53 protein-coding genes, 1 tRNA gene and 1 riboswitch (2 of these 55 running past the window's edge) are annotated in these 57,671 nt (G+C 45.1%); of the genes, 6 read left to right on the top strand and 48 right to left on the bottom strand.

The features are described 5' to 3' along the window. From ANCC_RS05755 to ANCC_RS05725, 7 genes are all read right to left on the bottom strand, one after another. A protein-coding gene (locus ANCC_RS05755) for a cytidylate kinase-like family protein (protein WP_006565932.1) crosses the window boundary here: on the bottom strand, positions 1-409 show its 5' portion. It extends 200 nt beyond the left edge of the window; only the first 409 of its 609 coding nucleotides appear in the window; it begins with the start codon at positions 407-409; the stop codon falls past the left edge of the window. Between the two features lie 209 nt (positions 410-618). Then, entirely contained in the window at positions 619-1,221 is a 603-nt protein-coding gene (locus ANCC_RS05750) for a DUF3267 domain-containing protein (RefSeq protein WP_006565933.1), read from the bottom strand. A gap of 171 nt (positions 1,222-1,392) precedes the next feature. Beyond that, positions 1,393-2,001: a cytidylate kinase-like family protein gene (locus ANCC_RS05745; protein WP_006565934.1), complete on the bottom strand. Its 609-nt coding sequence runs from the start codon at positions 1,999-2,001 to the stop codon at positions 1,393-1,395. A gap of 110 nt (positions 2,002-2,111) precedes the next feature. After that, positions 2,112-3,455 carry an MATE family efflux transporter gene (locus tag ANCC_RS05740; RefSeq protein ID WP_006565935.1) on the bottom strand — a complete coding sequence of 448 codons (1,344 nt, stop codon included), beginning with the start codon at positions 3,453-3,455 and terminating at the stop codon, positions 2,112-2,114. 352 nt (positions 3,456-3,807) lie between these two features. Then, positions 3,808-5,202, bottom strand: coding sequence for an MFS transporter (locus ANCC_RS05735; RefSeq protein WP_006565937.1), 1,395 nt, complete (start codon positions 5,200-5,202; stop codon positions 3,808-3,810). Positions 5,203-5,309: 107 nt separating this feature from the next. Then, entirely contained in the window at positions 5,310-6,482 is a 1,173-nt protein-coding gene (locus ANCC_RS05730) for a Gfo/Idh/MocA family protein (protein WP_006565938.1), read from the bottom strand. A 14-nt stretch (positions 6,483-6,496) separates the two neighbouring features. Next, positions 6,497-7,486 carry a sugar phosphate isomerase/epimerase family protein gene (locus tag ANCC_RS05725; RefSeq protein WP_006565939.1) on the bottom strand — a complete coding sequence of 330 codons (990 nt, stop codon included), beginning with the start codon at positions 7,484-7,486 and terminating at the stop codon, positions 6,497-6,499. 222 nt (positions 7,487-7,708) lie between these two features. On the opposite strand from ANCC_RS05725, the gene ANCC_RS05720 reads away from it, so the two are divergent. Both ANCC_RS05720 and ANCC_RS05715 read left to right on the top strand, forming a co-directional pair. Next, positions 7,709-8,593 carry an AraC family transcriptional regulator gene (locus tag ANCC_RS05720; protein WP_006565940.1) on the top strand — a complete coding sequence of 295 codons (885 nt, stop codon included), beginning with the start codon at positions 7,709-7,711 and terminating at the stop codon, positions 8,591-8,593. Positions 8,594-8,781: 188 nt separating this feature from the next. Continuing rightward, the gene (locus ANCC_RS05715) at positions 8,782-9,669 is read left to right on the top strand and encodes a sugar phosphate isomerase/epimerase family protein (protein WP_039946234.1); all 888 of its coding nucleotides are present in this window, start codon (positions 8,782-8,784) and stop codon (positions 9,667-9,669) included. 93 nt (positions 9,670-9,762) lie between these two features. On the opposite strand, the gene ANCC_RS05710 is transcribed toward ANCC_RS05715, so the two are convergent. From ANCC_RS05710 to ANCC_RS05690, 5 genes are all read right to left on the bottom strand, one after another. Continuing rightward, positions 9,763-10,845 carry a transaldolase family protein gene (locus tag ANCC_RS05710; protein ID WP_039946235.1) on the bottom strand — a complete coding sequence of 361 codons (1,083 nt, stop codon included), beginning with the start codon at positions 10,843-10,845 and terminating at the stop codon, positions 9,763-9,765. Between the two features lie 370 nt (positions 10,846-11,215). Next, a complete protein-coding gene (locus ANCC_RS05705; protein WP_006565943.1) occupies positions 11,216-14,965 on the bottom strand; it encodes a phosphoribosylformylglycinamidine synthase in 3,750 nt (1,249 codons plus the stop codon). An 11-nt stretch (positions 14,966-14,976) separates the two neighbouring features. Next, a complete protein-coding gene (locus tag ANCC_RS05700) occupies positions 14,977-15,924 on the bottom strand; it encodes a M14 family metallopeptidase (protein WP_006565944.1) in 948 nt (315 codons plus the stop codon). Beyond that, on the bottom strand, positions 15,921-16,859 hold the full coding sequence (locus tag ANCC_RS05695; protein ID WP_006565945.1) for a M14 family metallopeptidase: 939 nt from the start codon (positions 16,857-16,859) through the stop codon (positions 15,921-15,923). Before ANCC_RS05695 ends, ANCC_RS05700 begins: the two co-directional genes overlap by 4 nt. A 4-nt stretch (positions 16,860-16,863) precedes the next feature. Next, a complete protein-coding gene (locus tag ANCC_RS05690) occupies positions 16,864-18,066 on the bottom strand; it encodes a cation:proton antiporter (protein ID WP_006565946.1) in 1,203 nt (400 codons plus the stop codon). Positions 18,067-18,211: 145 nt separating this feature from the next. On the opposite strand from ANCC_RS05690, the gene ANCC_RS05685 reads away from it, so the two are divergent. Beyond that, positions 18,212-18,529 (top strand): DUF1292 domain-containing protein, encoded by a 318-nt coding sequence (locus ANCC_RS05685; protein ID WP_006565947.1) that lies wholly within the window; start codon positions 18,212-18,214, stop codon positions 18,527-18,529. A gap of 118 nt (positions 18,530-18,647) precedes the next feature. Here the strand turns inward: ANCC_RS05685 and ANCC_RS05680 are convergent, their stop codons facing one another. From ANCC_RS05680 to ANCC_RS05650, 7 genes are all read right to left on the bottom strand, one after another. Further along, entirely contained in the window at positions 18,648-21,644 is a 2,997-nt protein-coding gene (locus tag ANCC_RS05680; RefSeq protein WP_006565948.1) for an EAL domain-containing protein, read from the bottom strand. A gap of 19 nt (positions 21,645-21,663) precedes the next feature. Further along, positions 21,664-23,112 (bottom strand): extracellular solute-binding protein, encoded by a 1,449-nt coding sequence (locus tag ANCC_RS05675; RefSeq protein WP_039946237.1) that lies wholly within the window; start codon positions 23,110-23,112, stop codon positions 21,664-21,666. A gap of 89 nt (positions 23,113-23,201) precedes the next feature. After that, positions 23,202-23,777, bottom strand: coding sequence for a Maf family protein (locus ANCC_RS05670; RefSeq protein WP_006565950.1), 576 nt, complete (start codon positions 23,775-23,777; stop codon positions 23,202-23,204). A gap of 106 nt (positions 23,778-23,883) precedes the next feature. Continuing rightward, a complete protein-coding gene (gene pdxT, locus ANCC_RS05665; RefSeq protein WP_006565951.1) occupies positions 23,884-24,450 on the bottom strand; it encodes a pyridoxal 5'-phosphate synthase glutaminase subunit PdxT in 567 nt (188 codons plus the stop codon). Next, on the bottom strand, positions 24,450-25,325 hold the full coding sequence (gene pdxS, locus ANCC_RS05660) for a pyridoxal 5'-phosphate synthase lyase subunit PdxS (RefSeq protein ID WP_039946240.1): 876 nt from the start codon (positions 25,323-25,325) through the stop codon (positions 24,450-24,452). The genes pdxT and pdxS overlap by 1 nt, the downstream gene beginning before the upstream one ends. A 147-nt stretch (positions 25,326-25,472) precedes the next feature. Beyond that, positions 25,473-28,172 (bottom strand): DEAD/DEAH box helicase family protein, encoded by a 2,700-nt coding sequence (locus ANCC_RS05655; protein WP_156340634.1) that lies wholly within the window; start codon positions 28,170-28,172, stop codon positions 25,473-25,475. 159 nt (positions 28,173-28,331) lie between these two features. After that, positions 28,332-29,744 carry an alanine/glycine:cation symporter family protein gene (locus ANCC_RS05650; protein WP_006565954.1) on the bottom strand — a complete coding sequence of 471 codons (1,413 nt, stop codon included), beginning with the start codon at positions 29,742-29,744 and terminating at the stop codon, positions 28,332-28,334. A 145-nt stretch (positions 29,745-29,889) separates the two neighbouring features. Further along, positions 29,890-29,983, bottom strand: a riboswitch (glycine riboswitch). Positions 29,984-30,107: 124 nt separating this feature from the next. On the opposite strand from ANCC_RS05650, the gene ANCC_RS05645 reads away from it, so the two are divergent. Continuing rightward, positions 30,108-30,635 (top strand): DNA-deoxyinosine glycosylase, encoded by a 528-nt coding sequence (locus ANCC_RS05645; protein ID WP_022261149.1) that lies wholly within the window; start codon positions 30,108-30,110, stop codon positions 30,633-30,635. Here the strand turns inward: ANCC_RS05645 and ANCC_RS05640 are convergent. From ANCC_RS05640 to ANCC_RS05610, 7 genes are read right to left on the bottom strand one after another with little or no spacing between them, the layout of a single operon-like run. Next, complete coding sequence (locus ANCC_RS05640) at positions 30,594-31,763, bottom strand: metallophosphoesterase (RefSeq protein WP_006565958.1); 1,170 nt, start codon at positions 31,761-31,763, stop codon at positions 30,594-30,596. The two genes, ANCC_RS05645 and ANCC_RS05640, sit on opposite strands and share 42 nt — an antisense overlap. Positions 31,764-31,772: 9 nt before the next feature. Next, the gene (locus tag ANCC_RS05635; RefSeq protein ID WP_006565959.1) at positions 31,773-32,906 is read right to left on the bottom strand and encodes an aminotransferase class V-fold PLP-dependent enzyme; all 1,134 of its coding nucleotides are present in this window, start codon (positions 32,904-32,906) and stop codon (positions 31,773-31,775) included. Positions 32,907-32,925: 19 nt separating this feature from the next. Then, the gene (gene yedF / locus ANCC_RS05630) at positions 32,926-33,546 is read right to left on the bottom strand and encodes a sulfurtransferase-like selenium metabolism protein YedF (protein ID WP_006565960.1); all 621 of its coding nucleotides are present in this window, start codon (positions 33,544-33,546) and stop codon (positions 32,926-32,928) included. Between the two features lie 15 nt (positions 33,547-33,561). Next, positions 33,562-34,587 (bottom strand): selenide, water dikinase SelD, encoded by a 1,026-nt coding sequence (selD, locus tag ANCC_RS05625; protein WP_006565961.1) that lies wholly within the window; start codon positions 34,585-34,587, stop codon positions 33,562-33,564. A gap of 10 nt (positions 34,588-34,597) precedes the next feature. Beyond that, positions 34,598-34,834, bottom strand: coding sequence for a putative Se/S carrier protein (locus tag ANCC_RS05620; RefSeq protein WP_006565962.1), 237 nt, complete (start codon positions 34,832-34,834; stop codon positions 34,598-34,600). After that, positions 34,831-35,511 carry an MBL fold metallo-hydrolase gene (locus tag ANCC_RS05615; RefSeq protein ID WP_006565963.1) on the bottom strand — a complete coding sequence of 227 codons (681 nt, stop codon included), beginning with the start codon at positions 35,509-35,511 and terminating at the stop codon, positions 34,831-34,833. The genes ANCC_RS05620 and ANCC_RS05615 overlap by 4 nt, the downstream gene beginning before the upstream one ends. Positions 35,512-35,514: 3 nt before the next feature. Beyond that, the gene (locus ANCC_RS05610; RefSeq protein ID WP_006565964.1) at positions 35,515-36,417 is read right to left on the bottom strand and encodes a deoxyribonuclease IV; all 903 of its coding nucleotides are present in this window, start codon (positions 36,415-36,417) and stop codon (positions 35,515-35,517) included. 146 nt (positions 36,418-36,563) lie between these two features. Between ANCC_RS05610 and ANCC_RS05605 the strand changes: the two genes are divergently transcribed. Beyond that, positions 36,564-36,648 (top strand) — tRNA-Leu (locus ANCC_RS05605). Between the two features lie 78 nt (positions 36,649-36,726). Here ANCC_RS05605 and ANCC_RS05600 read toward each other — a convergent pair. From ANCC_RS05600 to ANCC_RS05525, 16 genes are all read right to left on the bottom strand, one after another. After that, positions 36,727-37,176 carry a helix-turn-helix transcriptional regulator gene (locus ANCC_RS05600; protein ID WP_006565966.1) on the bottom strand — a complete coding sequence of 150 codons (450 nt, stop codon included), beginning with the start codon at positions 37,174-37,176 and terminating at the stop codon, positions 36,727-36,729. A gap of 140 nt (positions 37,177-37,316) precedes the next feature. Continuing rightward, a complete protein-coding gene (locus ANCC_RS05595) occupies positions 37,317-37,673 on the bottom strand; it encodes a PTS glucitol/sorbitol transporter subunit IIA (RefSeq protein ID WP_006565967.1) in 357 nt (118 codons plus the stop codon). A gap of 14 nt (positions 37,674-37,687) precedes the next feature. Beyond that, positions 37,688-38,602 (bottom strand): sugar phosphate isomerase/epimerase family protein, encoded by a 915-nt coding sequence (locus tag ANCC_RS05590; RefSeq protein WP_006565968.1) that lies wholly within the window; start codon positions 38,600-38,602, stop codon positions 37,688-37,690. A gap of 24 nt (positions 38,603-38,626) precedes the next feature. After that, positions 38,627-39,520, bottom strand: coding sequence for a myo-inosose-2 dehydratase (gene iolE, locus ANCC_RS05585; RefSeq protein ID WP_039946242.1), 894 nt, complete (start codon positions 39,518-39,520; stop codon positions 38,627-38,629). Between the two features lie 28 nt (positions 39,521-39,548). Next, positions 39,549-40,982, bottom strand: a complete 1,434-nt coding sequence (locus ANCC_RS05580) for an MFS transporter (protein ID WP_006565970.1) — start codon at positions 40,980-40,982, stop codon at positions 39,549-39,551. Positions 40,983-41,006: 24 nt separating this feature from the next. Further along, on the bottom strand, positions 41,007-41,840 hold the full coding sequence (locus ANCC_RS05575) for a sugar phosphate isomerase/epimerase family protein (protein WP_006565971.1): 834 nt from the start codon (positions 41,838-41,840) through the stop codon (positions 41,007-41,009). Positions 41,841-41,865: 25 nt separating this feature from the next. After that, the gene (locus ANCC_RS05570) at positions 41,866-42,870 is read right to left on the bottom strand and encodes a Gfo/Idh/MocA family protein (protein WP_006565972.1); all 1,005 of its coding nucleotides are present in this window, start codon (positions 42,868-42,870) and stop codon (positions 41,866-41,868) included. A gap of 263 nt (positions 42,871-43,133) precedes the next feature. After that, complete coding sequence (locus ANCC_RS05565) at positions 43,134-44,162, bottom strand: LacI family DNA-binding transcriptional regulator (RefSeq protein WP_006565973.1); 1,029 nt, start codon at positions 44,160-44,162, stop codon at positions 43,134-43,136. A 187-nt stretch (positions 44,163-44,349) separates the two neighbouring features. Beyond that, positions 44,350-45,186: a class II fructose-bisphosphate aldolase gene (locus tag ANCC_RS05560; protein ID WP_006565974.1), complete on the bottom strand. Its 837-nt coding sequence runs from the start codon at positions 45,184-45,186 to the stop codon at positions 44,350-44,352. Positions 45,187-45,211: 25 nt separating this feature from the next. After that, a complete protein-coding gene (locus ANCC_RS05555; RefSeq protein WP_006565975.1) occupies positions 45,212-46,453 on the bottom strand; it encodes an MFS transporter in 1,242 nt (413 codons plus the stop codon). Positions 46,454-46,651: 198 nt separating this feature from the next. Continuing rightward, positions 46,652-48,103, bottom strand: a complete 1,452-nt coding sequence (locus ANCC_RS05550; protein ID WP_006565976.1) for an ATP-binding protein — start codon at positions 48,101-48,103, stop codon at positions 46,652-46,654. Between the two features lie 174 nt (positions 48,104-48,277). After that, positions 48,278-49,273, bottom strand: a complete 996-nt coding sequence (locus ANCC_RS05545; protein ID WP_006565977.1) for an electron transfer flavoprotein subunit alpha/FixB family protein — start codon at positions 49,271-49,273, stop codon at positions 48,278-48,280. Between the two features lie 19 nt (positions 49,274-49,292). Then, positions 49,293-50,090 carry an electron transfer flavoprotein subunit beta/FixA family protein gene (locus tag ANCC_RS05540; RefSeq protein WP_006565978.1) on the bottom strand — a complete coding sequence of 266 codons (798 nt, stop codon included), beginning with the start codon at positions 50,088-50,090 and terminating at the stop codon, positions 49,293-49,295. A 26-nt stretch (positions 50,091-50,116) separates the two neighbouring features. Continuing rightward, complete coding sequence (locus ANCC_RS05535; RefSeq protein WP_006565979.1) at positions 50,117-51,259, bottom strand: acyl-CoA dehydrogenase family protein; 1,143 nt, start codon at positions 51,257-51,259, stop codon at positions 50,117-50,119. Positions 51,260-51,408: 149 nt separating this feature from the next. Further along, complete coding sequence (locus ANCC_RS05530; protein WP_006565980.1) at positions 51,409-52,305, bottom strand: LysR family transcriptional regulator; 897 nt, start codon at positions 52,303-52,305, stop codon at positions 51,409-51,411. A gap of 106 nt (positions 52,306-52,411) precedes the next feature. Next, a complete protein-coding gene (locus ANCC_RS05525; protein WP_006565981.1) occupies positions 52,412-52,792 on the bottom strand; it encodes a BlaI/MecI/CopY family transcriptional regulator in 381 nt (126 codons plus the stop codon). 239 nt (positions 52,793-53,031) lie between these two features. Here ANCC_RS05525 and ANCC_RS05520 point away from each other — a divergent pair, with 239 nt between their 5' ends. After that, entirely contained in the window at positions 53,032-54,048 is a 1,017-nt protein-coding gene (locus tag ANCC_RS05520; protein ID WP_039946248.1) for a YeiH family protein, read from the top strand. Positions 54,049-54,290: 242 nt separating this feature from the next. Here ANCC_RS05520 and ANCC_RS05515 read toward each other — a convergent pair whose 3' ends face one another. The 6 genes from ANCC_RS05515 to ANCC_RS05490 form a co-directional block, all read right to left on the bottom strand. Beyond that, positions 54,291-55,007: a tRNA threonylcarbamoyladenosine dehydratase gene (locus tag ANCC_RS05515; protein ID WP_006565983.1), complete on the bottom strand. Its 717-nt coding sequence runs from the start codon at positions 55,005-55,007 to the stop codon at positions 54,291-54,293. 1 nt (position 55,008) lies between these two features. Beyond that, positions 55,009-55,425: a secondary thiamine-phosphate synthase enzyme YjbQ gene (locus tag ANCC_RS05510; protein ID WP_006565984.1), complete on the bottom strand. Its 417-nt coding sequence runs from the start codon at positions 55,423-55,425 to the stop codon at positions 55,009-55,011. A gap of 85 nt (positions 55,426-55,510) precedes the next feature. Next, complete coding sequence (locus tag ANCC_RS05505) at positions 55,511-55,798, bottom strand: hypothetical protein (protein WP_006565985.1); 288 nt, start codon at positions 55,796-55,798, stop codon at positions 55,511-55,513. 142 nt (positions 55,799-55,940) lie between these two features. Beyond that, positions 55,941-56,540 carry a recombinase family protein gene (locus ANCC_RS05500; RefSeq protein WP_009288898.1) on the bottom strand — a complete coding sequence of 200 codons (600 nt, stop codon included), beginning with the start codon at positions 56,538-56,540 and terminating at the stop codon, positions 55,941-55,943. 76 nt (positions 56,541-56,616) lie between these two features. Beyond that, entirely contained in the window at positions 56,617-57,480 is an 864-nt protein-coding gene (locus tag ANCC_RS05495; protein ID WP_006565987.1) for a damage-control phosphatase ARMT1 family protein, read from the bottom strand. Between the two features lie 13 nt (positions 57,481-57,493). Further along, positions 57,494-57,671: the 3' portion of a sn-glycerol-1-phosphate dehydrogenase gene (locus tag ANCC_RS05490; protein WP_009288900.1), read on the bottom strand. 1,106 nt of this gene lie beyond the right edge of the window; 178 of the gene's 1,284 nt are visible here — the last part of the coding sequence; its start codon lies off the right edge, out of view — the gene reads right to left on this strand; it ends in the stop codon at positions 57,494-57,496.

Genomic DNA, 57,671 nt, shown 5'->3' with positions numbered 1-57,671 from the left:
TCGCAAGACGTTTCAGCCTATATTCATCATCTGCATAAAGAAAAACAGAATATACATTCTCAAAGTCTTTCAGGATATAATCAGCACATCTCCCAAGAAAAACTCCGGACCCGTATCCAGCCAGCTTCTGAATGATTTTTCCCTGCTCTTTATACATTTTGTTGTACACAGGAATATGACCCGGGGTTCCCATCATGACACTGAGACCTTCCATATATTTCGAGCTCTTCCTGTAGTTCAGCTCCTTCATAGATTCTTCATCAAAGGAATCAAATCCAATTTTATCCGCTGCCATATACAGAATTTCCCTGTTATAATACCAAACGTTCAATTTTTCTGCCAGAATTTCTGCTACTTCTGTGCCGCCGCTTCCATGCTGGCGTCCGATCGTGATCAATGTTTTTTCCATCTTTATTTCCTTCCTGATCTGCTGTTGGGTTATCTCATAAGATACCCATCTTATTTATAATTTATGACTATTATAGTTTCTTTAACTACAGTTTTCGCTCTCATTATACTCAATTCATTCCCACAATGCTATAATAACTTTCATTTTCAGCGGATCAATCATAATTTGTTATAAGAGTGGTCTGTCTCTTGTAAAGATTTCACAAACCATCATTTTTCAAAGGATACAAATCCGCAGTCCGTAGGATGATCCAGAATCAGCCCGTTCTTATGTTTCATAAGACAGCATCCGATGGTGAGATCCCCTCCGGCAGCGAGCATATTGAGGATTCCGAGCATGAAAAGCCTGTAATTAGGCACAGCCAGAGAGACAGCAAATATTCCCAGACCCAGCACACAAAAAGGGAGATATAATCCCACCGCATAACTGCTGAATTTTAGAGGCTCCTTACAATGGCAGTATGGTGTCAGAGAACTCCACATGAAACCAAATGCAATACTATGCCATCCCTTTTTGCAGCTCAGACTCCATCCTGCACCGTGCAGCATTTCATGAATGAAGATCGATACAAAGAACAGCCCAAGAAAAAGAACCAGATTTCTGCTGTCTATGGCAAAACCGTCCTTCCCCCAGCGAAGTGTGTAAATGATAAATGCTATAATACAGAACGGCCCTGCAGTCGCGAGTGCCATGACGTTTGCCTTCAGAATAGAGATAATCCCGGAAGATTCCTTGTACCCTGCTTCTTTCATTTCTTTTCTCGTCCTCTCATAGTTTTCGATGCGTTCCTGTTTCTTATCCTCTTTTTTCATACTTCTCTTCCGTCTTTCTTCATTATATACCCAAGTGCATACTACACTTCATTTCCTTTTTAATTTATCATATAACACCGGAAAAGTATTGTAAAATAATCGTAGAATTGCTGCACTTTACAAAAAAGCATCTCGAAGGCATACTGCTTTCAAGATGCTTTTTAAACTTATTTATTTTTCTTTTCTTCGTTTTTCGATGTATTCAAGGATTAAGTCTGCGCAATCTTCCGGGCTGAGCTTTGTCATGTTGACAGCCAGATCATAATTCTGAACATCGCCCCACTTTTGTCCCGTATAATAGTTATAATAAGATTCTCTTGTCTTATCTTCCTTCTTCAGTTCAGATTTTGTAAATTCCCTGCCTTCCGCCTCAGACAGATGTTTTAAACGGAATTCATCATCTGCATAGAGATAAATTGTATAAACATTTTCCATATCTTTCAGTACATAATCTGCACATCTTCCAAGAAATACCCCGGATCCGTATCCTGCAAGCTTGCGGATGATCTTGGACTGTTCCTTGAACATCTGATTGTAGACCGGAATATGTCCCGGTGTTCCCATCATGACACTCAGTCCCTCCACATATCTGGAACTTTTTCTGTAATTCAGCTCCTCGAGGGATTTTTCATCTAAATCATCTACGCCAATCTTTTCCGCTGCCATGTGCAGGACGTCTCTGTTATAGTACCATACATCCAGCTTGTCCGCCAAAGCCTGTGCAACCTTTGTTCCATCACTTCCGTACTGACGGCTGATGGTGATCAATGTTTTTTCCATAGTTTCTCCTTTCCTACCTTAGTCTCAGAAATTTACTATAATATATTCATAATTAGCAACATTCTTCTAGTAATAACTCAGTACATTATAAATATATATCCTAATTATACTCAATTAGTTGCCAAAAGTCTATCTTTTTTCCAAATCCCTGATTTTGTATAGAGATAACCGATAGGGACAGAGACGGACGGTGCGATGAGACAAGCCAGATATACCCCATTCAGGCCGATCATATGGTTGAAAATACCTGCCAAAACGATTCTCACGAGAATACAGTTAACAAAACTGCTCATAAATACATAAACCGTATGTCCTGCGCCTGTCATCAGCGAGTGATAGTTCAGGAACATAGCATAAAATATCTGGCCGATGATCTCAATCCTTAAATTCATTACCGCGGCAGAAATAACTGCCGGATCGTTTGTAAAGAGCGAAGCCAGCCATGGAGCACTGATCTCGATCACTAAAATCACAATTCCCGCCATAGCCAGGCAGATCCGCATACCCTCTCTCATTGTTTCCCTCGCCCTCTCAAACTGTCCTGCTCCCAGATTCTGCGCGATCATTGTAGCCGCACCTCCGGACATGGATGTAATAAACAGCTGGCTGAATTCCTTGATCTTTATACTGATCCCGTTGCCTGCGGAGACATCCACGCCATATTGATTGATAAAGTAGGTGACTGTGAGCCATGAAATTCCCGCGACCGTATTCTGCAGTACACAGGGGACACCCAGTTTCAAAATAGCCAGCAGCTTTCCGATCCTGATTTTAAAATTGTTCAGATAAAATCCATAATAATCCTGATGTTTCCATGTATACGCCAGAGCCGTCACAAAGCTTACAGCCTGGGCACACACCGTGGCATACGCCACTCCTCTGATTCCCTTCTGGAACACCGCCACGAAACCTATGTCCAAAACAACGTTCAAAAGGATTGATGAAAGAATACATAAAAATGGTATCCTGGAATTTCCGGTTCCCCGCATGACGGAACTCAGCGCATTATATCCAAGGATAAAGATACATCCCCCGGCACAAATATGCAGGTATTCTAAAGATTCCCCCATCGCGGGAACACCGAGCATTCCAAGCAGTGTATCTGAGGTCAGATAAATGACAGCGCCGCTGGCAGCCCCAAACAGGAGGGAGATAGAAAAGAGAGTCCCCCCTGCCCGTTTTCTTTCTTTGTGGCTGCCGTTCCCAAAATACTGTCCGATCAGTATATTGCCTCCCAGAGTCAGTCCCACAGCTACCTGGGTCAGAAGGTTCATTATCTGACTGGAATTGTTGATGGCAGAGACACTTCTCTTTCCGATAAACTGACCTGCAATCACCAGATCCGCAATACTGTACAGAGCCTGAAGAACACTAGTCAGCACCAGCGGAAGGGCATAGACCGCCAATTTTTTTCTTACACTTCCTGTTGTCAGATTCCCCTGATTTTCCCTCATGTCCTATCTCTTCTTTCTATTTGTTATAATTCGCCTCTGGATTTCCGTTTTTCCAGCTCTTCCATGATTCCCGCGTATTATTTATCCAGTCTGTAGAAGAACAAAATAACCGCTTCTGCACCCCAAATGATAACCGGAGCCCAGATATAAATATTGGAGATCGCGCTCACCGCGCTTGCCGGCTTCCTCACCAAAATATATTCATAATCATCAATATTCTCCAAGGATAACTCAGTATATCACAAATATACGCTCTAATTATAATCAAGTAGTTATCAAAAGTCTATCTTTTTCTCAAATCCCCGATTTTACATAGAGGTAAATGACAGCGCCGCTGGCAGTCCCAAATTTCTTATAATTCGCCTCTGGATTCCCGTTCTTCCAGTTCTTCCATGATTCCGGCATATTGTTTATCCAGTTTATAGAAAAACAGAACAACTGCTGCAACTCCCCATATGACAACCGGAGCCCAGATGTAAATATTGGAGATCGCGCTCACCGCGCTTGCCGGCTGCTGTACTGCCGCTCCCGTGCTGTCTGAAGAAATATAGCCCACTGCCGCCAGGACAGCACCTACGGCCGCACTGGAAAGTCCTGCTCCTACCTTGGATCCCACAGAAGCGGCACTAAAGATCATACCCTCCTGTCGGATGTGCGTCTTCCACTGCCCATACTCCACCGCATCCGCGATAAACGAGAAGATAACTCCGAACAGCGGTGCTTCTCCCAATCCCTTGACTGCTGCAGTCGCCACAGCCAGACCATAGCTCTGCGGATTAAACAAGAACAGAAGCTGTCCGGCGATGACGATCAGTGATCCTGCCAACGCCAGGTTTCTTTTTCCAAATCTCGGAATCAATGCCGGAAGAATCAGGATCCCGGCGATCATAACACCTTGCTCTGCCGCATAGATGACTCCGGTAAAGTTCTGGTTTCCAAGTATATATTTACAGTAATAAGCCAGGTCTACACCGATAACCGTGGAATACACAGAAAGAATTCCCCAGAGTGCAAGGCTCATAAACCAATATTTATTATGTACCAGCGCCAGCAGACTTTCCTTTACGGAAACCTTCATCTGGTCAGCCGCTTCGATGTGAACTCTCTCCTTTGTATTTTTAAAGCAGATAAACAAAAGGATCATTGCGATCACACAGAAGATTGCGGATGTGATGACCCACGCTTTCTGGTCATTTCCGAAGAAGCCCACCAACGGAAGGGTAAACGATGTGGTCAGAATCCTTCCAATCGGTGAAAATGCCATACGGAGAACATTGGTCACCGCCCGCTCATTCTGATCCCTGGTCATCAAGGAGGCCAGCGTTCCGTACGGAAGATTTAAAGCAGTATACACCACTGTTGTGACAAGATTATAGGTAATAAAGATGTAGACGGTCTTGATCATTTCCGAAGCCCCGGCAGGAATCAGAAACAGTGCAATTCCGGAGACAGCATACGGCACCGCCATCCACAAGATCCACGGTCTTGCCTTTCCATGTTTTGAGTGGGTGCGCTCGGTGATGATGCCCATAATGACATCAGAACCTCCGTCAAACACACGGGATACCAGCATGATCATACCGATGGCGGCGGGATTCACTCCCACATAATCTGTATAAAACAGTGTAAGCAGGGTTGTCGTAAGACCAAATATAATATTGCAGGCAGTATCTCCCCCCGCGTATGATATTTTTTCTCCAAGGGACAATTTCACATTGAAATCCCCTCCGGTTTTTTTCTCATTCATTCTCTTCTCCTCATTTCCTGGATAAATCAAAGACAGATTATTTTAAAGAGAAAATTCCGCCATCTTTTCTTTTCTATGATGACGGAACTTTCCAAGCATTTGTAACTTTACTTTTCGTAATCGACCCAGACAGAGCCTTCATCCGCAGACTCCACACATTTTTCAATGAACTTCACGCCTCTGGCACCGTCATGTACGTTCGGATACCAGAAATCTTTTAAGAATTCATAATCTTTTCTGTTTGCCGCATCCATAGCGATGGCAAAACGGCGGTATAAGTTTGACCATGATTCGAACAGTCCCTCTACGTGTCCTCCTCCGATGCGGTCTTCCTCCAGTGCCTCTCCATAAAGATAATCCGTTCCCCGTTCCATCACGCAGGCAGGTTCTCCCTGTACTTCATATCTTAACTGGTTCGGCCGTTCATTCCACCATTCAATGCTTGCCTTTTCTCCGATCACACGGATCTTCTGTCCATGCATCGATCCGCAGTTAACACCTGAAGCCCATAAGGTTCCTTTTGCCCCGTCCTTGTAGTTTAAAAGTACAAACGCGTTGTCTTCCAGCTGGCGGCCTTCCACAAAGCTCTGTTTTGTACATAAAAGACTCTCGATCTCGAGCTCCGGACAGATCAGCTCTCCAAGGTATAACGCATGAGTTCCCACGTCCCCTAAAATGAAGCTCGGGCCGGCAATCTTAGGATCTGTACGCCATTTCTGCGCTGCATTGTTTGCCTCTGTGGCAATGTTGCATCCGCCGTGGGCAAACTGCATCTGCACAATACGGATTTTTCCCAGATCTCCTCTGGCAACCATTTCTTTTGCCTGCTGTACCATCTGATGCCCGGTATAGCCATATGTAACTCCAAACACAAGCTTCTTTTCTCTCGCCAGATCTTCCAGTTCCCTGGCCTGATCTGCCTCAAAGCATAAAGGCTTTTCACAGATCACATGGAGACCGGCCATAAGGGCAGCCCTGCTGATCTCATAGTGAGTACCGTTCGGGGTAGCAATAGAGACTGCCTGAATGCCGTCTTCCCGTTTCGCCTCTTCCTGAAACATGGTCTGATAATCAGGGTAACAGCGCTCTGCATCCACTCCGATGTTTACTCCGAATTCCTTTCCCCTTTCAGGATCGATATCAAAGGCTCCTGCCACCAGCATGAAGTTTCTGTCCCTTGTAGCGCTGGAACGGTGGATATAACCGATCTGGCTTCCTCTTCCTCCGCCGATCATTGCCCACCTGATTGGATTCTCAATAACTCTTTCTCCGTTGATCATGATTCATTTCCTCCTTATTTTAACATAGTGTCCAGTAAAAATTCAGCTGATTTGCGGATTGCGATTTCATTGTTAGGCATAAGCGGATCTTCCACTTCGATGCTGACTGGCCCGCAGTATCCTCCGGCTACCAGGTTTCCGAAAAATTCTTTCCACCACAGGTGGTCATGTCCGTATCCTACTGCCACGTAGTTCCATGCCCTCAAATGTGCGTCATCATCATATCCGTGCAGTTCAATGGCCTCCAATCCTTTTAATTCCGGATTGATTCTGGAGTCTTTTCCGTGGACATGCAGAATGCAGTTATCTTTTGTCAGTTCTTTTGCCACCATCAAAGGATCTCCTCCCATGAAGAACATATGGCTTGGGTCCAGGTTCAGTCCGATGATCGGTCCCACTGCATCCCTGAGTCTGCGGATCGTACTTACGTTAAATACCATGTTGTAAGGATGGTTTTCCAGAGCGATCTTTTCAACACCGCATGTCTTCGCTTTCTCGGCTGCCTTCTTCCAGTAGTCGATGGTCACTCCCCACTGGTATTCCATGATTTCGCTGCATGACGGCGGGAAGGTATGTGTGATCCAGTTTGGATGTTCATCGTTCGGTCCGCCTGCCGGAAGCCCTGACTGTGCCACGACCGTGTCCACACCCATCAGCTTTGCAAGTTCCAGTGTCTTCTCCATGTCTTCTCTGTGGCGTTTTCCCAGTTCTCCCGGTGCCACAGGATTTCCGGAACAGTTGAATGCAGCAATCTTAAGTCCCCGCTTTTCTATCGCATCCAAATATTCTTTTCTCGCATCTTCGCTCTCGAGCAGTTCATCTAAATTCAGGTGAGGTGCAACAGAATATGCTCCTGTTCCAAGTTCCAGACTTTCAATTCCCATATCTGCACAGGCATCCAGCATTTCTTCAAACGGAAGATGTCTCAAACCGTCTGTAAACAGGCAAAGACTCATAGGAACCGGATGTCTTGGGGCTGCAAACACTACTTTTTCACTCGTCATTGTTACTCTCCTTTTACACTTTAATTCTGATTTTGTTGGTTAATCTGTTACTCTTTCGATGACTGTATTATAACTTTTTGTGCAGTATTTCTAAAAGAACAATCCATCTCTGTTTTAGCACAAATTAACGAAGTTCCATCTTGCCAACATTTAGTGCGGCATTGTATAATGACATCACCTATTACATAAAAGATAACAATTTTGATTCAGAAAGGAGCTTTTATGGATCCTTATAAACGCTTTTATCAGGCCGATGACTCCGGCATTTCCGTCGAACATTGGACCGGATCCATGTCCCAGGACGCACATATGCATAAATATTATGAGCTTGTCTTCATAGAAAAGGGTTCCTGTACCCATACTTTTTGCAAAGAAGACACTCTGCTGCTCCCCGGAGACAGCTTTCTGGTCCGCCCTGAGACCTCACACAGCTTTGCTATTCACGAACAGACCTCTATTTATAACTGCCAATTTTATCCGGAAGTCCTCGATGAACAGTTTTTTTCCCTAGTAAAGGAATTAAAGGCAGATGCAAGAGGCACTCAAGTCCTTGAAAAGACCCCTACGTCCTTTCAGGCAGACATCAACAACCAGGGAATCGTCCACCTGGATCCTAATGAGCGCATGTTTCTGCTGTCGATCCTTGGCGGCATGCAGAAAGCCCAGGAAAAACAGGAAAGCTACTATGAACTGCTAAAACGGAAATACCTCGAATTGATCCTGATCATCTATAGAAAGCGTTCTGATCAGCAGTTTAAAAATTACTATTCCCAGCCGAAACAGAATCAGACCATCATCATGAGGACACTTGCCTATATTGAAGAAAATATCGCAGAGCCTATCGATTTTAATGAACTTGCCAGAGATGAGAACCTGAGCACCAACCACTTCCGCAAACTTTTTAAAGACGTGACCGGCCTGGCTCCTGTAGAATACATCAACCGGCTCCGCATCACAAAAGCCTGTGAACATCTCCAGCACAGCAATCTAAGCATGAGTGAGATCGCAGCGAATGTGGGAATTTATGATCAAAATTATTTTTCCAGGCTTTTTAAAAACTTTATGGGCTGCTCCCCACGCCATTATATCCGGCGTTCAAAAGAATGAACTGTCAGATTTTTTGTATACATTGTATAAAAGATAAGCAGGTTCACTCACACCATTAAGTCATCATGCTTAATATCGTTAAATTGTGCTAGTTTTTGATTGGATTGTTCTTTTATAAATGCACTCCCATGTTTATAATCATTATCAAGCAGGTTGCTGATCAACGAGACAATCCAAGGAGGTATTTTATGAAAATTACATTTGACACGAGTGCATTTTGGGAGACAGGGATGTCCTACGAAGAGATCTACCACACAGTAGCTGAGGCAGGTTTTGAATATATTTCACCTTATGACCCTATTTTCCCCGGGTTCTGGAAACGCCCGAAAGCTACTAACAGCGAAGTTATGTGGCACAAAAAAGCGATCGAGAAGGAAGGCTTAAAGATTGCTGCCCTGACTACAGGTTTCCGCCTTGCTGATCCTGATGAGTTTATGCGCCAATATGCGATTGACTGCTGGAAGCGTATGATCGAAATCGGAGAAATGATGGAAGTAACTGTCTTCAACACAGAACTTGGAGGAGACGTAAACCAGCCGGAATTATGCGAGGCTAAGTTAATGCGCTCTCTGGATGAACTGATTCCGATTTTCGAGAGTAAAGGAATGCGCCTTGATATCCAGGCACATCCAAATGATTTTTATGAGACGAGCAATGAATCATGCGATATTGTAAAATATTATGACAGCCCTGCATTCGGCTACCTCTACTCCATTCCTCATACGTTCCACTATGATGGCGGAAAAGGAGATGTGGAAAGCATGCTCAGATATGCAGGCAAATCACTGAAACATATTATCGTGGCAGATACATGGGACTACACAAAACTATTCCGCTACAACATCAACCCGGCCCCTCTCTATGCCAGCGGAGAAGTACGCTGTCATGCACATATAGGAAAGATCGGAGAAGGAGATATAGATTTTGATACCTGCTTCAAGACTCTCAGGGAGATGGGATTCGGAGACCAGGAAGATACGATTGCTACCTTCAATCCACTTGGTTTCCCGGAAAGAGCCATCACAGACGGTAAGTTTACGAAAGCACTTCTGGAAAAAGAACTCTTATCCAAATAAACGTGTTTCCTTCATAAAAGCTAAAAAAACAAGTCCCTCATACTTTCAGGGACTTGCTTTTTTCTTATTCCTGTCTTTTACTCTCTATGTATGTTATTTTCTGACCGGCTCTCCCACCATCAGCTTTCTGATCACTCCCAAGAGACTTTCATATCCTCCCAGGAACTGATTGATCGTCTTTACGAAAGCTCCATAGTGTACAAATTCTTCCGGTTTTAAACCGTCTTCTTCATATGCCATGATAAAATCCGGAATCTTGTTCAATTCATTTAAATATTTTTCCGGTACCGGACGGCTCATGCGCTCTTTTACCTCTACATCACATCCATTGATCTTCTCCTGCCATGGCTGTGTTATCGTCAGAACCACATCTCCTCCGATAAACTCAGACCAGTGGAAATAGTTTCTGTACGCTGCCGCCAGAAGTCTTGTCTTATATCCGCGTTCCTGATAAATCTCATATGCATTCTTAAAGACTGCCACGCCTGCATACTCCAATGCACATGGGTCCAGACAAAGATTATCCCGCTTCACAGCTTCTTTCACCCAGTCATCGGTACGTCCTACCATGATGGTACACACAGGTGTCATATTTTTGTTGGAAAGCCCTGCTTCTTCTCTCCTCTTTAATCCGCGCTCTACTGCCTCTGCCACAGCTACAGCCTGTGCCACGGTGAAAGATACGGTTGCGTTAATGCTGATCCCTGCAAAAGTAGCTTCTTCAAATGCCTTAATGCCCGCGGCTGAAGTCGGCATCTTCACCATAATATTTGGCGCCAGTTCTCCAAAACCAATCGCCTGCTTTGCCATCTCCTCTGCGTTTCGGTACAGTTTGGCATTGGTCTGGATAGAAATTTTTCCTTTTGCGTGATTTGTCTTTTCATATACCGGCTCCAAGAGTTTCGCACCGCGCACTGCCATCTGTTCGATCAGGCGCCATGCAATTTCCTCCTCTGTTGCCTCCGGCATTTCATTGATCCATTTTACAAGAGTGTCTTCCCAGAGATCCATCTCCTGATTCAATACATTTCCTACAATCACAGGGTTCGTCGTAGCTCCCGCTGCTCCGCGCTCAATGGCGTATTCCAGCTCTTTTACCGCACAAGAATCATTCCAGTATTCGGTCTGGGGAAATTTTTCACTAGTTTCAAACAGTTTTCCTTTTGCGTCTGACATAAAGAAGACTCCTTTCATGAGAAAGTTGTTGGTTATATAATGAATATATATTAGTATATTATGATAATATTTTCAATATATATTTTATATTTTGACCAAAATATTCTCATGTTTTACCAGACAGACTTTCTTTTTTCTCTATAATCACAAGAATTCCATAAGATTTGTTTAGAAATCGTTTAGAAATGTTTATTTTCTATCCATTGTTTCCGCCTGCTTTTCTGATATACTTAAGACATAGTTTTTCATATATATTTTTAATCCTCTCTTTTCATTAAATATAAGAACCCCGCAGGCAGCTGCGGGGTTCTTGTTATATTATGACGTAATAGACCGGACATGAAATGACATGTCCGGTCTTAAAACAAATTTATTTAAAATAATTGACTCCTGACAGGAATATCTTTTGATTCTTATTTCCTGCAATATTGCTGGATACGAACTGTCCCATACGCTCTGAGTGTCCCATCTTTCCTAACACCCTTCCGTCCGGGCTTGTGATACCCTCGATGGCATAGTAGGAACCATTTGGATTAAAGTCCTCATTCATTGTAGGATCTCCATTTAAGTCCACATACTGGGTTGCCACCTGGCCGTTTTCAAACAGCTTTTTGATCACATCGTCATTGGCCACAAAACGTCCTTCGCCGTGTGAAACAGGGATACTGAAAATGTCTCCCGCATTCACTTCATGGAACCACGGTGACAGATTTGATGTCACTTTCGTATAGGCTACTTTTGAAATATGCCGTCCGATCCGGTTCATCGTAAGCGTCGGAGACTGTTCTGTCTGTTCCACGATTTTTCCTTCCGGCACCAGTCCAAGTTTAATTAACGCCTGGAATCCGTTGCAGATTCCCAGTACGAGACCATCCCGATTATTCAGCAGGTCCATGACAGACTCTTTAAGCTTTTCATTTCGGAAGGCTGTTGCAAAGAATTTGGCGGAACCTTCCGGCTCATCACCTGCACTGAAGCCTCCAGGGAACATAATCATTTGTGACTCTTTGATTGCTTTTTCAAACTCATCTACGGAGTCACGGATTCCCTGTGCATCCAGATTCTTAAACACCTTGGTGATCACCTCTGCCCCTGCTTCTTCAAACGCCCTTGCAGAATCGTATTCGCAGTTTGTACCCGGAAATACCGGAATAAATACTTTTGGTTTCGCTGTCTTATTCTTGGCAAAATGCGCCTTGCCTTTGGTGTAATTTCTTGTCTCTACTACATCCTGGCTTCCTTCTGAACGGGTTGGGAAGACCTCTTCCAAAGGCTTGGTCCACGCATCCACAGCCTCTTTCAGCGGAACCACTTCATTTCCTAATACAAGTTCCGGAGTTGTGGTGATCTCACCGAGAAGAAGGCTTGGAATCGCAAGTTTTCTGATATCCCTCGTATCCATTTCTACTACGAAAGATCCGTAATGGTTCTCAACAAGATCTTTGATTTCAACTTCCTGGTCAAAAATAACTCCAAGGCCATTTCCAAAAGCCATCTTGGCAACCGCTTCGATAGTTCCTCCGAATCCGATGGCATAGCAGGATTTGATTGCACCTTCTTCTATAAGCCTGTGGATTCGTTTGTAAACCTTTTTCGCCTCTCTGTAAACCGGAAGGTTATAGACATCCCTCGGAATACAGATCCGCACGAGACGGTTGCCGGCACGTTTCAGTTCCGGAGTAAGCACATGTTTTCCGTCTGCCACATCTACGGCAAAGGATACGAGCGTCGGAGGCACATCAATGTCGTTGAAGGTTCCTGACATACTGTCCTTTCCTCCGATTGATGCAAGTCCGAATCCAATCTGTGCATGGTATGCACCGAGCAGTGCTGCGAATGGCTGTCCCCATCGCTCAGGATCTTCGCCAAGCCGTTTGAAATACTCCTGGAAGGTCAGACGGATCTTCTTGTAATCACCGCCGGCTGCCACGATTTTTGCGATGGAATGAGTGATCGCATAAACTGCTCCGTGGAACGGACTCCATTTGGACAAGTATGGATCAAAACCGTAACTCATCATGGTCACAGTATCTGTTTTTCCGTGAAGCACCGGAAGCTTGGCTACCATCGTCTGAACCGGTGTCATCTGATATTTTCCGCCGTAAGGCAGAGTGACGCTGCCTGCACCAATGGTGCTGTCAAACATCTCCACAAGTCCTTTCTTGGAGCATACATTCAGATTTTTCAGTGTATCAATACATGCTTCCGTAAAGCTCTTTGGAATCTCCTGATCAAAGAAGCTGCTGACACGGTGCGGAACTTCCACATATACATCATTTTCCTGGTGAGCCCCATTGGTATCCAAAAATGCACGGGAGAGATTCACGATCTCTTTTCCTCTCCAGGAGAGTACTAATCTCGGCTCCTCGGTTACAACGGCAACTGCTACCGCTTCCAGGTTTTCTTCCTCGGAAAAGGCTAAGAACTGGTCCACATCTTTTGGATCCAGGACAACCGCCATACGTTCCTGGGATTCAGAAATGGCAAGTTCTGTTCCGTCAAGTCCAGCATACTTTTTCGGTACCTTATCGAGATCGATCGTAAGTCCGTCTGCCAGTTCTCCGATCGCCACGGAAACTCCGCCTGCACCGAAATCATTGCACTTTTTGATCAGCCGGCTGACTTCTTCCCTTCGAAACAGCCTCTGGATCTTTCTCTCTGTCGGAGGATTACCTTTCTGTACTTCCGCGCCGCAGGTCTCGATGGACTCTTCCGTGTGGACCTTGGAAGATCCCGTAGCACCTCCGCAGCCGTCACGTCCGGTTCTTCCGCCGAGCAGAACAATGATATCTCCGGGATCTGAAGTTTCCCTTACGACGTTTTTTCTGGGCGCTGCGCCCATGACAGCCCCGATCTCCATACGTTTTGCCACATAATCCGGATGATAAATCTCATCTACAAATCCCGTGGCTAATCCGATCTGGTTGCCGTAAGAACTATATCCATGGGCAGCTCCGGTCACGATTTTTCTCTGCGGAAGTTTTCCTTTTAATGTATCTTTCAACGGGACTGTAGGATCACTGGCCCCTGTCACACGCATAGCCTGGTATACATAAGAGCGTCCTGAGAGCGGATCTCTGATAGCTCCTCCGAGGCAGGTAGCCGCTCCACCAAACGGTTCGATCTCTGTAGGATGGTTATGTGTCTCATTCTTAAAACTTACGAGCCACTCCTCCTCTTCCCCGTCTATGGAAACAGGCACCACGATGCTGCATGCGTTGATCTCCTCGCTCTCTTCCATGTCATTCAAAGCACCTTCTCTTTTCAGACGGCGCATAGCCATCAGCGCAAGGTCCATCAGGCATACAAATTTGTCTTTCCTGCCCTGGAAAATGCTCTTATGATCCAGCATGTACTGCTCATAGGTCGCCTCCAAAGGCGCACGGTAGAACCCTTCCTGGAACTTGATATTTTTAAGTTCCGTTGAAAAAGTCGTGTGACGGCAGTGATCAGACCAATAGGTGTCCAGAACGCGGATCTCGGTCATGGACGGGTCTCTCTGCTCCTCTTCTTTAAAGTACTTCTGGATGTGCAGGAAATCCTTGAATGTCATAGCCAGGTTGAGGGAATCATAGAGTTCCTTAAACGGCTGTTCGCCCATACCCCTGAATCCTTCCACAATCTTTACATCCTCCGGCTCCTCAAACTCCATCACAAGAGTATCCGGTTTTTCTTCAGAGGACTCTCTGGAATCCACCGGATTGATGCAGTAATCTTTGATCTGTCCCATCTCATCCTCAGACAGTGTTCCCTTTACTACATATGTAGTGGCACTTCGGATGACCGGTTCCTCACTTTCATTTAACAGCTTCAGACACTGCTGGGCAGAGTCTGCCCTCTGGTCAAACTGCCCCGGGAGGAATTCTACGCTGAAAGCCGTTTCCCCTTCTTCCACAGGAAACGCTTCCTCATAAACTTCATCCACAGGAGGCTCACTGAACACGGTGCCCAGCGCCTTTTGATAGCTTTCCTCAGAAACATTTTCTACATCATAGCGGATCAGTACGCGGATATTTTCCACATCCAGTCCCAGGTACTGCCTCACTTCCTCCAGCAGTTCCTTTGCTTTGATGGCATAGTCCTGTTTCTTTTCCACATAAACTCTCTTTACTTGTCCCATATGGTCCTCCTCTATTCGTGCAGCTTCTTTATGATTTGAAACGCAGAAGCATTCTCCAAGATCATTGGATCCTTCTTCGCGTAAAAAACGATTCCATCTACGGTGGAATGCACCTCAGAAATAATATCTCCCTCGTAAGGGTCCAGAATCTCCCCTAAGAGCTGTCCCCGGTGCACTTCCTCTCCGACATTGACAAGACGCCGGAAAAATCCCGGTGCCTCCGTCTTGACTTCCGCCATGTCCTCTTCTTCTATAATACTTGCAATATAGCCGTTATGGCAATTATATTTTAAAATTCCCATTCTGGTTAAAAACCGCAAAACAGCAGATACAGCCTGTTTCGCCGAAAACTCATTGATATGTCCTGTATCACCGGAATAGACTGAAAATGCATCGGTCCCGTTGATCTGCCAGTTATAATTCAGCGTCTTCACATCAAAACTTCTCTGCTTGCTTGTAATCACATAGGGCAGTCCGAATAAGTTTGCCAGACTTGCACTTTCCTTTCCGGTCGGCTGCATCCGGACATGGGGTATAAAATCTCCTTTCCGGTAAAAGGAAGGAAACTGAATTCCATAACGGTAGCCCTTTACTTTCGCAAATATACTGGCCGCAAGACGACTGGTCGGCTCTCCCTGCGGATTCCCCGGAAACTCCCGGTTGATGTCACTGTTGTCCGATACCCAATACCGCATCCCTACATTCATTGATGAATTATTCAGTGAAGGAATGACCAGAATCTCATGGTTTCCCACAATCGAGCCGGATGTTTCCAGCTCCTTCAGTCTCTTTACCAGCAGAGAGCAGATAAAAAGCTGCTGAAATTCATTTCCTCTCATGGAACCGACAATGCAGGCAGACGGTTCTGAGTCTTCGCCTGTACTTCCGAACCGGAATCCCTCTATTTTAAATTCTTCCCTGAGGTAGGAATCTGTCGTATATAACGTCTCTTTGATCATATCAGGTCACCTCCCACGACTCTGGCGATCAGTGATCCCTCTGTGACACCCGGATGCTCTCGGACAGTCATCAGAATACCGTCCACCGGAGCAATGATTTCTTCCTCCACAGCTCCTAAAATCGGACTTGTGACACTGCCGATGATCTCACCCTTTTTCACATGATCTTTCACCTTTTTGTGGGTCACAAACAAACCATTCGTCTCACAATTCAGATAATGAATCCCGTCATCATGGACGACCGGGGCTCTCTTCGGTTCTGCAGACGGGCCCTTCCAGATGCCCAGTTCCTTCATGACAGCAAACACTCCCTCTATGATCTGTCGGCAGAAGTCATATTTGATCCTGAACGCGGCCCCTGATTCTGTGACCATACAGGGCACTCCCCGCTCATTCAGGGCATAGGATAAGCTTCCCTCATTCACTGTCGTGGACGGATGTATCCAGATCAGATCCGTGTTCATATAGCCCGCAAGGCAGAGCAGACGTTCGTCCGCATCGCTGTTTAATCTCACCTGTGGAATCTCCTGAAGAAAAATATTGCTGGAGTGGATGTCAATGACACAGTCTGCACTCTCCATATCCCCCAGCAGCTTAGCCGCCGTATATTCCCCGAGTTCCCCCTTTAAATCTCCCGGAAATACCGCGCTGTAATCTTCCTGTGTGACCGGGATGCTCCGGCTCCTGGCGTCCAGCCCCAGAGGGTTGACCGACGGATATACGTCCACGATTCCTGACAGGGAATCATAGTCCTCTTTGATCCTCTTTATGATCTCTCCGCATATATACTGTCCTCCAAGCTCATCTCCATATAAACCCGAAACGAGGCAGATTCTCTTTTCTCTTCCCGTCATCACGTCCGGATGCAGGGAATTCTTCTTAATCCTTAATGTCTCCCGCACCGGGAGTTTTACTGATACTACTGTCTCAATCATCCTGTTATCTCTTTCCTGTCCTATACGTCAATCCGCTGAACCACTCTGAAAAAAACAGCTTGAGAAGAATCGGCGCCAAAAGGGTTGTCACCAACACCATAATGACCATAGGCGCAAACATCTCTTCCCTGAGCAGCCCCACATGGATTCCTTTTTGTGCAACGATCAGCGCAACCTCTCCCCTGCAGACCATGCCGGCCCCGATCTTTAAGGACTCCTTATAAGAATACTTACAGACCTTAGCTCCGATGCCGCAGCCGATGATCTTCGTCAGGACAGCGGCAATACTGATAAGCACAGTGAAGATAATCATCGTCTGCGTCATTCCCGCCACTTCGACTTTGAGGCCGATGCTGGCAAAGAAAATCGGGGTAATCAGCATGTATGAGATACACTCCACCTTTCGGTGAATATAGTAAGTCTCCGGTATTCTGCACAGGATAATTCCTGCCAGATATGCCCCGGTGATATCTGCAATTCCAAATAATTCGGCCAAAAATGCCAGAAACAGGCAGAATGCCAGTGCAAGCACCGGAACCCGCCTTCTGTGGACCTGTTCATTGTTTACTTTCATCGTGGACATCCTGCGGAAAAACTTGTACACAAAAATTCCGCCGGCACCTGAAATAACGAAAAACAGCGCCATCTTGCCAATGATCATAAGCACTCCGGTAAGCTCAACTGTTCCCGCTTTTCCAATGCTTGTCATAACAGAGAGCAGGATAATACCCAGGATATCATCAATGATCGCTGCGCCTAAGATCGCTGTTCCGACCCGCCCCTTAAGTTTGCCCATGTCCTGAAGGGTTTCTACGGTAATGCTCACAGATGTGGCAGTCAAAATGACTCCCACAAAAATATTTTCCATTAAGTTCTTTTCAAACATAAAAGAGATGACCGCTCCGACCGCCAGGGGCACGACAACTCCGCACAGCGCAATCACCATGGCTGCTTTTCCGCTGCGTTTCAGTTCCCTTATATCGGTCTCCAGCCCTGCCTGAAACATCAGGACAATCACACCGATCTCTGCCAGACTCAGGATCGTGTCAGACGGTTCGATCACGTTCAGCATCACCGGTCCCAGTATGATGCCTGCAATCAAAGCTCCGACTACCGGAGGCATGTTTACTTTTCGCGAAAACAGGCTGAAAGACTTTGTCAAAGCCAGTATCACCGCTATATCTAATAAATATCTGTATTCTTCCATAATAGTAGCCTCCGCTGTACCAATCTTTTTGTCCCCTTGCTTTTTCCTTTATTATTTAGTATATTAAGAACAGCCCAAAAATGCAAATAAAATTAATAGAATTTCTGTGCTCACAGAGCCGGATTCTAGGAAATGAGGTAGTCTTATGAGTGAAGATATCAACGTAGAAGCTGACGTATTTGAAGAAGAAAATCCAATCATCCATCTGGAAATGGAGGATGGTGTCCAGCTCGACTGCGCCGTGATCTGTATCTTCGGCATCGAAGAACAGGATTATATCGCCCTGGTTCCCGTAAAAGACCTTGAGAACGATGAGGAAGAAAGCGAACTGCTTCTTTACCGCTACGAAGAATTGCCGGATGATGAAGTTCAGCTGGACAATATCGAGGACGACGAGGAATATGAGATGGTTTCCGCTGCTTTTGATGCTATTTTAGACGACGAGGATGACGAAGAAGAATAAATCATTTCTCATCCCCTGACAGGTTTCGATCATTTGAAATAAACAATATAAAAACCTTCGGAAACGGCCTTTTCTCTGCCGCAGCCGAAGGTTTTTTCCTATTTGGTTCATACACTTCTTAACTCTGCAGATCCAAAAGCCGTTTCTTCTTCTGTTCATCGATGCGCTGGACGAGCAGGCTCGGCTTTGCAAAATAGTATCCCTGGATATAATCTGCCCCCAGCTTCACTACCGTCTGCATTTCCTCATATGCCTCCACACCTTCCGCAATAATCCTGATGTCCCTTTCGTGGGCATAGTATATGATATTTTTAACAATCTGCTGTTTGTTGCGGTCCAGATGGATATCCCTGATAATCTTCATGTCAATCTTGAGATATTGGGCTGTCACGCTCAGCAGCAGGTGCTCACTGTTGTATCCGCTGCCATAATCATCGATAGCAATGCCGCCTCCCCACCGATGCATCCTCTCTTCTTTTTTAGCCTGCATCATCCGGTTGCCGCGCTCTTCCTCCGTAATCTCCTGAACAATCAGATCAAGGTATTCTCCGTACTGAAGTTCAAACCGTTCAACGTCTTTTTCATCCAGATCCTGATTTGGAATGGAATTGATAAAAACTCTGGTTCCCCTTTTTACGGCTTTGCTCTGCACCAAATCCACAAAAGATTCCATAGATTTAAACCAAGTCAGGCGTTCGATCTCATACAGTTTGGATTCCTGTTTCGCCAGAGACAAAATCTCGTAGACTGTAGGAATCGAATCCAGTCTGGAACGCATCAACGCTTCGTATGCAAATGTCTCACCGGTCTTCACATCGATGATCGGCTGGAAGTAATATTCGATCAGCTCTTCTTCAATCAGATGATTCAGTTCTTCTTTATTCTGCAGCAAATATGCATCCTGAAAATAACTTTCTCTGTCGAATTCCCCATATCTGCCTTTTCCTCTTTTCTTTACCTTGTACATGGCAAAGTCTGCATACTTAATGAGTTTCGTATAGTCATCGGTGTTGTCCGGATACCATGCGATCCCTCCCGACATCCTGAGCCGGAATTTCTGCTTATTTGGAAGTTCCAGATATTCTTCATCCATTTTTGACCAGCAGTGATTTATTTTCTTTCGTATTGCATCCTTTGAATCATATCCGTAGAAGAAGACGAAAAATTCATCACCGGACATCCTGGCCACTACCGACTCTTTGGGAGTATATTTTTTGAGTCCTGCTGCAGTTTTCTGGATATATTTATCTCCAAAGTCATGTCCGTAAGAGTCATTTAAAAATTTGAGATTATCCAGATCGATCATCATCAGAGCTGCAGTGCCCAGAACATCTTTTCCTTTCTGAAACAGCTGCTCCAGCCTGGCATTAAACGCTCTCCTGTTCAGTATATTCGTGAGCAGGTCATAATCCCTCTCATACTCCATCTTCTTGAGTTCCAGAGTCTCCTTGGTGATATCTTCTGCCAAACCGACGATTTTGTCCTCTTCATACCGTATGCTCAGGCGTACCCAGAACAGATCTTCCTTATCCGGTATCTCGAAAATATAAATATGATCCTGTTCATTTTTCCTGCTCACATACCGCCGAAACATCTCCATGTTTTCTGTGAATTCTTCAATCGACATGTTCTTCCGGATTTTTTCACTGCGAAATACCCGGAAAAAATCTTCTGTCATAAAAAGCTGGTTTTCATTCCAATCAATCTCAAAACCGCCGATTTTTATGCTGGCCATCCGCAGGATCTGTGCAAACTTCCTGGACGCCTGAAAGACATCTGAGCTCAGCTTTTCAAAAGACCCTCCCAATTCATCCAGTTCTTTAACCCCGGTTCTTCTCAGCGCAATGGGTTCGCTCGGATTGCTGTTTTTGACATCCGATGCCAGGCTGATGACCGGCCGCGTGATCAGAATACTGATCACCAGCACTCCTATGATGCTGGCAATAAACAGTGCTGTCACTACAATCACAAGTGTCTTGTTAAATTTGTTGGAAAATGAAAACAGCTGATCCGTGGGAACAACACCGATCAGCGCCCATTTCTGATCTGCAAACGGTGTATTCGTGTTATAAAGATTGATATAGTGGACATTGCTGCAAAGCAGATCTGCATCAGATCCTCCGATGGTGAAAGCATTGTCATAGTCTTTTGATGCAACCAGATTGATTGATTTGCTCTGCTTCATATACATATTGTAAGCAGGCCCGCTGACCATGACATTCTGAAGCTGATTTCCTTTTCCTCCGTCCTGTACGCCGAGTATGTAAGCACTGTTCTTATTCTCACTGAGTTCATTGAATGAGATCAGTTTCTTTAAATAATCAGTAGACAGCTCAATGCCCAGGACTCCGTAAACTGTCCCGTCGCTCAGCCTGAGCGGGACAGAATAGGAAATCACTTCTTTTGGATTGTTGGCCAGAGTATAAGTCTTGCTCCAGTATGCCAGATCCGCTGTTTTGAGCTCCGGGTATTTCTCTGCGGCCATGTACGGCTCATACAAAAAAGAATAGTAATCGACAGAGGAATCTTTGAAATCAAATCCCGAATTCCACCCGGTATCCATCCCGATCTTCCACTTCTTTACCAGGGCAGAAGGCATCCGTTCCGCGAGAAGGTCTGTGTTGTTCTCAGACGGTGCAGCCACCGGATCATAATCCCTGATATAAATCCCGGGCTTATTTTGATACCCGCGGTTTTCTTCCTCTTTTGAAAGATCTTTGGTATTAAGAACCACAAATGCCCCTGTCACCATGTTTTGACGAATCAGCGAGATCAATTCTTCCATGCTCTCGTCCAGAAGACCGGTATAAACCGAACTGTCACTGTCAATCCTTGAAAACTTTTTTGCATCGTCCGTCTTCAGTTTCTCTGCCGACTGGTTGATCCCGTTTAAGGCAGAATCCAGATTGGACCATCGCTTCACCATCTCATCTTCCAGATAATTCTTTCGGTTGATAACACGCTCATTAATGATATCCACAGAATTCTGGTTCAGACGGTTCATGACCCCGCCTCCGAACAGAAGTCCCGCAAGGACTGCTACCTGGAGGATGACCAGCAGAAGAAGAGGTACCAATATTCTTTTTAAAATTGAATTTTGCCTTAACTGTCTCATACCCCGGATCTTAACCTCATCAGCCTTCCAATGTTTTTAATTCCTTTAATGTTTTTTCATACCACTGTTCAAAATTCTGATCTGTGTTATATTTTTTCACCGCAGCTTCATAGGACATGCCGCCCTTTATGGCTTTCTCCACAGCTTTTCTGTCCTGATCGGCTTTGTCAGACAGACATGTTTCTAAAATATTTCTGATCTGGCTTCCATTCTTTGCGGCTTTCGGAGTGTACATTTTGTTATTATTGACTGTTTTGACCGCTGTCATAACTGTGTCTTTAATATCCTCATTTTTCTCATCCTTCATTGCCTTTTCAACAGCTTTTTCGGTATTGGCTTCTTTTTTTACCGGCAGGTAGCTGGAGGTAGCCGCAAATTCAAAGTTACGTTTTGCCTCGGTAAACCATTTTAAAAATTGAACAGATGCATAAATTTCTTTATCGGAAGATTTTGTGACGACCATTCCTGCGCCCTGCTGAACCGCATAATCTTCTTCATCCGCAAACTTCGGAACTTCATAGGATCTTACCTTGATCGGATAACTTTTCTTGTCATTGACCGTCACTGCCTTCGGATAATATGCCGCCCCGGAACTGGAGCCTGTAAACGCGATGAGGCTGCCCATCTTCATATCATCGCTTCTGTATCTTCCGCTCGCAGTAAAATAACCTTTGATATATGGAGTATAGTAATTATCCCAGAGTTTTCTCACTACTTTCTTATCAAAATTGATTTTACACTTTCCTTTTTCAATCGTTAAGAGGTCCACTCCCTGCTGTTTAGCTCCAACGAAGAAATAGTTTGCCATCGCATCTCTTCCATAAAATGCTTTCCCGTCATTCGGAGTTTTGGTAGCCTTGTCCGTCCACTTATAATACTTTTCCGCAGTCTTTACGAGTCCTTCGATTGTACTCAGGTCGGAAGTTTTTGCTCCGGTAGCTTTTGAAAACTTCTCCCAGTCCGTCTGGTTTACCGCAAGTACTTCCGTAGCCTTTGCCACAGGAAATATTTTCAACTCTCCGGCCTTGGAAAGTTCTCCTTCCTCGATGTAGTTATCCACATACTCTCCGATCTCGGCTTTTGTGAGATATTCGTTCAGATCGGCTACGAGTCCAAGCTTGTTTACCTGATATGCCGTATCCGCATAGGCTGCAAAAATATTCGGCATCTCACTGGCTCCAGCCTTTTTATTTGCTGAATTCAGCACGGTCTTCTCAAGATCATAGACATTGCCCTGTGCATAAGTCTCGACATAGATCCCTTCATCTTTTCCATCGGAATTATTAAACTGGCTCACCAGGCTTTCAAATGCTTCCTGCTGTGCGCCGTTGTAATAATGCCAGACAGAGATGACCGTCGGATTATCCTTATCCAGCTCTACTGTCTTTGCTTCTTCTTTTTTTCCGCACCCTGCAAGCAGCGAAACTGCCATAAAGCAGGTGAGCATACAAACTAATAATTTTTTCATAAGACTTCCCCCTGATAAACCTGTCTTTAGCATCTTCTACTAGAATACCATATTTATCCGTAAACATCAAAAAAAACAACAGCCGGACTTTATATCCGGCTGCTTTGCTCATCCCATTTTTTTAATACCTGAAGAAATCTGGCTACAGGAAATCCTACTACATTGTAATAGTCTCCTTCAATTCCCCGTATGAAGCGGGCCGCTCTGCCCTGAATCCCATACGCTCCGGCCTTATCCATCGGTTCTCCCGTCTCGATATAGCATCTGATCTCATCTTCTGAGACCGGATAGAAAAAAACGGATGTCTCTTCATAAAAAACATGCTTCTTTTCCCCGCAGATGCACGCAACACCTGTATACACCTGATGTCTGCTTCCGCTGAGCATGCGAAGCATCCGGGCAGCATCATCCTTATCCTCAGGCTTTCCGAGTATACTGCCTTCCATGGCGACTACGGTATCAGCGCCTATGACCATACAGTCTCCGTCAGCACGGCCCGCTACATCTTCCGCTTTTTGAAGAGCCAGCTCCATCACCGCGTCTTTCGGCTCCTGTTTTGTAATCACTTCCTCTTTCGTGCTCGGAATCACCGTGAAATCGATTCCTACCTGCTTCAGTATCTCCCTGCGCCTGGGAGACGCGGATGCCAGTATCAGTGTTTTCATTTCTTCCTCCTCTTTCTGCCTAAAACCAACGATACAAGCCGCTTCCTGTTTCTTCTCTGAGGGCTTTTAAACTGATTATAATGCAGCAGAGCCTGCTTGTCGACTGCTAAGCTTCTTTTATCATATCGAGGAAATACCGGTGGACGGTATCGTCGTCATCCAGTTCGGGATGAAAAGCCGTCACCAGCTGATTGTCCTGTCTGGCAGCTGTAATCTTCCCTCCTGTTGACGCCAAAACCATGACTTTGTTTCCCGCTTCATCAATATAAGGTGCGCGGATAAATGTCATAGGAATTTTTCCTTCTTCTCCAAACGATTCTTCTGTCCAAAAGCTTCCCAGCTGGCGGCCGTAGGCATTTCTCCTGGCCGTGATATCCATTGTCGCAAGATAAGCGCTCTCCCCTTTTATTCTTTGAGCCATCAGGATCAGGCCCGCACAGGTTCCAAAAGCCGGAAGCCCGTTTAGGATCATAGTTCTTAACTTCCCGGCCATCTCAAGATCCCGCAGAAGCTTTCCTATGACCGTACTTTCTCCGCCCGGAAGAATCACCCCGTCCATCTGACGGTCCAAATCTTTTTTCCCGCGGATTTCAAAGCTTTGGGCTCCTAAGTTTTCTACCTTCCTGCGGTGTTCTGCAAATGCTCCCTGAAGAGCAAGCACCCCGACCCTCATCACTGTCCTCTTTCTGCCATCAAAAGCTGAATCTCGTCTTCATTGATCCCCACCATGGCTCCTCCCAGGTCTGTGGACAATTCAGCAAGTATCTTCGGATCGCGGAAATTTGTAACAGCTTTTACAATGGACCGTGCACGCTTTTTTGGATCACCCGATTTAAAGATACCGGAGCCAACGAAAACTCCTTCCGCCCCAAGCTGCATCATCAGAGCCGCATCCGCCGGAGTCGCCACTCCGCCAGCTGCGAAATTAACTACGGGAAGCCTGCCGTCTTCGTGGACTTTCAGCACCAGTTCATAAGGTACACCGAGTTTTTTTGCCTCGTCAAACAGCTCATCTTCCGCCATAGATGCAATCCGTCTGATATCCCGGTTCAGCATCCTCATATGCCTCACGGCCTGAACAACATCTCCAGTGCCTGGCTCTCCTTTAGTCCGTATCATAGCGGCTCCTTCGCTGATCCTCCGAAGTGCCTCGCCGAGATCTTTTGCCCCGCAGACAAACGGAACTTTAAATTTTGTTTTATCGATGTGGTAAACATCGTCGGCGGGCGAGAGCACTTCGCTCTCATCTATGTAATCGATCTCAACCGCCTCCAGTATCTGTGCCTCCGCGAAATGCCCGATTCTTACCTTCGCCATCACCGGGATGGATACTGCCTCCTGGATTTCTCTGATCATTTTCGGATCACTCATTCTGGACACGCCTCCGGCTGCGCGGATGTCTGCCGGAATCCTTTCCAATGCCATGACTGCACAGGCCCCGGCCTCCTCTGCCGTTTTCGCCTGATCCGGAGTCGTCACATCCATAATGACTCCCCCTTTTAACATCTGTGCCAACTGTTTATTTAACTGGTAACGCTCATTTTCCATGACTGTGTCCTCCATAATATGTTAGTCTTTGTTTTTATGCCGGCATTAAAAACTTAAGACTTATTATACAGCGCATTGGCATTATCAAAACATCCAGTTTTTATATATTTAACAGTGCCAGTTTGTTATAAGTGTTAGAAACGTCAATTATTCCAGTGCTCCTTTTACTTTCTTTTTGCGCCCGCAGAGCCTGGCTTCCGCATTGTTTGCCTGATTTGCGTATGCATGTCTTCTCCCTTTTAAAAGAATCTTTCGCCCTTCTTCATTTCTTGTATAGACTAATTTGTAATTTCCTATGCTTTTTCTCATAGCTTGTGCAAAGGCCCCGGCATCTTGTCTGGTCTTCGCAAAGATGCCCGGAACACTGAAATAACTCTGCATCTTGTTCCAGCTCCTTTTTTCATACAGGAGATATCTCTGATTATCAATCTCTCCCAAAAACTCGTCTACACATGCAGAAAATAGATCCTTTTCCCTCACTGTCCCTCCCCTCAGATAAACAAAATAAAATAATCCCTTTTCTTCTGTCACAACTTTGGTATCAGAAGAGATTTGACCCTTTTGAATCAATGCTGATCTGATCCCTGTCCCAATCGCATTTAACCGTTTCAGAGGTGTCAGCAGCCTGACAATTCCTGTGCCGCAGCGGATCGTCAGCAGTACAAATAAACTCGTAGCTGCTGCCGAGAACAAAAGCGGAACCAGCCCCTCTGTGCTGAACGCTCCAGTGTATAGAATAAGATTGCATGTTTGAATAATCACCGCAAGCAGCTCAAAACCGATCAGATTAAAAAAACCAGCCCCCGGCTTCAAAACTGATTTGTCCATCACACATTCGTCGGTAATTTCCATTTTATCGAAGACAACGGCGGCCCGTTCCCACTTCTTTTGCAGACCTTCTCTGTCTTTGGCTCTTTTTTTCATCTCTTCATTGATTCTTTTCACTTCTTTTTCTGTATAGTGATTTTCGGCGAGATCAAGTCGTTCCATGCCGTTTTCAATGATATCTTCTGTATAACTGATGCCTAAAATTCCTTTCATCCTCCTGGACAGCATGGCAAAATCATCGGACAATTCTGCCTCCCCCGTTCCCATCAGCCGGCTGACTCTGGTCTGTCTGTTGGTAGTATCAAGGCACACCAAATGCCAGATGTTACTTGTCTTTTCCGGATTTCCTGGCATAATCCTGACAGCCCTCCCTCTCATCTGGTTGCTCAGTACAAAGGAACCGACAAAGCTTGCCAGAATCAAAGAGTTAATACAAGGAGAATCCCATCCCTCTCCTAAAAGTGACTTTGTCCCGATCAAAATCTGTACATAGCCGGCTTCAAAAGCCTCGGTTGCAATCCGGACCATATTCTGTTTTTTCCCGCGGACAGTAACTTTTGCATATCCCAAAGCCGTCCCTGATCTGTTCTTCATCTCCTCAAGCTGCAACTTGCTGCTGTCTCCCAGAATTCTCTTTGCCGTATCCGTTAAAAACTCTGATGCTTCAGACGGCAGAATCATCAGTTCTCCGCATACAACTCCGAGTCTTATCTCTGCTTCCAATTCTCTGCGCAGCATCTCGAACAGCGGTACTGCCCCTATTTTATCAGCTGGACGGTCTGGATCTCCTACAGCCTTCTCATATTCTCTCCTGATATAATCCGTCAGGATCAAAAGATTCAGCCCTTTTCCCATAGATTCATATTCAGCCGCTGCAATCTCCCTGATACTTTTCAGCTTTCCCCTGCTGTTAGTCAGCAGTTTTTCTATAGATTCATTGGCACACAGCGATACTCTTCTGCGCTCTATACATTTTCTGCGCTTTAAACTCTGGATTAAACCGCTGATGTAACCGGCATCTGCATCATAGCTGCCAGTGTCATCGAACAAAATTCCCTGAAGCAGCTGTTCCAGCCTTGAGATATCAAACTCCGGCAGACGCTTTATTCCCAATACCTTAAGCCATTTTTTTGGATAAGGAATTCCCTTAGCCTCCAGAAATGTCAGGACCGAGACAAGATACGCAGGTTTTTCCAGCAGTTCATCTGCAGACTGATCCGGATCCATAATCCCCTTTCGCGAGGCAGCAACAGCCGCAAAACTTTCATCTGCAGTCATTTCCTGAAACACCTTGCGGACCTCCCCGCGAAATGCATCTATCTGGGCTTTTTCATCCTCTGTCGGGTAATTAAAATACACATAATCCTGATGCGGGCACAGGCTGTGGTCCTGCACCAGCTCCGGCACAATGATCTCCTCATCAATCTCCCCGCAAAGTCCAATATACCGCTCCCACTGAGCCGATGTAGAATCATAAGGCGGTGTAGCCGTCAGGGAAACGACACAAACATTTTCCATCTTCATCATAAATTTTTCTAATGATTTCCACCACTCGCTGCGGAGATGATGACACTCATCAAGACAGATGGTCCCGATTTCTGCTGCTTTGACAGCATTTATAAGATTAAATACTTTAGAGTCCTCCTGTTCCGCTTCAAAAACGGACTTCGGCCCGTTAATTTGTTCCATTCCGAAATGGAGTGCCTGATATGTGACAGACGTTATCAGAGCCGGTGCGTGTATGTCATCTGAAAGCAGACTTTGATCGTCTTTTTGGATAAAAGCCTCTTTTACACGTTCCAGCCATTGCTGCCGGATTACTGCAGAAGGAGACAGGATGAGACACGGCCTGCCCAGACGCCGGATCAGCTCAATTCCAAGGGTGGTCTTACCAGAGCCAGGCGGTGCTACAATATGTATTTTCCCGTCCTTCAAATAAGTATCTGCACGGTCTAAAATCCTTTCTTGATAAGGGCGCCATGCTCCTTTGAATTTTAAAATATGATCATAAGAATTCATTTTTCACCTTTCTGAAACATCCGGCCGTGTCTCACAACATCTGTCTGTTTTTTACCGTCAAGTTTATTGTACCCAGTAATTTATGCTTTGACAACAATTCGTCCGTCCACAAAAAAAGATATCTTCAATATTTATGCGAAGATATCTTTTTACAGCTCTTTATTCTTTATCTGATTTTAATTTGTTAAAATAGGCTTTTGTCTCTGCGATCACAACCGGACTCAATGCTGCCAGAGCAATAAGGTTCGGAAGCGCCATAAGGGCATTAAAGATATCTGCGATCTTCCATACTGCTTCCACCGTCATAAACGGTCCGATAAACACAGCCAGAATATACAGGTACCGGTATCCCATCACGATCTTCATTCTGCCGTTTGTAAGGTATTCCAGGCACCGTTCCCCGTAATAATTCCACCCGAGAATTGTAGTAAATGCAAAAAACACCAGACAGAGCATCAGGATAAAGGACGGAACGACCGGCGGAAACGGCATTCCCATCTGGAACGCTTTTGTAGTAACTTCCACACCCTCAAGCCCTACATTCCATGTACCGGAGATGACAATGCTGAGCCCGGTCATGGTACAGATCACAATGGTATCGATAAAGGTACCTGTCATGGATACAAGTCCCTGGCGCACCGGCTCTTTTGTCTGGGCAGCAGCCGCCGCGATCGGCGCACTTCCAAGCCCCGCCTCATTGGAAAAGATACCTCTGGCGATTCCCGACTGCATCGCAGCCAGCATCGTTCCGAGCGCTCCTCCCGCCATTGCCTTGACACCAAATGCACTTTTTACTACAAGCGCGATCGCCGCAGGTACTTCCTGTATATTAAAAATGATAATACTCAGTGCAGCAAGAACGTAGGCCACTGCCATAAACGGTACGACGACCTGGGAAACAGCAGCAATTCTCTTGATTCCCCCGAGAACTACCGCCGCAACGCAGACCGTGATGATCACGCTGGCAACAAGCACCATATAGGAATAATCTTTTCCAAACAAGGAGATCATATGAGCGTTGTTCGGATCAAAAAAGTTCTTGACTGCCCCGGAAATCCCGTTCACCTGTGTAAATGTTCCGATTCCGAACAGACCGACGCCCGCTCCGAAAAAAGCAAAAATCTTAGCCAGCGGCCTCCATTTGCGCCCCATACCATTTTCTATGTAATAGAACGGCCCGCCGAGCACGTGTCCCTTCTCATCGATGGTCCGGTACTTGATCGCCAAAAGGCCTTCCGCATATTTGGTGGCCATACCGAAAAATGCCGCCAGGATCATCCAGAACAAAGCTCCCGGTCCCCCGGCACAAAGCGCCGTCGCTACTCCAACGATATTTCCGGTACCGATCGTTGCAGAAAGGGCCGTACAGAGAGCACCAAAACTGGTGACTTCCCCGGAGCCTCCCTCCTCATTTTTCACCATATATTTTAACGCCCTGGGAAGATGTCTGATCTGCAGAAGCCCCAAACGCACAGTGAGATAAATTCCCACAGATAAAATAAGGACGATCAGCGGTATCCCCCAAACTACATCGTCAAGCCAGATAATAAAATTGTTCAATTGTGTCAGCATGTTTCCTTCTCCTCTTTGGTTTCCTGTATTCTTTTTATTAAAAATTCATGGAGAACTCTTTGTATGGAATAAAAAAAGCCAAACCCAAAGTTTGACTAAGAAAGAGTAAGCAAATATACAGTACACCGAAAACGTGCCCCATGTTTATGTCTGCTCTGTCCTTTTGCCTGAGAGATAAACAGCCTGCGCTGCCGTACACCTTCGGCGCTCTTTCTTTGAGACTCTCCAGAGTGTATATAGTATCTATACATACGTTAAGATATTAACACACCTTGTTTTGCAAGGCAAGAAAATCTTACCTTGAATCCGTAAAAAAAATCCATTACCATTAGAAATAAAGAAAACCAGAAAGGAAACTCGCCGATGGAACACATGATACATGAAATTAAACCAGTTTTTAACGACAAATCCAGAATCCTGATCCTGGGAAGCTTCCCCTCTGTAAAATCCAGAGAAGGACAGTTTTTCTACCATCATCCTCAAAACCGCTTCTGGAAGGTGCTGGCTGCTTCCCTCTCCCAGTCTGTTCCCGCCACCGTAGAGGAGAAAACCATCTTTCTCCTGTCCAATCACATAGCGGTCTGGGACGTAATCGCATCCTGCGATATCCAGGGTTCCAGCGACAGTTCGATCCGAAACGTGACCCCCAACGACCTGACCAATCTGCTCTCCCTTGCACCGATCCGCAGCATTTACACCAACGGGGGAACTTCCCACAAATTATTCTGTAAACATATCGAACCTTCTCTGGGAAGATCCGCCGTCAAACTTCCATCTACGAGTCCGGCCAATGCGGCATGGACACTGGAACGTCTCGTGGGCGTCTGGGGCCCCGCCATCCGGAAAGGTTTATTTCCCGGAAAACCGGACAGTGATCTGACAGACTTCTGATTTCGTCCCCACCCTCAGAGGAGGCCCCCACACTCCTGCGCCTGAGGTGACGACAGAATTCATGTTTCCGATCTTCTTATAACCACAAGAGTTTTCCCACATCATGCCGGTCACAAGATTTCCCGGAAATATCTGCCCGTCGTGGGTATGTCCGGACAGGTCCAGATCGGCGCCAGCCTCCGACAGCTGTTTCAGCTCCTTCGGCTCATGATCCATGACGATAACCGGTTTTGTCAGGTCACAATCTTTTAAGAGATCTTCTGCATTTCTGCGCTGTTCTCCCATCTTCCCCGCCTTGGACGGATCTTTCCTGCCCGCCAGATAAAACGATCCGCCAATCAGGACTGTCTTGTCGTCCAAAAGCCTGATCCCCGATCGGGACAAAAACTCTTCCATTTCCCTGTCATTGTCAGGGTCCTTTTTTGTGCCGAATGTAAAGCCTCCGAGGATTTTTTCGCCTATATCATGATTTCCCCAGCACGCATATGTGCCGTAAGTACTCTGTATTTTCCTAAGCTCCTTCTCTATTTTTTCCGGATCTTTTACCGCCCTGAATTCATTGTCAAAAATGTCTCCTGCAATACAGACCAGATCAGGCTTCCCCCGATTGATCTGTTTTACCATCTTTTTCACCTGAGAAAGTCCGCTGTTATAACCTAGATGCAGATCTGCAGCTAAGGCGACTTTAAGCTCCTTTCTGCCTGCACAGGCTTTATCTGCCGTCACTTCATAATCGGTAGTAGCAACATGTCTGGCATGGATGCTGCCGTAAACCGTAAAAATCATGACCGCCGCCAGAATCATCACTCCTGCCGCCGCCAATATACTCTGGTCTTTCCTTGGGATAAAAAGTCCGATCAGATCACCGGCCGCTGCCAGAAAAAGTGCACAGAAAAAAATACCGATCCAGTAATTGCTCAGTATTTTAAAAATCCTCTGAATCCGTGACTGGGGCAGTACAAAAGCGATCAAAAGGGAAAAACCCGTGATCCAGTATAGAATTCTGTAACAGAAACGAATCTTTTCCGGATGGATCATATGAATACATACGGTAAGCCAGCTAAGGCTCCTCTTATATAAATAATAATTCAGCGCCAGATAAAACGGCGCCAATATCACTGCCAGCATACCTTTCCCTCAACTTTCTGCAATCTCTTTTACTGCCTCCACTGCCTGTTCTGTCTGTTCTCCTGTATTAAAGCTGGAAAAACTGAACCGGACCATTCCCTGTTCCTTTGTCCCGAACGCTTCGTGCATCAAAGGCGCACAATGTCCTCCGGATCTTGTACAAATCCCGTATTTCTCTGTCAGCAGATAACTTACTTCTCCGGAAACCATCTCTTTTATATTCAGACTCACAATCGGTGCCCTCTCCTCTTTTGAAAAGTCACCGTACAGAGTGACTCCCGGTATCTCACGGACCCCTTCATAAAACATGCCGGCCAGATGCTGTTCCTTCTGCCGGAGCTTTTCCATGCCCTGTGACCTGATATAATCGATGCCGGCTCCCAGCCCGGCAATGCCGTGGCCGTTTAAAGTGCCGGCTTCCAGCCGTTCCGGCATCTGCTCCGGCTGTCCTCTGTCAAAGGTTTTGATTCCGCTGCCCCCGGTTTTTAAAGGGGATATGAGAAGTCCCTTCCGTACCGCCATGCCTCCGGTCCCCTGGGGTCCAAGCAGACTTTTATGCCCCGTAAAACAAAAGACGTCCACATGATCTTTGAAAAGATCAACAGGAAAAACACCCGCGGTCTGTGCCCCGTCCACGATCATCAGGATTCCTCTCTCATGGGCCAGTCTCCCGATCTCCCGGATGTCCGTCAGATTTCCGGTCAGATTCGACGCATGGGTACAGACAACGGCTCTAGTGTTATTCTGAAACAAGGACTCTATATCCTGGGCACTCACATTCCCCAGCGCATCACATCCCGCAGCGGAGAGTTCCACTCCCTGCTGTTCCAGACGGTACAGGGGCCGCAGAACGCTGTTGTGTTCCAGCACGGTCGTCACCACATGATCACCGGGCCGGAGCAGTCCGCCGAGGACAGTGTTCAGGCTCTCCGTCACATTGGATGTAAATGCGATCTGAGAAGGCCCGCATCCAAACATAGTTCCAAGCTTTTCCCTCACTTCGTATATTGTTCTGGAAGCATCCAAAGACGCACCGTGCATCCCTCTGGAACTGTTTCCCATATGCCGGATGGCCTCCGCCACCGCAAGGGCCACGGATTCCGGGCGGTAATAGCTGGTCGCCGCACTGTCAAAATAAATCATAAATACCTCCCGGCTGTCATCACGGCTTAACGATATTCGATGCCTGCATCATCGTCTCTGCAATCATATACATATTTGTCACCTCTCCCACGGCGAGCTGTTCTTCCAGGCCGTAGTGATTCAGACAGGTCCCGCAGGTGAGAATCTCCGTTCCGCCTTCCTCCAGAGTTTTTAGATCTTTTAACGCATCGGACCCCTCACAGGAAAGCTTCGCCCCATTATTAAACAAAAGAATCCTGTCCGGTTTTTGGTCCAGCTGGGTCAGCGCAAAGACAAACCCTTTCATGAGCATCTTCCCGAGCACCTGGTCTCCCTCTCCCATCTTATCCGAAGAAAGCACGACAACCGTATCTCCTGCCTTTCCCTCAACAGACATCGGTTTCTCCTCCTGCTGTTCCTTCGGCTGCACTGTCTTTTCAGAGCCCGCTGTCATTCTTACTTCGTACAGGTTTTCCTCTGTCTCTCTGGACACAAACCCATATTGCTTCTGCACTGCTAGCTTTGACAGGTTCTGGACTGCAATGTCATTGTCTACGATCACCGTGACTGTTCCGCCCTCCGGTGTTTCTTCCAAAGCCTTCTTTGCCAGGATCACCGGCATCGGGCACTGTTTTCCGACCGCGTTAATTCTTTTTTCCATCGTTCTTCCTTTCCCTTAGTAAACAAGAATCTTCTTCTCTCTCCGTTTTGTAATCCTGCCCACAGCAGCACACGGCAGGCCGAGCTTTTTTAACTTTTCCAGCGCACTCTGTGCATCTTCCGGACGAATACCTGCCAGGAGCCCTCCCGAAGTCTGGGGATCAAACAGGATTTCCTCCATCCAGAACGGAACATCTGAAAACTCTACATCACTTCCGACCGAATTTCTGTTTCTCTGTCCCGCCGCGGTCAGATAAAATTCATCTGCATACCGCGCCGCATCCTCTATATATGGGATTTGGGAAGAGTCGATTTGGGCCGAATACTGCTCTCCGATCATTTCGGACAGGTGTTTTAAAAAGCCGAAGCCCGTAACATCTGTACAGCCGTGGACCTCATATCCCGAAAGGACTTCTGCCGCATATTTATTCAATGTAGTCATAGAGTTCACCGCCTGTTCATAGGCCGCAGCGGAAGCCTCCTTCATCTGGTTTGCCGCCAGCACGATTCCGGCCCCCAGAGGTTTTGTCAGCAGAAGGACATCTCCTTCCCTGACGCCATTATTTGCGAGAATCTTTTCCGGATGAATGGTCCCCATGACCGACAGGCCGTATTTCACATCCACATCCGCGATAGAATGTCCGCCGGCCAGCGTTCCTCCTGCCTCAGTCACTTTAGAATTCCCGCCCAGCAGGATTTCTCCCAGTATGTTTAAATCCATCTTTTCCGGAAAGCACACGATATTCAGGGCAGTCTTCACCGTACCGCCCATCGCATAAATGTCACTCAGTGCATTGGCGGCCGCGATCTGACCGAATATATAAGGGTCCTCCACCATAGGCGGAAAAAAATCCAGTGTCTGTACCACGGCCAGATCATCGCTGAGTCTGTAGACCGCCGCATCATCCGCATGATCAAATCCGATCAGCAGATTCTCATCTTTCTTCTTAGGGATTTTACTTAAGACGTGCTCCAGCATCCCCGGCCCGAGCTTTGCCGTACATCCTCCGCTTTTGCAGAACACGATTTTTTCTTCACTCATAAAACCCTCCTTATAACAGAATCCGGTAAATTCCTTCTGTTCCGATGGACTGCCCGCTCAGAACTTCTTTCACCGCAGCTTCCGCTTCCGGCTCTGCGCACCATGCCATGCCGCAGCCCGCCGTAATAGAAGGAGGAACCGCGATCAGCCTTCCTCCCACACCCCGCTGTCTGCAGTACTTCTCCATCGCCATGGCATTGGTAGTATTAGGAAACGCAACTACCAGCATTAATTTCTTTTCCCTCATAGGACAAACTCTTCTCCGGCCTTTGTGATCTCTCTGACGATGCCCTGATAAGCCCGTCCGTCATCACAGTTCAGATAATGTCTGGATATTTTATATTCTCCGAATGCGTGCATCGGAAAAACCGCTTTTGGCTGAATCTCTTCTATGAAATAATTGATTCCTTTACAATATTTATCCTCCTGCCTCGGATCAAGGAGAAGAAATGCAAGATCGATCTCTCTTCCTTTCAGGCGGGCTACTTCCTCTTTATAGAACCTGACCATAAATTCATTGTCATCTTCCGGCTCTCCGTTCCAGTACCACCAGTTTAAATCCCCTGCATGATAGATCGTCCTTCCCTCGGCAGTCACCAGGAATGCAACGCCTTCATCATTGGATTTCAGCGTCTCCACCCGGACAGAGCCGATCATTTTATTTTCATGTTCTCTGATCTTTGTAATATTTTCGGAAACCTGAACTGCTATATCATCCGATAAGATATACTTTACGTTCGGGTACTTTTTTTCCAGCTCAAAAATCTTTTGGCAGAAGTGATCCGGATGACTGTGAGAAGAAAAAACATAAATTTCTTTCTCTCTTGGCATCTCCGGGAATTCCCCTTTGTAATAATCAAATATCAGTACCGTCTTCTCTAACTCCACACAAAAACCGCTGTGTTCAATAAATGTAACTTTCATTGCCTATTTACCTCCTGTCGCTAAAATCTTTTCTTTCAGACTCGGATCAAATGACCCGTTTTTGAGCATCTCGATCTCATATTTATACGGAGGATAAGAATTTTTGGTCCCTTCCTCCTTAATATACGGAGTCTCCAAAATCTTCGGCACCTGTGTGAAATCTTCATGGTGCACGATGTGATTCAGTGCATCGAAACCAATCTCTCCGAAGCCAATATTTTCATGTCTGTCTTTCGCCGCACCCCGGGGATTTTTGCTGTCATTAATGTGGAACACTGCAATCTGCTCTTTTCCTACGGCCTTATCAAAGGAATCCATGACTCCCTCAAAATCACCGACAATATCAAGCCCGCTGTCGCTGGTGTGGCAGGTATCGAAGCATACTCTTAATTTATCATTATATTTAACGCCGTCGTAGATACGCTTTAGTTCGTCAAAATTCCTTCCGACTTCACTGCCCTTTCCGGCCATGGTCTCCAGAGCCACAAAAACCGGTGTATCTTTTGTGAGAACTTCATTCAGCCCTTCAACGATACGTTCAATTCCTGCATCCTCTCCGGCGCCCACATGAGCTCCGGGATGAAGTACCAGGGTTCTGCTTCCCATGGCACTGGTCCGCTCGATTTCAAGTGCTAAAAACTCCACTGCCAGTTCAAATGTCTCCGGCTTCACCGTATTTCCGAGATTGATGATGTACGGTGCATGGACGACAAATGATTCAATTCCTGACTCCTCCATCAGAGCTTTTGCTTCCTCAATCCTAAGCTCGCTTATATCCTTTCTCCTTGTATTTTGCGGCGCACCTGTGTACACCATAAATGTATTGGCTCCATAGGACAATGCTTCTTTGACTGATCCAAGAAACATCTCCTTTCCCTTCATTCCTACATGTGATCCTATTAACATCTATTTTCATTCCTTTTCTATTGTATTTATAAAGCATCTCTTATTATAAATGAAACCCTCTGAAATGTAAAAGGTCTCATGTTCAGAAAAAAATACAAATTTTTATTTGCATTTCCATAAAATCCATGATATTATAACTGTGTTGTGCAGTCGTGGCGGAATTGGCATACGCGCTAGACTAAGGATCTAGTCCGGGCTAACTGGGTGAGGGTTCAAGTCCCTCCGACTGCATTCTTTTTATGCAAAAGACTGCTGTACCATTGATTTATCATCATCGGTACAGCAGTCTTTTCTCTATATATACCCGTCTTAAATTTCGCTGTTCCAGGCATGAGCTAAAATATCTTTCAATACCAGGCCTGCATCTGTGTCGTTATATCCATAGTCTCTTTTCAAACTTTCCAGCATTCGTTTCATTTCACCTGCATATTTTTCCACTTCAACTTCTTCCTGATACGAAGTCAGTATCGGGTATTTCTTAGCCCACACTTTTGTCCAGTCAACCTTCTGCTGAATCTCTTCGTTTGTATTTTCAATCGCCTGCTCGATTTCTTTTAATTCAATATCAAATTCGATCAATTCATCCAGCGACACATGATACAGCACTGCGAGATTTTTGGACTGGCGTATATCAGGAAGAGTTTCCCCCGTCTCCCACTTTGAGATTGTCTGCCTGCTCACCCCTAATTTGCCCGCCACATCTTCCTGTGATAAGCCGCTTTTCTTTCTTGCATTGAATAGACTGTTTCCTAAATTCATGACTCTTATACCTCCTTCTCATTTAGTATAAGACGATAAGAAAACGAATACCACCAAAGATACTGTTCAATTCTGCACTTTTTCTTAACAGTCAAAGAAAAAACCCTGCCGGTACTTACCGTGCAAAGTTTTTTCTCTTTTTATTCTATAATTGAAATCCGGCTTCCCGCTTTCAGCTCTGGCATTTGATCCTGTTCCACACAGATGCTTCCCGGAAGACATTCCCTGTCCCCATGAAAGAAAACTGTCAAGTGCCCCAGTTTTCCAAGGTTTTCAGCCGCAATGCTGCCCACCTCTGTAATCTTATACTCTTTTTCGTCGATGACCAGTCTGCTGCCCGGTTTTATTTCTCCCATGACAGGATTCACTTCGACAAAATAGCAGAAGTCTTTCAGGCTTACAAGCGCAGGCTCACCAAATGTAATAAAAAAACCTTTTTTAGCAAACGCCTCCACATCACTTCCTACCGCTTTCACTGTTGTATGGTAGATCATCATTTATCACCCTTTCTTTAAAGAAGCTCCCGCTCAATGCGCTCTCTTGCTTCCGGCGCCTGTTTCTCCATCTTTTCCGGAAAACCGAACATAGATACACATGCGATGTTGTCTCCTCCCGCTTTCGGTGCATGTTCTTTCAGCTGTTTATTGGCAAAATCCATCTCTCTCAGAGTCTCAAAAATCCCTACAAAATCCACGTCTCCCTCGCCCATAGCCAAATGCTGGTGAATCGTCACATCGGCCTTTCCGCGGCCGTTTAACCATGGCGGGTTGGCGATATAGCGGCAGTCCAGAGTCTGGTTGAACGTATCCGCAAACAGCACATGGGTCAGTTCTTCTCCCGCATATTTTAACATAGATCTCACATCACCTTTCCCCTCGTCATAGAAAAATCCGTGGGGAGAAGAGTATACATATCCAAGGTTCGGAGACCGGAAGGATTTCACCAGATCACAGGTCTCATCGTTCAGCTCACAGAAATCATACGGATGAGACTGAATCTCTACGCGGAGTCCTTCCCGTTCGATGATCGGGAGCAGTTCCTCCATTGACCGAAACCACATGCCGTTGCAGATTTCCTGCTGATTGGGATCACCGGAGAGTTCTGTGTTGATCACAGGCACGCCCATGTCCACGGCGATCTCAATCATCCGTTTCCAGTTGGCTACTGCCATCTTCCGCTGTTCTTCTGTCGGTCCGGACCAGCGGTATACCACGATAAAAGAGGAGATCTCCACTCCGGTTTCCCGGAGTGCTTTTCTGTATTCCGTCTCACATTCTTTGGAAAACAGAGGATGTTTATAAAATGGATTGATCCTCGGATGCGGAGACTGTTCGATGTATTTATAACCCCAGTCCGCCACCTGGTGGACCATCCGGTTAATGTCCATCTGCTTTGCCAGCACATCCACGTCAAATGCTATTTTCATAGAGCAATTCTCCTTTCAAACAACCTATAAACCTGTTTTTTCTGCAATATATTTTCGTGCCTTCAATGCATATTCTAAAGGATTGGCAGCGGCAGGGTCCTGCTCTGCCTCTACTACAACGTATCCTTCATATCCGCTCTTTTCGATGATGTCAAAGATCGGTTCGAAGTCCACATCCCCGTCTCCGGGAACTGTGAATGTTCCTTTTCTGACTCCTTTTAAAAAGCTCCAGCCTTCTTTTTTAGACTGGTTTACCACATCGGTGCGGAGATCCTTTAAATGGATATGTCTGGTTCTGTCAATGTACTTTTTAAGAACTTTCACCGGGTCGATTCCTGCAAAAGAACAGTGTCCGCTGTCAAACAGCAGGTAAACAAGCTCCGGATCAACTTCTGCCATAAAACGGTCGATCTCTTCTTCCGTCTGTACGACAGTTCCCATATGATGGTGGAAAGTCAGAGTCATTCCCTTGTCTTTTGCAATTTTCCCGAGTTTATTCAGTCCTTCTGTGAGAAGCTTCCACTCCTCATCGTTCATCACATATTTCCCTTCAAAGACCGGCTGATCCTTTCCCTGCGTACTGTAACTCTGCTCGGACACGCCGATGACTTTCGCCCCCATAGCTTTCAGGAAATCGGTCTGTTCAATAAACTCTTTTTCTGTCTCTTCATATGGCTTTGAGATCAGGAAACTTGAAAACCAGCAGTTGCAGATTTCAATTCCTCTTAATTCCAGGGCTTTTTTCAATGTTTTCACATCTTTCGGATATTTCCCGCCGATCTCAGATCCTGTAAATCCCGCCAAAGCCATTTCACTGACACACTGTTCAAAGGTATTTTCTTTGCCCAGATCCGGCATATCGTCATTGGTCCACCCGATCGGCGCAATCCCCAATTTTACTTTCTTTTTATCCAACATATCGATCATTACCTCTTTCTATAATTACTCAAAGTTTTCCTGACAATTCTCTGACAGTCAGCTCCGCTATCATTTCTTTGTATGTCTTATCCAGTTTATAGCACAGGGCAATCAGCAGCATTACGATCCACACCACAATCGGCACATACAGATATGTTGCCTTTATGACTGCGATGGCTGCCGGCGCCTGCTCAGCCGCTGTCTGGGCCATTCCGTTGTATCCTACATAGGAAAGTGCGGCTCCAAGTGCGGCATTGGTAATCCCTGCTCCAAATTTCTGTCCAAAACTCATGGAAGAGAACATAAGACCCTCGATCCGTTTTCCGGTCTTCCACTGTCCATATTCGATCGCATCACTTGGCAGTGAATACTGAACTCCGTAAAATGGTGACATCCCGATACCACGAATGATGGAAGAAAAAATCGCCAGAGGTACACTCGTAATATTAAACAAAAAGATGATCTGTCCCGCAATTCCGAGGAAACATCCTGCTGCGATCATATTTCTTTTCCCATACTTTGGTATCAGTTTTGGAAGAAGGAGGATTACAAAAATCATAGGTACCTTCTCAGCCATGGATAACGGCATGACCAGATTGACATCATTCAACACATACTGGCAGTAATAGGTAAGGTCAATTCCAAGGATGATCTGATAAATTGTATAAAACAGCATCAGTCCCAGGGAAATTAAAAAGTATCGGTTCTTAGCCATCAGCTTTAAAGCTGTGAACACCGGGAGTTTTTCCTCGGATTTTTCAGAGACTTTTACACGCTCTTTACAGCAGCGGAATGTGTTTAACAGGATAAGGACAGAGATGACAGAAAACACTGCTGTAACAATAATCCAGGCAAGCTGCGTATTATCAATTTTCACTGCTACCCAGTTAATGATCGGGAGGGTCAGCGCTGTGACAACCATACTTGCTGTGATGGATAAAGACATACGGATGTTGCTGATTGTCTCCCTTTCATGTTTATCCCTGCTCATCAGAGAGCCAAGCGTATGGAACGGCTGGCTGATCCCGGTATACATGATGGTGTTAAGTAAGTTATATGTAATAAATACATAAGCGATCTGCACGGTTTTTGTCCCCTGCGGTACTGTCATCAGCAGGACCGCGGCAATTGCATAAGGAATCACAAGCCTTAAGATCCACACTCTGGCTTTCCCATATTTGGAATGTGTCCGGTCAATGATGGTTCCCATAATCACATCGGAAACTCCGTCAAAGGCTCTGGACGCCAGCATGATCATACCAACGATTCCTGCCGAGAGTCCTATGACATTTGTATAGAAGTAAACCAGCAAAGTATTTGCCAAAGTATATACGACTGTCAGCGCCGGATCACCTATGCAGTAAGCGAGTTTTTCTGATAACCTGACTTTGGCGAACTCACCTTCTATCTCTTCAAAATTCTCTTCTGCATTGATCTTCCTCTTTGTTGTTTGTTCACTCATAGACATCTTTGTCCCCCTTGTGCTTTACGCAAAGTATTTTGCTACGAAATCCCTCGTCACTTCAGCAGATTTTTTCACGTTCTCGTCATGGGACATTTCATAATATTCCGGACGGAATTCTTCAATTGTACACACTCCGTCAAATCCGATTTTCTTTAAAGCGGCTGCGATTCCCGCATGATCTACCACTCCCTCTCCCGGCCACAGACGTTTGTCATCACCGCAGGAACCAAGGGGCAGATCTTCACAGTCATTTAAGTGGTAAGCAAATATCTTCTTTCCGTCTGCCGCTTCTAAATCTTCTAATTTAGAACACATCTCATGGAAATGGAAGGTATCAACTGTCACACCTACATTATCTCGTCCTGTCGCTTTTACTACATCATAGGCAGTTCCAAACTGATTGATCGAACAGTTCGGAGCACCGCAGAATTCCAATGAAATCTTAATGTCTTCTCCAACTTTATCGGATAAATAGCGCAGACGTTCTGCAGCTTCTTCTTTGATCTCTGTAATGCTCTTATCTTTTACATCAAAAGACGGCACTGTGATCAGCATTTTCATACCAATGGCTTTACATACTTCAATGATGAAATCAGTCTCCTCATCGATCTCCTTCACTCCTGCTTCATCTCTTTGATTGAAGAAAATCAGAGTGTTGTAAGCCCATGGTTTTAAATGATGATTTTTAAACCAGTCAGCCAGCTCTTGAAGTGTATGTTCTTTCAAATAATCTTTTACACAGTCAAATCTGATCTCTATGTAATCAAACCCATATTTTTCACAGGCTTCCAGGTCAGCCATCAGGGACTGTCCTTTACATTCCAGTGCAGTTGCTTCATTAAATCCAATCTTCATTATTATATCCTCCTGAGTTTTTGCTTTATTTATAAAATTCCGGTTTTTCTGCTGTCACAATCGGTTCAATCTGTCCGCTCTCCTGTGCTTTCACCAATGCATCCGCTGTTACAGCTGCCAGGTATCCGTCCCATGCAGTCGGTCCGTTGATGATTCCTTCTTCCGCACAGTCAACCCAGTTCTGGACTTCTGTGTCATAAGCGTCCTCAAATCTTACAAAGCAGTCTGTATCAATCGTTGTGGATACTGATGCATTCTTTCTGATGCTCGGATAAGAAGGCTCGGCCATCTTGATTGCGCCATCTTCGCATACGACTTCACAGTTGATATCATATCCGAATTTGCAGTTTACAAAGACTTCCACATCAATGCAGATACCCTTCTTTGTGCGGAGCAGCATGATCTGAGGATCTTTTAATTCTGAGTGGGAATATTTTGTCACTTTCGGCATGATCACCTGCGCACTCTCATATTCATCATCTACTAACCAGTGCAGTGTATCAATCTCATGAATTGCTGTGTCATGGACCGCCATCGGTGTATTGTAGTTTGTTCCGACTTCAGGGTTTCTGTGCGTACAGTGAAGGATCAATGGCTCACCGTATTCTCCGGACTGAAGTGCCTCTTTTACTTGAACATATCCTTTATCATACCTTCTCATAAATCCAAGCTGGATCAAATGCTTTCCTGAAGCGGATTCTGCATCCACAATCTTTTTACAGTCCTCTGCAGTTGTTGCCAATGGCTTTTCACAGAAAACTCTTTTTCCCGCTTCAATTGCCTGTAATAAAGAATCTGTATGTGCAAAACCAGGGGATACAATAAATACAGCCTCCACATCAGGATCATTGATTAAATCTTTTCCATCCGTATATACTTTGGCTCCCCCTGCCAATGCAGCCGCTTCTTTTGCCCCTTCTTCGAAGACATCAGACACTGCCACTACATTTGCTCCCTGGATTTTGTTCGTGAGACGTTTAATATGATCTTTTCCCATTCCGCCGCATCCGATTACACCTACATTTAACATTACTCTACCTCCATATGTTTGTTATTGACTTGTTGTTTCATTTTGATTGTGAACTTATGATAACATTGCGTGCGCGTGCACGCAATCAACAATATGCACAATTATTCTAATTATTTTTTAGGTATATTCACTTGTATTATTCTTTTTGCACAAAAAAATACAATATCATCCTGCGATATTGTATTTTTATTTATACACTTTATATAAATAGTCCTTTTGAATTAATAATGTATTGATAATATTTTTATCATATTTTTATGAGATTAAAGATTACATCTTGTTTTGATCACAATATCCGTATACCAAAACTCACCCTGTCTTGTTGGATTGCCGCAGAGTGTATGAAACAATTCCATGACCGACTCATATCCCTGGACATAGGAATTCTGTCTCAGAATAAAATTAATGACCCCCTCTTTAAGATTTTTCCGGTTTTCCCCCTCGTAGTCATGGGCAATAACCTTGATTTTCTGCTCCAGCCTGTATTTTTTTAATGTATCACATACTCCGCTTTCCCCCTGTGCCGTGAGATAGACACCTGCCAGATTCGGTGTCTCTTCCAGCTGCTCTTCCAAAAGCTTTCCCGCAACCCAGTCGTCATCATAAGCATATCTTGGCTCCAGCACCTTTATCCCTGGATAATGGTGTTCCAGTTCGTCCGTGAATCCCCTCGTACGCTCCATAGTCGCCACATTTTCCTGGGAGCCTGACAGGATCATAACCTGTCCGTCCCCGGGGATAATTTCGCCCATGAGTCCTCCCGCAACCCTGCCGCTGGCGTAAGAATCCTGTCCAATAAAGCAGAGCCTTTTTGTATCTTCCAGATCGGAGTTGATCGTAATAACTGAGATTCCATCTTTTTCCACGAACTCATTAATGGTCTTTTTCAATAATTCATCATCTGTCGGAACAAGTGCGATTCCTTTTACCCCGGCTTCCCTGAAATCCTTCATAATCCTGAGCAGTTTCTTTACATCCCCGCCGTGGATACGTTCCACAAAAACCTGTCCTCCAAAGCGTTCTACTTCCTCCTTCGCAGATTCCGTGCCTTCCAGCACAGCCTTCATAAACGGGGTCTCTGCATATTGAATGATAACTCCGATCTGAAGTGCGTGATTTGCGGTGGAAAGTGCCTTCGCCGCCATATTGGGCTGATATCCAAGTTCCTTTGCGATCTCTTTAATCTTCTCTGCTACTTCCGGGCGAATTCTCCCCCGGTTATTTAATGCCCGGTCAACCGTACCTCTGGATACCCCGGCCAGGTCTGCAATCTGCTGAATCGTAACTGCCATACTCTTTCTCCTCCTGCGTTCTCGTGCACGCATTGTTGATACTATTGTATCATACTCTGCTGAATATTCAATAATCTCTGGTTTTCTCCCGGCATGGAATCAGATTTCTTTATAAAAAAGAAGAAGTGTCCCGGTAAGTTGAGCCGGTACGCTTCTCCTTTTTAACAAAATATAATTTGGAATACCCTTACTTGCAGTTAAAGATTTCAATATGGCGTTTTACGTTGTCATAGACACCCTTTACCATAGCTTCATTCATATCAAAATAATTATGTTTTCCTTCTGTCTCTATGTATTTTTCTACTTCTTTCGTCAGACTGTTAAAGCTTGCTGTTGCAATGTTGACCTTGCAGATTCCAAGAGAAATAGCTTTTCTGAAGTCATCATCTGTAATTCCGCTTCCGCCGTGAAGCACCAGAGGTTTCCCGGTAATATCGCGGATTTCTTCTAAAACACCAAATTCCAGCGTCGGCGCCACCGGATAATCCCCATGCGCATTTCCGATGGCCACTGCCAGCGCATCTACATCGGTCTGTTCACAGAATATTCTTGCATCCTGCGGATTGGTACACTGAATCCCGTGATCACTCTTTCCGTCTTCGCTTCCGCCCACAAGACCTAGTTCGGCCTCCACAGTTGCTCCATACTCTGCTGCCAGTTTCACCACTTCTTTTGTCTTTTTTATATTTTCCTCAAACGGATCTCTGGAAGCATCCAGCATGACAGAAGTAAATCCTAATTCCAGCGCCTTTTTTACAGTCTCCAGTGTGAGACCGTGATCTAAATGAACTGCTACATCCACCTTCGCTTCCTTTGCGGCCTGGACCATCATCGGGCCCATTAAATGCAGGGGAGAATGTTGCAAACGCACCTCTGCAATCTGCAGAATGATCGGTGTATTCATTTCTTCTGCGGCTTTGACGGCCCCTTTGATCATCTCCATATTTCCGACACTGAATGCGCCGCATCCTCTGTTTTCTTCTTTTGCCTGCTGCAGTAATTGTTTCATTTTTACTAATGCCATAATTGATACTTCCTTCCTCTTTATATCATTTCAACTGTAACTTTATCTGTGGTTTTAACTCTTGTTTCTGTTCTTCCTGTTTTTCATTTTTTATTTCTTTTTCCAGCTTAGTTAAAAACAGAAATGCCGCTGCTGAAAATACAAAGCCGATAAAAAATGTCATATTCACTGGGTACTGCCCTGCCGCAATAAAGTTTGTAATGCAGGGAGACAACGCTGTCACAACAACAATCCCAAACATCACGATTCCATAATTCTGCCCGGAATGTTTCAGTCCGAAAATGGAGCTTGCCAGAGAAGGAAAACTCCCCATAATTCCTCCAAAACAGCCATAGATCAGAATCACCGCCAGAGTTGTCAGTATTTTCTGTCCTGTTATCAGAAACACCATAGCTGCCATAGAAAGCAGAATCACACCTTTGATGCACTGTATCCTGCCGATTTTATCTGAAAGGGACGGGAGCACGAGCCTCATCCCTGCATTCAATATGGAACCTGCCATGACCGAACCCACTGCAAGAGCTGCGCTGACGCCTCGGTCCGTCTGCAGTGTCTGCGATAACGGCGATGTGAGGTAATATGCCATAAGCCCGCACATCATTGTGCACAGCAAGTAATAAAATTTTCTGGTCTTCACCATCTCTGCCGAGGTGTATTGATGCGTTTCCCCGTAAAATACCGCTATTTTTTCCTCTGCTGTTTCCTCTGGTTTCCTGATAAACATGGTTCCCAAAATCCACGAGACTCCAATCAGTAATCCCACAGTCAAAAATGCCAGCTGCGGACCTCCGGCTTCCAAAAGTGTTTTGCTGATTGGTGCCATCAGAAGGCCGCAGATCCCGTTTGCCGTGATCACAACACCGGATGCAAACCCTGTTCTTCCCGGAAACCACTTCTGCGCTGTGGAGAGAATCGGTGCATAGATCATTCCAGATCCGATGCCCTGCATAACTCCAAATGTCAGATACATCCATATGGGTGACGGAAGAAGCATATATCTTGAAATCAGGACCCCGGCGGTCAGGATTCCTCCTCCGATAAACATGGCCGGTGCGGGCCCTTTTTTGTCCTGAAACCTGCCGCCTAAAATATTTCCCAGCACAAAAAACATCGTGGGAAGATAAAAGCAGATGGATGCCTGACCAGTGCTCCACCTGGCTGCTTTCATCACATACGGCTGATAAATAGACCACACATGAGGATAACCGGTAAACAATATGGCAAAGGCTCCAAAAACCATCATTGCATTTCGTCTTTTTCTGTTCATAACACACTTCCCAACTTTTATGGTTATATTTTGATTAACTTTTGAGTTTATATTAGCACTTCAATGAAATATTGTCAACAATAATATCAACAATCTCTCATATTGTAACAGACAAAGCAATCGGGCAGGAAGGGAATAATTTCATTTTCCTTCCTGCCCGATTGCTCATTTAGATTCAACTCTGCCATGTTATCACTTTTATTCCGGGAAGTGTTCACCTGCAAGATACACCGTGTTTCTTGCGTTTCCGCACTTCTTTAAGATGTTCTTTTTTACAAGACTTCCGATAATACCTCTTGCTCGTCTATTTTTTACCCCAAGCAGCCCGGTCACTTGTGAAGTCGTGCAGCTGCCATTTCTTTTTACAAATCTGACTATTGTAATTTCTTGATCCGGCATTCCGGCAATGCCGGATTGTGCCGGATTTCCAAATTGTGCCGAATCCTCTTTCATCATTTCCGAATTAATATTGGGGGCTGATTTCCGATACAAATTCACCCGGAAGTCTCCATCAAAATCAAAAAATTCCGGCTCAGGCAAGCCATATTCATTGCATTCCCGAATAATACGAGGAATGCCGCTGCCCCATTTTTCAATAATCTTCATGTAGGAAAATGCGTTAGCAATCGCTCTGTTTCTAATCTTAGAATAACCTTCCTTCATCTTAGCAATGGAAACGCCGTTCAACAACATACCGGGAGAAGTAACCTCCAGTCGGTCATCGAACAACGCTATTTGAATATTGCCTGATTCCAAATAGCTGCGGTGGGCAACAGAATTTGCGATCAACTCACGCACACTGTCCAAAGGCAGTTCGTAAACGTCCTGCCGGTACATTCCTTGAATTTTCATGCCACGATTAATTTTCTCCTGCACGTACTGGAAAGCCGCTTCCATTTGATCCTGAATGGAGCCTTCAAATTCTCGGCGGTCTACAAAATACGCTCTGTCAGTTCCCTTGAAAACAGCACATTGAATCATTGGCTGCTCCTGTGCCTTTCCTGTCAGCAGCGCATAGGCATTGGTCGGAACAGCTGTTCTATTCTTTTCTATCAAAACACCCCAAGAAATCAGAACGTTTTGCGTGAGGTCTTTGACTTTTGCCTTCTCTGCATCAGTCAGAGTGTTCCGCAGCGCCATTGCTTTCATATTGGAACACAGAATAGCAATATCCTCAGAAGTGACATCTAGTCCTTCACAGGGTTCGCAGTCATAATAACGGTTCTGGCCTTCCAGAATCAGCTCCTGCACTTGATAACGCTCTGCATGACGTGTCGTACCGCTCACCCGGACATACGTCCCATCCAAAAGACCTTGGCTCTTGATATAGTAAGGACGCGTCATACCAGACATAATTTCCACTTCAATAATGGATTTCCCACCAACTTCCTGCACACCGATACTGGGTATGATTCTCGGTTCACAGCTGTCAAAAATGGCATTGGTAATATCATCCATCTTCTGAAAAACCTCTTCTTTTGAAAAGCCAGTGACATTCCACGTATTATTTTCCACACCAAAGATCAGCTTGCCGCCTTTGCCGTTGGCAAAGGCCACAACAGTCTTCATATACCTATCGCTTTTTGCCGGGATTTCTTCTTTGAATTCCACATTGTCGGATTCGCCGGCAAAAATTTCTTCTGCTGTCATTTATCACACCTCCTGTTCTATTCAAAATATTATACTCCAATTCTGCCCACAAAACTTATTTTAATTATTATAACACTTTATTTTATCCCTCGGCTAAAACATAGAAAAAAGAAGGAAAATAATCTGCTATTCTCCTTCTTCCCTATATGATATATAATTATTATTCTGTCTATCCTATTTAGCTTTCACAGCTTTAACCGCTTCCGTAAGCTTCGGCACGATCGCATTTAAGTCTCCTACGATTCCAAGATCCGCAATGTCAAAGATCGGCGCATCCTCATCGCGGTTGATAGCAACGATAAAATCAGAGTTTTCCATACCGGCTGCATGCTGGATGGCTCCTGAAATACCGCAGGCCAGATATAATTCGGGACGAACCGTCTTTCCTGTCTGTCCGACCTGGCGGTCAGCGCTGATCCATCCTGAATCCACACATGCTCTGGAAGAAGATACTTCGCCTTCCATAACACCGGCAAGTTCCTCTAACATCTTAAATTTCTCTGCGCTTCCAATCCCGCGTCCTCCGGAAACAAGGATCTTCGCTTCTGTGATATCCACAGATTTATGAGCCGTCTTCACGGTCTCACGTACCTTTACATTCATGTCTGCATCAGAGAATTCCACCTTGAATTCTTCAACTTCACCGCTTCTGGATGCATCGCTTTCCAGCGCTTTCATAACACCCGGACGGACGGTTGCCATCTGAGGACGGAAATCTTCACATACGATCGTTGCCATGATATTTCCGCCGAATGCCGGACGGGTCATCATAAGAAGCTTTGTCTCCTCATCAATTTCGAGTGCAGTACAGTCTGCTGTCAGTCCTGTGTGAATTCTTGCAGATACTCTCGGTGCAAGGTCACGTCCAATGGAAGATGCCCCATAAAGCACGATCTCGGGATCTTTTGCATTGATCACCGCTGTAAGTGCCTTTGTATAAGGCTCTGTCACATACTCTTCCAGCATAACATCATCTACAACAACGACTTTATCTGCTCCGCAGGCAATCAGTTCCTGCGCTTTATCTTTCACGCCTGACCCGAGCAGCACTGCAGCAACCTGCTGTCCAAGATCATCTGCCAGTTCTCTTGCTTTGCCAACTAATTCGATTCCGACTTTCTGAAGTTCGCCGTCTCTCTGTTCAGCGAATACGTATACGTCTCTGCTCATTTTTCATTCTCCTCCTCGCTTAAATGATGTGCTTTTCCTGAAGTTTATCAACAATCGCTGTTACTGTTTCGTCTGCTGATAAATCTTTTAAAATGGTTCCTGCACCTTTGGCCTGCTTTGTAAAGGATTTCTTTACTCTTGTAGGAGATCCTTTTAATCCAATGTTTGCCTGATCTACGGTGTCTTCCAAATCTGCAAGTCCCCAGACTTTGACCTCTTTTTCTCTGTATGCATCAAATGCACCGTGAACCGTCATATATCTCGGATCTGCCAATTCAGCCAGCGCTGTGATCAGACAAGGAGTTTTTACTTCAATAATCTGATGGCGGTCTTCAAACTGTCTCTGTACAACCAGGGTGTCAGTCCCTTCCACATCCAATTCTTCCACGTAGCTCACCTGAGGAATCCCAAGGTGCTCTGCAATCTGCGGACCTACCTGTGCAGTGTCACCGTCGATTGCCTGGCGTCCTGTGATGATCACATCATAATCTAATTTTTTGATAGCCGCTGCGATTGTGGAAGAGGTAGCCCATGTGTCTGCTCCCCCGAACGCTCTGTCAGAGACAAGAACTGCGTCATCACATCCCATAGCAAGCGCTTCTCTCAATGCCACATCTGCCTGAGGCGGTCCCATGGAAATAACAGTCACCGTGCTTCCCGGGCATTTTTCTTTTAACTGCAGGGCAGCTTCGATCCCCGCCTTATCATCCGGATTGATGATACTTGGAACACCGTCTCTGATCAGGGTATTCGTCTTTGGATCTAATTTTACTTCAGTTGTATCTGGTACTTGTTTTGCACAAACAACGATTTTCATCTCTATATTCTCCTTCCGCTCTAAGCTTATCTTAACAATCCGCCGCCTACGATCATCTTCATGGCCTCAGATGTACCTTCATAAATCTCTGTGATCTTGGCGTCACGATACATTCTCTCAACCGGATATTCTCTGGAGTAACCGTATCCTCCGAGAAGCTGTACAGCTGCTCTTGTCACTTCCACTGCCACATCGGATGCAAATAATTTGCAGGATGCTGCCAGCGGAGCATAATTTTCATGATCGTCTTTGGCTTTTGCCGCTCTCCATACCATAAGGCGTGCAGCGTCAATTTTCACCTGAAGTTCTGCGATCAGGAACTGTGTATTCTGGAATTTCGCAATCGGTTTTCCAAACTGTTTTCTTTCTTTTACATATTTGATGGCTTCGTCCAGTGCACCCTGTGCAATTCCTACGGACTGAGCTCCGATCCCGATCCTTCCGCCTGCCAGTGCAGACATCGCGATCTTATATCCTTTTCCTTCACCTGCGATCACATTTTCTTTGGGTACCCTTACATCAACCAGGGCAACTTCACAGTTGGAAGCAGCACGGATACCCATACGCGGAATGTTCTTGCTGACTTCTAATCCCGGTGTGTTCCTGTCAACGATAAATGCAGACATTCCTCTTGTTCCCGCACTCTTGTCTGTCAATGCAAAAATGATAAAAGTGTCGGCAAAACCTGAGTTTGTGGTAAATACTTTCTGTCCGTTTAATATATAATGATCACCGTCCAGCACAGCACTTGTCTTCACACCGCTGGCATCTGTACCCGCTCCAGGCTCTGTAAGACCAAAGCATCCCACTTTAGACCCGTCAACCAGCGGACGAAGGAATTTCTGTTTCTGCTCTTCGGAAGCAAAGTCATTGATGCAGGAACAGCATAATGAGGTATGTACGGAAATCGTGATTCCTGTGGAAGCGTCTGCTTTAGACATCTCTTCCATGCAGAGTGTATATGTTAGGACATCGGCACCCTCTCCGCCGTATTCTTTGGAATATGGAATTCCCATAAGACCAAATTTCTTCATCTTCTCAAGCAGTTCCATGCTGAATTCTTCTGTTTCATCCATATCTCTGGCAATTGGTTTGATTTCTGTTTCTGCAAAATCTCTGAACATCTGCTGTGCAAGCAGCTGTTCTTTTGTCAATTTAAATTCAACCATTTTCTTTTTTCCTCCTGTTTGCTCTTACATTAGAACTTATTAGCATCCCTACTATTAGCCTGCCAATACTTTGTAAGCTAAATATTTGTGAGCTAATAGTATCACTTTGTGAAAGTTATGTCAACAGTATTCGTTAATTTATTGTCTATTTATATTGTATATTCATCATCTTTGTGCAAACTGTTGAATATATCAAGGTAATCTTGTGAAAAAATGCTATGATTCCTCCACACGAATGTAAAATCATGAACTACCGGAAAATCTTTTAATTCCAGTTTTCTCAGTATACCGTCTCTTAATTCTTCTCCTGCGGCTGCCTCATACAGGAAGGTAATCCCACACCCTTCAGCCACCAGTTTTTTTATCATATGCAGACTGCTGGCCTCGTGGTTTTTCTTAAAGTCTCCGATCTTTAAGTTCCTTCCCTCCAGACTTTTTTCCATAATCTCTCTCGTACCTGATCCCGCCTCTCTTGTTATCAAAGGTTCAGAAAGCAGATCTTCCAGCACCTCCGGTTCCTTTTGAAAACAATAGTCTCTTCCGCAGACAGCAATATAGGATTCCCTGGAATATATGCGGTAATCATATTCCTTCTTTTCAAAATATCCTTCAACCATGGCAAAATCAATCTCGCCCTGATCCAGCTGATTCAAGAGATCCTCTGTATTTGCGATCCTTATAGAAACTTCTGTGTCGGGATGCATTTTAATAAATTCAGCAGCTGCACGGGGAAGAATAAAATCTCCGATCGTCAAAGTGGCTCCGAAATAAATCCTGCGTTTTCCCTTTTTTATTTCCTGAATTTTATGTTTTAAGTACATCTCATCGTGCTGAAATGTCATAGCCGCATTCCGGAACAGATCTCCTTCTTCGGTAAGACTCAGCTTTTTCCCTTCCATCTCAAACAGCTTTATCCCGTATTCCTTTTCAAGCCATCTTATATGCTGTGACACCGCAGGCTGTGTAATATTCAGTTTCTTAGCTGCCTTTGTAAAATTCATCTGTTTACATACTTCAAGAAATGTAAAAATCCTAAAATCCAGCATATCATTCTCCTTTGTCTTGAATATCTATAAAAAAAGACATCCCTGCAAATCAGAATGTCTCTTCTCTCCTATTCTGAACTTTTCCTGCCTCTGATACTCTGTCAGATCAATCGGCATCCAATTCGTCCAGCAGTTTGTTCAGTTTTTGACCCTCATCCTCAGATATTCTCTCGCTGAGAGCACTGATAAATTTTTTTGCTGATCCGTCAAACCAGATATCCAATACCTCTTCTGCCTTGACTTTCTTGTAGTCATCTTTTTTGACAACCGGCTTCACATACGAAAATTTGCCCCGTCTTTCAACCACCGCATATCCCTTTGCTTCCAGATCAAAAAGAAATGTGCGCACAGTCGTTCTCTTGTAATCTTTACCATACTTATCCTTCAGCTCTTCTATTAATGTCAAAAACGGGATCTCTTCTTTCTCATAATTCCAAATACATCTCATTACTACTGATTCTGCTTCTGTTAATTTTGCTCCGCTCACTTAAATGCATCTCCTTTTCATTCTTTGACTAGGTATACAGTCAGATTAACATATATGAACGGTTTATTCAATAGAAATTATGAGAAATGTATATATTCTTTTATTTCACAGCCAAAATCATCAAAATAAATTATCATATTATAATTATATATAATTTTATATTATCATTATGTCATGATATAATTTTTTCTGTCGCTGCCCCAGCGATTATAAAAAATGAAAGAAAGAGGATCATAGTTATGAATTTTTTAAAAGTCCATTGGTCAGGGCTTCTGCTCTGTATCGGAATCTCTGTGCCCGCATGGTTTCTGGGAAATCTGGTCCCGGTGATCGGAGGCCCTGTATTTGCTATTTTAATCGGCATGGTATTGACGCTGCTCATCAAAGACAAAGGTACCATGCAGCCCGGAATTGCCTTTACCTCAAAGAAAGTTTTACAGTATGCGGTCATCCTCCTTGGATTCGGCATGAACCTTACCGATATCCTGACAAAAGGGCAGCAGTCCCTGCCCATCATTTTGTCTACCATCACTACTTCTTTGATCGTGTCGTTCCTGTTGTACAGACTTCTTCACATGGATCCCAAAGTTTCTGCACTGATCGGCGTAGGCTCTTCCATCTGCGGAGGCTCTGCCATCGCGGCCACAGCACCTGTGATCGAAGCCGATGATGAGGAGATTGCACAGTCTATCTCCGTTATCTTTCTGTTCAATGTGATTGCTGCTCTTGTATTTCCAGCACTCGGAAATATGCTTCACCTGTCCAATGAAGGCTTTGGACTGTTTGCAGGCACAGCCGTCAACGATACATCCTCCGTCACTGCCACCGCAGCAGCATGGGATGGAGTTCATGGCAGCAATACATTGAACGCTGCAACGATTGTGAAACTTACAAGAACTCTGGCAATTATTCCGATCACTCTGGCGCTTGCGATTTTCCGTGCCGGGAAAAAGGAAGAAGCTTTAGAAGAAAGCGGCTCAAATTTCAGCCTGAAGCAAGTTTTTCCGATGTTTGTGCTGTTTTTTATCCTTGCCTCTGTTATCACAACTGTTTTTTCGCTTTCTCCTGCAGTGACAGATCCTTTAAAGAATCTCAGCAAGTTTTTTATCGTTATGGCAATGGCGGCCATCGGACTGAATACTCACATTGTAAAACTTATAAAAACCGGAGCAAAACCGATTTTTATGGGATTCTGCTGCTGGGCAGCTATAACTTTGGTAAGCCTTGGAATACAAAGTGTCATTGGAATTCTATGACATTTTGCACATGATTTCCGTTCGGCTCTTAGAATGCCTCACTCCAATCATGTAGAAAATGGACGTAATGTCTGCTGGAGAAGGGCCTCTGTCAAAAAAGGTGACACTTTTCGAAAGTTATTTACCTCTATTGGAGGAGCGCATTTCAAAAGTGCCACGGAAATAGGGGTGAATAACTCATAGAATTCTCCCATAATAAAAGAAGCTGTCGGCTTTCAGGCCAAACAGCTTTTTTTATCATATCATTGTCTATTACAGATCAAATCATTGATGACTTCCCCTGCCGCAATCAGACCTGCTGCAGAGGGTACAAATGCAACACTTCCCGGCACTGCCCTTCTTCCTTCCTTCTCTGAAAGGTCAAACTTAGGCTCCAGTGCCTTTTCTGTGGAATAGACTACTTTCAAATGTTTCACGTCCCTCTTTTTCAGTTCCCTGCGCATCACTCTTGCCAGCGGGCAGACAGATGTCTTATAGATATCTGTCACCTCAAATTTTGACGGGTCCAGCTTGTTGCCTGCTCCCATACTGCTGATGATCGGTACACCGGCTTTCTGTGCCTGTATCACAAGTTGGATCTTTGCAGTCACCGTGTCTACTGCATCTACCACATAAGAATACTTGCTGAAATCAAATTCCGATGCATTTTCCGGCAGAAAAAAACACTTGTGGATATGAACCTCTGCCTCCGGGTTAATCTCCAGTATCCTTTCCTTCATGACTTCCACTTTGACCCTGCCGACAGTGCTGTGCGTGGCGATGATCTGACGGTTGATATTGGAAACAGATACCGTATCCTTATCGATCAGGTCAAAAGTTCCGACACCGGTCCTTGCCAATGCCTCTGCCACATATCCGCCAACTCCCCCAACACCGAATACGGCCACACGGGAATTTTTTAATCTTTCCACCGCTTCTTCTCCCAAAAGCAGTTCTGTTCTGATCCATTGGTTTTCCATATCATTCTCCGATAATTTTGATCAGCACACGCTTGTCCCGTCTGCCGTCGAACTCATAATAAAAAATCTGTTCCCATGTCCCGAAATCCAGACGCCCTTCGGTAATGGCCACAACAGATTCCCTGCCCATGACCGTCCGTTTCAGATGGGCATCCGCATTGTCCTCAAATCCGTTATGCCGGTACTGGCTGTAAGGCTTTTCCGGTGCCAGTTTCTCAAGCCATTTCTCATAGTCATGGTGCAGTCCGGATTCATCGTCATTGATGAAAACACTTGCCGTGATATTCATGGCATTTACCAACACCATGCCTTCTTTTACACCGCTTTTATCCACAGCATCCTGGACTTTATCCGTAATATTCACAATCCCCCGTCTGGACGGCAGATGAAAATGCAGTACTACTCTGTATGATTTCATAAAACCTCCTGGATATTATATAAGTGATATTTTAGTTTTCTTCCTACAATATCTTACCCCATACAACATCCGTCTGCAACAGACATTACATCCTTTTACCTGCCTTTTTATCCGTATGAAAATTGTCCTTATTTACTTCTAAAAATTTCTGTGCCTGCACGGGAGAAGCAAACCGAATATTCTCCCCCGTCAGATATCTGACAGCCTCATTCCATTCCCTCGCGCTGAAACGTTCAGCCTTAACAGAACCGGCGATAAAACATGCCACAGGAAACCAAAAACTGGTAGGCAGATCGGACATTTCCTGACAGCCCGCCTCCTCTGCCAAATATTCTAAAAGCCTGTTCCTCAAATCTTTTTTCTTCTGTATCATATCTTACCTCCAGCGAACGATAAAGCAGACTTTTTCGTTCACTCAATGTATACTGTAAGAAATGAATTTATCTCTTAAAATATCAATATTTTTTGCAGTTTTATGTATAAAATGGACTGAATGATAATCTCTACCATTTCTTTTACTTCTGTCCTCTCACCCACCTAAGAAATGTATCCTGGGCAATCTGAAGCTGTGCAGCGGCTTTTCTCGATGAGATTTCACCCCGTTTCCACTTTTCTTTTAATTCATAAAATTTCTCCGGTATCGGTTTCCTCGGCCTCCCAAAATGAACGCCTCGCAGTTTGGCCGCTCTGATTCCTTCCTGTTGGCGTTTCTTTATGTTTTCCCGTTCTGTCTGGGCCACATAGCTTAAGATCTGAAGTACCAGATCGGCGATAAATGTGCCTGTGAGATCATCCTGTTTTTTTCTCGTATCCAAAAGCGGCATATCGAGAACAACGATATCGGCTTTGATTTCTTTCGTGACGATCCTCCACTGCTCCAGGATTTCGCCGTAGTTCCGCCCAAGCCTGTCTATGCTCTGGATCACCAGTACATCTCCCCTCCTCAGTATCTTTGTCAGTTTCCTGTAACTGGGCCTGTCAAAGTTTTTTCCGCTCAATTTGTCCAGGTAAATCTTCTTACTCTCCACCCCGAACGCTTCCAGTGCAAGAAGCTGTCTGCTCTCATTTTGGTCCCTGGTTGACACACGGGCATAACCATAAATATTTGATTCCATAAACTTTTCCTCCATATAAAAATAGTATCCCGTCAGAAGCAGGATACTATTTATTATGGAGCTTTTGAAAAATTTTTTACATTTCCTTTATAAACATATGCTGCAGATATTCCCCCTCAAACCGCTTTACAAAATAATCGCATTTGCACAAGAAAAGATAATATACGTTCAGCCCGCATCCGGATAAAGTTTCATAATTTCCCTGTCCTTTTGCTATGATCAAGTCAGCTCTCTCAATCAATTCTTTTGCTTCCCTGTTGATCCTGTTTAAGCTGGTCCCTGCGATTCTCGTACCATTTCCAATCACCCTGGCTTCGTCAGGAAGGCCCACCTGTACTGCATCCTCCATAGACGCATCATTCGCCACACATGCTCCGCGAACAATCACTGTGACATTAACCTGGGGATATAATTTTTTCAGTTCCTGGATCAAAACCTTATCTACCACGATCTCACCGCAGTTATCTGTAATATAGACAAGGTTTTCTGCAGAACTCAGATCTGTCCGAAAGGAATCGTAAACCTCAGGTTTCAGCCCCTTTTCTCCGTTTTGAAACAGAAGCTGTTCCAACTGATCCCCGTCAACCTCGCCCAGAGCGATATAGTCTATGTAGTTTCCCGCCTGCGCTGCCCGAATCGCTGTGGCCACCGGATCTTCTGACGCCTCAATTCTTCTTCTGATCTCCGGCTCTTTTTTAAGCATCAGTTCATTAAAATGCTTCTTCAGCGGATCAAAGGCTGTCTGCTCCCCAAAATGCCGCTCATACAGTTCTGTAAATTCAGCCAGGTATTCCGGCGGAGACAATTCTAAATCCTCATCTCTTAAAACTGCCCTCACCTGGTCAAGAAACAGATGTTTCTTCTCTTCGTTCTGCTCCTGTTCCACTTTCCGCTCCTCACTCCGAAACAGACATTCCCTGCAATATTTCCCTGTCCTCATAATTTTCCTTTCCTTATCCCTGAATCACTGACTCATAAAAATCATAGTATTTTAATATCCGCATGAAAGTCAGCCGCTGCCGGACATATGGAGATACTCTGGCTGTCAATGCTTTCATCCTCTTTTCAAGTCCAAGGTCTTCCAGGGAACTGACTCCGCCGGCCTGGTCAAGGTATGCCCTTAACGTTTCT

It is taken from the genome of Anaerostipes caccae L1-92, from assembly GCF_014467075.1.
Taxonomy (GTDB): Bacteria; Bacillota; Clostridia; order Lachnospirales; family Lachnospiraceae; genus Anaerostipes; species Anaerostipes caccae.
This window is presented reverse-complemented; position numbering and strand designations above follow the sequence as displayed.

Coding starts and splice junctions, on each gene's coding strand:
- ANCC_RS05750 (WP_006565933.1), bottom strand. CDS start 1,221: ATGAAAAAAGAGGATAAGAAACAGGAACGCATCGAAAACTATGAGAGG.
- ANCC_RS05745 (WP_006565934.1), bottom strand. CDS start 2,001: ATGGAAAAAACATTGATCACCATCAGCCGTCAGTACGGAAGTGATGGA.
- ANCC_RS05740 (WP_006565935.1), bottom strand. CDS start 3,455: ATGAGGGAAAATCAGGGGAATCTGACAACAGGAAGTGTAAGAAAAAAA.
- ANCC_RS05735 (WP_006565937.1), bottom strand. CDS start 5,202: ATGAATGAGAAAAAAACCGGAGGGGATTTCAATGTGAAATTGTCCCTT.
- ANCC_RS05730 (WP_006565938.1), bottom strand. CDS start 6,482: ATGATCAACGGAGAAAGAGTTATTGAGAATCCAATCAGGTGGGCAATG.
- ANCC_RS05725 (WP_006565939.1), bottom strand. CDS start 7,486: ATGACGAGTGAAAAAGTAGTGTTTGCAGCCCCAAGACATCCGGTTCCT.
- ANCC_RS05720 (WP_006565940.1), top strand. CDS start 7,709: ATGGATCCTTATAAACGCTTTTATCAGGCCGATGACTCCGGCATTTCC.
- ANCC_RS05715 (WP_039946234.1), top strand. CDS start 8,782: ATGAAAATTACATTTGACACGAGTGCATTTTGGGAGACAGGGATGTCC.
- ANCC_RS05710 (WP_039946235.1), bottom strand. CDS start 10,845: ATGTCAGACGCAAAAGGAAAACTGTTTGAAACTAGTGAAAAATTTCCC.
- ANCC_RS05705 (WP_006565943.1), bottom strand. CDS start 14,965: ATGGGACAAGTAAAGAGAGTTTATGTGGAAAAGAAACAGGACTATGCC.
- ANCC_RS05700 (WP_006565944.1), bottom strand. CDS start 15,924: ATGATCAAAGAGACGTTATATACGACAGATTCCTACCTCAGGGAAGAA.
- ANCC_RS05695 (WP_006565945.1), bottom strand. CDS start 16,859: ATGATTGAGACAGTAGTATCAGTAAAACTCCCGGTGCGGGAGACATTA.
- ANCC_RS05690 (WP_006565946.1), bottom strand. CDS start 18,066: ATGGAAGAATACAGATATTTATTAGATATAGCGGTGATACTGGCTTTG.
- ANCC_RS05685 (WP_006565947.1), top strand. CDS start 18,212: ATGAGTGAAGATATCAACGTAGAAGCTGACGTATTTGAAGAAGAAAAT.
- ANCC_RS05680 (WP_006565948.1), bottom strand. CDS start 21,644: ATGAGACAGTTAAGGCAAAATTCAATTTTAAAAAGAATATTGGTACCT.
- ANCC_RS05675 (WP_039946237.1), bottom strand. CDS start 23,112: ATGAAAAAATTATTAGTTTGTATGCTCACCTGCTTTATGGCAGTTTCG.
- ANCC_RS05670 (WP_006565950.1), bottom strand. CDS start 23,777: ATGAAAACACTGATACTGGCATCCGCGTCTCCCAGGCGCAGGGAGATA.
- pdxT (WP_006565951.1), bottom strand. CDS start 24,450: ATGAGGGTCGGGGTGCTTGCTCTTCAGGGAGCATTTGCAGAACACCGC.
- pdxS (WP_039946240.1), bottom strand. CDS start 25,325: ATGGAAAATGAGCGTTACCAGTTAAATAAACAGTTGGCACAGATGTTA.
- ANCC_RS05655 (WP_156340634.1), bottom strand. CDS start 28,172: ATGAATTCTTATGATCATATTTTAAAATTCAAAGGAGCATGGCGCCCT.
- ANCC_RS05650 (WP_006565954.1), bottom strand. CDS start 29,744: ATGCTGACACAATTGAACAATTTTATTATCTGGCTTGACGATGTAGTT.
- ANCC_RS05645 (WP_022261149.1), top strand. CDS start 30,108: ATGGAACACATGATACATGAAATTAAACCAGTTTTTAACGACAAATCC.
- ANCC_RS05640 (WP_006565958.1), bottom strand. CDS start 31,763: ATGCTGGCAGTGATATTGGCGCCGTTTTATCTGGCGCTGAATTATTAT.
- ANCC_RS05635 (WP_006565959.1), bottom strand. CDS start 32,906: ATGATTTATTTTGACAGTGCGGCGACCAGCTATTACCGCCCGGAATCC.
- yedF (WP_006565960.1), bottom strand. CDS start 33,546: ATGGAAAAAAGAATTAACGCGGTCGGAAAACAGTGCCCGATGCCGGTG.
- selD (WP_006565961.1), bottom strand. CDS start 34,587: ATGAGTGAAGAAAAAATCGTGTTCTGCAAAAGCGGAGGATGTACGGCA.
- ANCC_RS05620 (WP_006565962.1), bottom strand. CDS start 34,834: ATGAGGGAAAAGAAATTAATGCTGGTAGTTGCGTTTCCTAATACTACC.
- ANCC_RS05615 (WP_006565963.1), bottom strand. CDS start 35,511: ATGAAAGTTACATTTATTGAACACAGCGGTTTTTGTGTGGAGTTAGAG.
- ANCC_RS05610 (WP_006565964.1), bottom strand. CDS start 36,417: ATGTTAATAGGATCACATGTAGGAATGAAGGGAAAGGAGATGTTTCTT.
- ANCC_RS05600 (WP_006565966.1), bottom strand. CDS start 37,176: ATGAATTTAGGAAACAGTCTATTCAATGCAAGAAAGAAAAGCGGCTTA.
- ANCC_RS05595 (WP_006565967.1), bottom strand. CDS start 37,673: ATGATGATCTACCATACAACAGTGAAAGCGGTAGGAAGTGATGTGGAG.
- ANCC_RS05590 (WP_006565968.1), bottom strand. CDS start 38,602: ATGAAAATAGCATTTGACGTGGATGTGCTGGCAAAGCAGATGGACATT.
- iolE (WP_039946242.1), bottom strand. CDS start 39,520: ATGTTGGATAAAAAGAAAGTAAAATTGGGGATTGCGCCGATCGGGTGG.
- ANCC_RS05580 (WP_006565970.1), bottom strand. CDS start 40,982: ATGAGTGAACAAACAACAAAGAGGAAGATCAATGCAGAAGAGAATTTT.
- ANCC_RS05575 (WP_006565971.1), bottom strand. CDS start 41,840: ATGAAGATTGGATTTAATGAAGCAACTGCACTGGAATGTAAAGGACAG.
- ANCC_RS05570 (WP_006565972.1), bottom strand. CDS start 42,870: ATGTTAAATGTAGGTGTAATCGGATGCGGCGGAATGGGAAAAGATCAT.
- ANCC_RS05565 (WP_006565973.1), bottom strand. CDS start 44,162: ATGGCAGTTACGATTCAGCAGATTGCAGACCTGGCCGGGGTATCCAGA.
- ANCC_RS05560 (WP_006565974.1), bottom strand. CDS start 45,186: ATGGCATTAGTAAAAATGAAACAATTACTGCAGCAGGCAAAAGAAGAA.
- ANCC_RS05555 (WP_006565975.1), bottom strand. CDS start 46,453: ATGAACAGAAAAAGACGAAATGCAATGATGGTTTTTGGAGCCTTTGCC.
- ANCC_RS05550 (WP_006565976.1), bottom strand. CDS start 48,103: ATGACAGCAGAAGAAATTTTTGCCGGCGAATCCGACAATGTGGAATTC.
- ANCC_RS05545 (WP_006565977.1), bottom strand. CDS start 49,273: ATGAGCAGAGACGTATACGTATTCGCTGAACAGAGAGACGGCGAACTT.
- ANCC_RS05540 (WP_006565978.1), bottom strand. CDS start 50,090: ATGAAAATCGTTGTTTGTGCAAAACAAGTACCAGATACAACTGAAGTA.
- ANCC_RS05535 (WP_006565979.1), bottom strand. CDS start 51,259: ATGGTTGAATTTAAATTGACAAAAGAACAGCTGCTTGCACAGCAGATG.
- ANCC_RS05530 (WP_006565980.1), bottom strand. CDS start 52,305: ATGCTGGATTTTAGGATTTTTACATTTCTTGAAGTATGTAAACAGATG.
- ANCC_RS05520 (WP_039946248.1), top strand. CDS start 53,032: ATGAATTTTTTAAAAGTCCATTGGTCAGGGCTTCTGCTCTGTATCGGA.
- ANCC_RS05515 (WP_006565983.1), bottom strand. CDS start 55,007: ATGGAAAACCAATGGATCAGAACAGAACTGCTTTTGGGAGAAGAAGCG.
- ANCC_RS05510 (WP_006565984.1), bottom strand. CDS start 55,425: ATGAAATCATACAGAGTAGTACTGCATTTTCATCTGCCGTCCAGACGG.
- ANCC_RS05505 (WP_006565985.1), bottom strand. CDS start 55,798: ATGATACAGAAGAAAAAAGATTTGAGGAACAGGCTTTTAGAATATTTG.
- ANCC_RS05500 (WP_009288898.1), bottom strand. CDS start 56,540: ATGGAATCAAATATTTATGGTTATGCCCGTGTGTCAACCAGGGACCAA.
- ANCC_RS05495 (WP_006565987.1), bottom strand. CDS start 57,480: ATGAGGACAGGGAAATATTGCAGGGAATGTCTGTTTCGGAGTGAGGAG.